Below are 56,604 nucleotides of genomic sequence, written 5' to 3' on the forward strand. Positions count from 1 at the left end.
TGCGGGCCTGCTGAGCCACGTCGCGGGCCTCGGCAAGCGATATAGCGGAAGCCGGACCAAGGCCCATCTCGCGGGCCTTGCGTGTCACGGGCGACGTGAAGCGCAGCATCCAACTCTTACTGCCGCTCGCCGCCACGAACAGCCACAAGCCGTTGCCGTCGCCGAGCCGATCGCCGGGTTTAGCGTGCTCAACCTGTTTAACTGTGAGGCCCATTCGTCTTCCAAAAGTGTCCGCCTAATCCCACGGTCTTACCCACGATGAGGAGCCGGATTTATCGGGATTGGCCGGGACTGACTGGGATAAGAAAACCCCATTTCGCAGACTTTTTCAAGTCATTATCAATGGGTTGCGGGCAGCATTGGGACTAGCTGGGATCGTTCGGGAAATCGGAACTGGCGGAAGGGGTGGGATTCGAACCCACGGTACCCTTGCGGGCACGCCGGTTTTCAAGACCGGTGCCTTAAACCACTCGGCCACCCTTCCAAGTCCGGAATTGCTGTCGCTTAACGCAGTCGACGGTCCAAGGCAACGCGAAGTTGGCGCCCGACCCGAAACCCCCTCGCCCGCACACGATCTGTCAGGCGAGCGTCAGCCTGTTCCCTTAGCCTGTACGCCTCAGCCATCCGGACACTGGCGACATCTCCCAGGGCGTCGCCGGTTGCGAGGCCCGGTCTGGATTCATCTCCGTTTCCGGGCCTCGTTTGCTGCTCTCAAAAGCAAAACGGCGCCCCGTTGGGAGCGCCGCATGGAGTTCTTCGTTGCTGCCTCGGCTCAGTAGCCGCAGGAGGCGCAGCCCATCTGCACCGGGGCGTAATAGGAATAACCCGGCTGGACCATCTCGACGCGCTGGCGCGTGGCGTATTGCGGCGGGATGCGTTCGTACTGGACGCTCGGCGGCGCCACCATCACGGTCTGCGGCACCATCACGGTGCGGTACTGCGCCGGCGCGCGGTGCGCCACGACGGAGCCGGGCGAAACCATCACGGTCTCGTCGACGGTGCGGTATTGCGGCTGCACATATTGCTGCTGGTAGCAGGTCGTGCACGGCGGCGGCGTGTAGCAATTGTAGCAGCCGGCGGAAGCAGCAGTCGTCATGGAAATCGCAGCGACGACCGTCGAGAAAACGACAGCAAGAGTACGAGACATTATTGTGGTGCCCCAGTTGCCCAAAATGGATTTGCGAAGGTCGATGGCAGTATATGCCGCAAAACCTTGCTTTGCCGAAGTTCGTCGGGGCATCCTTAATGCGAACGGCCGGCTTTCGCCGGCCGTTCAGAACTTGTTGACCATGCGCGATGCGCGACGCTTGCGATCACGCCCGCGCAAGACGCTCCTACTTCGAGCGACGCTTGACCTCGCGCACCGCGCCACGCGCGGCGCTGGTGGTGAGTGCAGCGTAGGCCTGAAGCGCGGTCGAGACGTTGCGCTTGCGGCCCGTCGCCTGCCAGGCGGCATCGCCCTTCGCCTCTTCCGCGGCGCGGCGCTTGGCGAGCTCCTCGTCGGAGACCTCGAGGCTGATGCTACGGTTTGGGATGTCGATGGCGATGCGGTCGCCGGTCCGCACCAGACCGATGTTGCCGCCTTCGGCGGCTTCCGGTGACAGATGCCCGATCGACAGGCCCGACGAGCCGCCCGAGAAGCGTCCGTCGGTGACGAGCGCGCAGGCTTTGCCGAGACCCATCGATTTCAGGTAGCTGGTCGGATACAGCATCTCCTGCATGCCGGGGCCGCCGCGCGGGCCTTCGTAGATGATGACGACGATCTCGCCGGCAACGACCTTGCCGCCCAAAATGGCCTCGACGGATGCGTCCTGGCTCTCGAACACGCGCGCGGGACCGGAGAATTTCAGGATCGAGGCGTCGACGCCCGCGGTCTTCACGATGCAGCCGTCCTGCGCGAGATTACCGTAGAGCACGGCGAGGCCGCCATCCTTGCTGAAGGCGTGCTCGAGGTTGCGCACGACACCCTTCTCGCGGTCGGCATCGAGCTCGTCGTAACGGCGCTCCTGGCTGAAGGCGACCTGGGTCGGGATGCCGCCGGGCGAGGCGCGGAAGAAGGTGCGGACCGACTCGCTCTTCGAGCGCTTGATGTCCCAGCGCTCCAGCGCGTCTTTCATGGTCGGCGCGTGCACGGTCGAGACCGACGTGTCGATCAGGCCGGCGCGGTCGAGCTCGCCCAGGATGGCCATGATGCCGCCGGCGCGATGCACGTCCTCGACATGCACGTCGGCGACCGACGGCGCGACCTTGCAGAGCACAGGCACGCGGCGCGACAGCCGATCGATGTCCTGCATGGTGAACTCGACCTGCCCTTCATGGGCGGCGGCGAGCAGATGCAGCACGGTGTTGGTCGAGCCGCCCATCGCGATGTCCAGCGTCATCGCGTTCTCGAACGCCTTGAAGTTGGCGACATTGCGCGGCAGCACGGAGGCGTCGTCCTGCTCATAGTGGCGACGCACGATATCGACGATGGTGTGGCCAGCCTCGACGAACAGGCGCTTGCGGTCGGCGTGGGTTGCGACCACCGTGCCGTTGCCGGGCAGCGCAAGACCAAGTGCTTCAGTGAGGCAGTTCATCGAATTGGCCGTGAACATGCCCGAGCACGAGCCGCAGGTCGGGCACGCCGAGCGCTCGATCACCTTGACGTCCTCGTCGCTGACCTTGGAGTCGGCGGCGGCGACCATGGCGTCGATCAGGTCGACGGCCTTGGTCTTGCCCTGCAGCGTGACCTTGCCGGCCTCCATCGGTCCGCCCGAGACGAACACGGCAGGAATGTTGAGCCGCAGCGCCGCCATCAACATGCCGGGCGTGATCTTGTCGCAATTCGAGATGCAGACCATGCCGTCGGCACAATGGGCGTTGACCATGTACTCGACGCTGTCGGCGATCAGCTCGCGCGACGGCAGGCTGTAGAGCATGCCGTCATGGCCCATGGCGATGCCGTCGTCGACGGCGATGGTGTTGAACTCCTTGGCGACGCCGCCGGCCTGCTCGATCTCGCGCGCGACGAGCTGGCCGAGGTCCTTGAGGTGGACGTGGCCGGGCACGAACTGGGTGAAGGAGTTGACGACCGCGATGATCGGCTTGCCGAAATCGCCATCCTTCATGCCCGTCGCGCGCCAGAGGCCGCGAGCGCCCGCCATGTTGCGGCCGTGAGTGGTGGTACGGGAGCGATAGGCTGGCATGGCGGTTTCCGTCCTCGGTTTGGCTGGCCGGGCGAGAAAAATGGAAGCCGCCTCAGGCCTTTCCCGGCCGGATAGCGCACGGAATGGGCCGGCGCAACGGTAACTTGGGCCTGACAGGGCCGGATCGGCCTTTCGCAGGCCTCCCCTGCTCCCGGCGCGGTCTATTGGAGGGTCGGATCGAGGCGGTCGCGCAATCAGTCGCCAATTGCGGAGACCGCCAGCGTGGTCGAGACGATCAGGGGCGAGACGATGTCGGGCAGGATATGCCGGAGGGAAGACGCATGCATCCGCGCGCGGAATCACGCGCGTTCGTCTCCGTAGTGATCCGGAATGGAGTCCTATTCAGATGTCGCGTACATCGCGTGACATCGATCGGCGGCCTTACAAGGGCATCACCCTCTGATCGCGCTACATGGGGTTGGGGGACCGCATGGGGCGGGGGATCAAAGGCTGGGGCAAGGTTACGAGGTCCGGACTCCTAGGCACTCCGGACCTCGGGACTTTCTAGATTGAACGCGATTTCGCGCCGCCGGCCTCATGAGCCGCGCGGCGCGATTTCGTTTTGGGCAGCTGCACGGTCAGACCTTGCCGATCAGTTCGGCACATTCCGTTCGAGATCTTCAAGCCACGCCGCCGCGCTGGAATCCGACGGCGCGCGCCAGTCGCCGCGCGGCGACAAAGAGCCGCCGGCCGAGACCTTCGGCCCGTTCGGCATCGCCGATCGCTTGAACTGGCTGAAGGCAAAGAAGCGGCGCAGGAACACCTCCAGCCAGCGGCGGATCTCCTTGAGATCATAGGCCTTGCGCTTATCGGTCGGAAATGCCGGCGGCCATTCGCCCTCAGCGACGTCCTTCCATGCCTGCAGCGCCATGAAGGCGATCTTGGACGGCCGCATGCCAAAGCGCAGCGTGTAGAACAGGTTGAAATCCTGGAGCTCGTAGGGACCGACGGAGGCTTCCGTGCTCTGTGCCTTCTCGCCGGGCTGGACCGGAACCAGCTCGGGCGAGATCTCGCCCGACAGGATCGAGGCAAGCGTCCGGTTGACGTCGTCGCTGAACTGTTTTGAGGCGATCACCCAGCGGATCAGGTGCTGGATCAGCGTCTTCGGCACCCCGGCGTTGACGTTATAATGCGCCATCTGGTCGCCGACGCCGTAGGTGCACCAGCCCAGCGCGAGCTCCGAGAGATCGCCGGTGCCGATCACGATGCCGCCGTGATGGTTGGCGAGCCGGAACAAATAGTCCGTGCGCAGGCCCGCCTGCACGTTCTCAAAGGTGATGTCGTAGACCTTCTCGCCCTTGCCGAAGGGATGGCCGATGTCCTTCAGCATCTGCGTCGCGGTGGTGCGGATGTCGAGTTCCTGCCAACTCGTCTGCAACGCCTTCATCAGCGCCAGCGCATTGGTCTTGCTCTCGCTGCCCGTGGCAAAACCCGGCATGGTGTAGGCAAGGATGTTCTCGCGCGGCAGGCCAAGGAGATCGACGGCCTTGGCCGCAACGATCAGCGCATGGGTCGAATCGAGCCCGCCCGAGACGCCGATGACGACGCGCTTGGTGCCGGTGGCGCGCATGCGCTGGACGAGGCCGGCGACCTGAATGTTGTAGGCCTCATAGCAGTCCTGCTCGAGCAGGCTCTCGTCGCTCGGCACGAACGGAAAGCGCTCGATCTTGCGCAGGAAGCCGATGTCGGCGGCCGGCGGCTGCAGGGCAAAGGTGATCCTTCGGAAGAAAGCTTCGCGCTGGCGGCGATTGTCGTCGAACGTGCCCATCGAGGCGCGCTCCTGCCTGAGCAGGTCGAGATCGACGTCGGCCAACGTGATCTGGCCGCCCTGGCGGAACCGCTCGCCCTCGGCCAGCAGCACGCCGTTCTCGTAGATCGAGGTCTGGCCGTCCCAGGCGAGATCCGTGGTCGATTCCCCTGCCCCCGCGGCGGAATAAACGTAGGCCGCGAGGCAGCGCGTCGAGGTGGATTGGCACAGCAACGCGCGCGAACGGGCACGACCGATCGTGATCGGACTGCCCGAGAGATTGACAAGAACGCTTGCGCCCGCAAGCGCGAGCTCGGAGGCCGGCGTCACCGGGATCCACATGTCCTCGCAGATCTCGACACCGATCGTCAGGGCCGGGACGTCCTCGGCCGCGAACAGGAGATCGACGCCGAACGGGGCATGCAGCCCGCCAAACGCGATCGTCTCGCCGACAATGCCGGCGCCGGAGGCGAAATGCCGCCCCTCATAGAATTCGCGATAAGTCGGCAGGTAGCTCTTGGGCACGACGCCGAGGACGTTGCCGCGATGGATGACGACCGCGCAATTGTAGATGCGATGGCCAAAGCGCAGCGGCGCGCCGACGATCAGCGCGGTCATCAGCGCCGAGGAGGCCTGGACGATCGCGGCAAGTCCGCGCTCGACCGCATCGAGCAGCGGATCCTGCTTGACCAGGTCTTCGATCGCATAGCCGGACAGGCACAGCTCGGGAAATACGGCAACCGCCACCGACTGCTCGTGGCAGTCCTGCGCGGCCGCCATGATGGCCTTTGCGTTGGCCGAGGGATCCGCCACATGCGAGGTGGTGACGCAGGCCGCCACGCGCGCAAATCCGTGGGCATAGATCGAGTGGAAACTCATCGAGCTCAGCACTTTCAATTCAATCTCTCTGCGGCCGGCCGCAGCCGTCAGCTCCGGACCATATGTAACCCATCGAGCCGGTCCCGTGCAGGCCATCCGCCTTCATGCATAACGGACTTGCAGGCTCGTCCGCCCGGTGCCTGGCGAAGTCAGGCGCTACGAGCCAGCACGTTGGACAGATCGCCGCGCAGCCACTCGGCGATCCCGGGCCAGGCATGGGCGTGGGTTCGCGCGCCCATGAACAGGCCGAGGTGGTTGCTGGGCTCGGAGACCGCCGCAATGAAGGCCGGTGGCGTGCCGAGCAAACCGGCAGTGGCGAGCGCCTGCGCGGCCGGCACGACGTCGTCATCGAGCCCGGCCAGCAGGAAGATCGGCGCCTTGACGTGCTTCAGATCAATCACGCGGCCGAGCGCCGTGAATTGCCCGTTCGCGATCCGGTTCTCCCGGAAAATCCAGTTGACGATCTCGAGATAATAAGCGCCGGGCAGATTGAGCGTCTCGGCGTCCCAGCGCTCGAACCGCGCGAGCAGCGTTGCGCTCCCCTCAGCCGCAAGGTCCACCTGCAACGCCGCGGCGATGTCGTCGCGGCTCGGCGCCTTGGACCAGACACGTCGCATCTCCTCGCCGCTGACATTACCGCCGCCGCGTGCGACGAGCTGGTCATAGAGCATTTCGGGAGCGTCGCGGGCGAGCTGCGACAGCCTGGACTCGATCGAGAGGTCGACCGGCGCGCCGACCAGGACCAGCCGCCGCACCTTGGCGGGAAAGCGCGCCGCGTAGAGCAGCGAGAGCCAGCCGCCCTGGCACAGGCCGACGAGATCGACCGGCGCGCCGATCTCGTCGATGGCGACGTTGAGATCGCCGAGATAGCTGTCGATCGAGAGATAGCGCATCTCGGGCGTGGCTGACCGCCAGTCGGCGAGATAGATCCGGTCGATGCCGCCATTTTGCAGGGACTGCACCACGCTGTGGCCGGGTGCGAAGTCGGCGATCAGGGCTCGATGCAGCGCATAGGGCGCGCAGACCAGTGCCGGCTGGCCGGACCCCGTTCGCGTGCAATCGCGCAAGCGCATGGTCGCGAGCTCCAGAGCAACGGAGTTGGCCGTGGTCCACGGCAGGCTGCTATCGGCCTGCTCCGGCGGATCGCGCTCAAGCCATCCGAACCAGGCGTTCATGGCGAGCTGAGCCGCTGCGAACGGCCACAGCACCGGGTCACCCGGGACCTGCCCCGGTGCGCGCAGCTGTTTGCCGGTCTTCTCCGCCATGGCTACGTCACCGTTCTCACAGGAATGCCTCGAGGCCGATGACTGGAATGCCGCGCTCCCGAAAACTCTGATGGGTCGCGCCCATCGAGCCGTCGAGATCGATGCCACAGCAGGCATCCTCGATGACGGCGACATCGAACCCCGCCTCGCGGGCATCCTCCGCCGAAAAGCGGACGCAGAAGTCGAGCGCGAGGCCGGCGACGAAGACGGTGTTCAACTCGCGTTCGCGCAAATATCCGAGCAGGCCGGTCGGTGTTTTCTTGTCGTTCTCGAACAGCGCCGAATAGGAATCGATGCCGCGCCGAAATCCCTTCCGCACCACCAGACTTGCGCGGGTGACGTCGAGATCGCGATGAAATTCGGCGCCCGCGGTGCCCTGCACGCAATGGCTCGGCCACAGCACCTGGGCGCCGTAGTCAAGCGCGATGGTCTGGAACGGCTGTTTGCCCGCATGGTTCGAGGCAAAGGAGACATGATCCCGGGGATGCCAGTCCTGGGTCAGCACCACATTGGCGAATTTTTGGGCGATTCGATTGATGGCGGGCACCACCTTCTCGCCGCTGGGAACGGCGAGCGCCCCGCCAGTGCAGAAATCGTTCTGCACGTCGATCACCAGCAGCACGTCTCGGTCGGAAATCTTCATCGCAAGGTCCATTTCAAGCCGTCCCGCGCGACCGGCGCCGAACGCTCCTCCAATGTCGATCTTCTCGGCAACCACCGCAAGGTGCGGCGATCTGCGCGAATGGCCGCCGTCATTCCCAAGAGATGCAACGGTTTGGCCTCGTGCGTGTTGACTAGATCCACCCGAGGACGGATTCTGAAAGCCGTTCGCATCTTGCGATCCGATAGAACGGAGGAAGAGGTTCCCGCAGCCGGCAAGGGCGCGGCAGCCATATGCACATGAGCATCGGCAAGACAGGACCGATTCTTCTCGCCGATATCGGCGGCACCAATGCGCGCTTCGCGCTCAGTCAGGGCAATCAGACCGGACCGATCGACTATGTGAAGGTGGCAGACTTCCCGACCGTTAGGGAAGCCATTGTCGATATCCTCGGGCGCCGGTCCGGCGGCGAACCGCCCCAAAGGGCCGTGCTGGCTGTGGCGGGTCCGGTGACCAACAATCGCTGCGTCCTGACCAACAGCCCGTGGGTCGTCGACGGCAACGAACTCCAGCCGGCCCTTGGCTTCGGCAGCGTTCACGTTCTCAACGATTTCGAGGTGGTGGCCTGGTCCCTGCCTGCCCTGCAGCCTGCCGACCTGATCCCGCTCGGCGGACAGGATGGCCTTCCCGGAGAGCCGTTGCTGGTGGTCGGGCCTGGAACCGGCTTTGGCGTCTCCTGCCTGGTCGAGCGCCATGGCGCACGGCTGGCCGTCGTCACCGAAGCCGGCCACGCGACCCTGCCGGCGGAGAACGAGCACGAGGAACGTGTGATCGCGTCCATGCGACGACGCCTCGGCCATGTCTCCATCGAGCGCGGCGCACTGTCCGGCTCCGGCCTGCAAAGCCTCTACGAAGCGCTGTCCGAAGTTGAAGGCGCTCAGGTGCCGCATCGCGATGCTGCCGCCATTACCAAGGCGGCCCTGGAAGGCAGTTGCGAACTCAGCCGCGCGACCCTGGGAATGTTTTGCGCCATTCTCGGCTCAGTCGCCGGCAATCTCGCAGTGACCTTCGGCGCCCGTGGCGGTGTCTATATCGCCGGCGGAATCGTGCCGCGTTTTCCGGAGTTCCTTGCAGCTTCCGCGTTCCGGGCGCGCTTCGAAGCCAAGGGGCGCTTCCAGGACTATCTACGCAACATCCCGACCAGGCTGGTCATGAAGCCTGACGCGAGTTTCGTCGGCCTGAAGATGTTTGCCGAGCACAACCAGCCTTAAGATCTCATACGAGTTCCAGTAATTCACAGCTCATTGCACCGAACGCGCGGTTCCATGCGGGATGGTGCTTGCGTGCATGTTTCGGATCAGAAACAATTCGGCGTTGTGTGTGGCGTAGTTGCGGGGGCGTGACATGCGTAAGCAGGATTTTGGTTTCGACTATCACCGCTATCACCGCCTGCTGATCGAGGCGGACGACGACGGCAAGCGGCTGGCCCTGATCGAGCTTTTGATCGAGGAAAAGGCGCGGGATCGGCTTGCTGCCCAGCGGGCTTCCGATCGCGCGGCCATGACAGCCCACACCATCGCCACGGTGCTGAAGAACGGGCGCCACTGAGGCGTGATCTCGTTACGGCGCGCGCAAACACGGGACCGATTGCGATTCCGTTAACGATGCATCGAAAGCTCGCGTCAAACTTTTTGCTCTAAGGCTTCCCTCACCTGATGCAATTCAGGGGCAACAAAGGGGGGAATGAACATGAGCATGATTTCGATCGCCGCGATGCCGGCCACCATCGAAACGCGTTTGACCGATTCTTCTTTCAAGACCATCTTGCTGTTCTGCTGCACAGGCCTCGTCGCCTCGTTCGGCCTGATGGCGCGCGGCATTGATCTTGGCGCCGGCCTGATGTGAGACCGCGACGAATTCCGTCGCAAAATGGCCGCCCTTGATGGGCGGCTATTTTCGCCGTCGCTCAGTGCGGCGTCTTCGCTCCCGCTTCCGGAAACATCGAATCGATCATCGCCTTGAGCTGATCGATCCCAATCGGCTTGCGCAGGATCGGCCGACGCCGGAGCAAGGACGGCAGCAGTTCCGGCCCGTAGCCCGTGGCAAACAGAAACGGCTTCCCGCGGCGCTCGATCAGGTCGGCCACGGGATCGACGTAGACGCCCTTGAGGTTGATGTCGAGAATCGCCAGATCGTACTGCGCGGTCATGGCGTAAGCGCTGGCATCCCGGACATTGTCGGCTTCCGCGACGACGTGGTGGCCGAGTTCCTCCACCATGTCCGCCATCATCATCCGGATCAACGCCTCGTCTTCGACCAGGAAAACGGAGAGTGCGTCCGCCATTTAAACCCCGCAATCAGCTTACGAAGCTAAGCATAACCGAATTGCGGAGAGGATTCACGAATTCGTGGCGGGCGCCGTTAATTCAGGCGCGCCCGATCCGATTCAACTTGATCAATCCAATCCTCGTTCGTGGCTAAGGTGCACCATCTCCTGTATGAAGACCTGCTTCTGCTTGTCATCGAGGCTCGAGTAGAGTGGCTCGGCAGCGTCGGCGACGTTGCGCTGGTCGGCAGCGCGATCGATCAGGAACTGCGACTCGTTGCGCATCTGCTCGATGATGTCGTCCGGCGGATCCCGCTTGGCCCGGGTAACCCGCAGGTTGAGCCGCTCCGCACCATTGTGCCCCAGGTAGTGCATGGCGCTCGAGAAGCCGAACCAGTGCTTCTCCTGATCGGGCGTGAGGTTCAGTTCCGTCTTGATCCGCTCGATATATGAATCACTGTTGGCAACGATTTGCTCGGCGGTCTGTTGCGGCGCGCCGGTCTGGGTGAGGACGGCGACGTCCTTATTGTCCTGCGGCGCATTCTTGGCTTCCTTGCTCGCCTTGGCGCCCTTGCCCGCCTTGCCGCTCTTGGCATCCTTGTCCTTGCCGGCGCCGGGCTGCTTAGAGTCCTTGCTGGCGTCCTTGTTAGAATCCTTGGCGGCCGGCGGCGCCTGATTGCCGTTATTGTTGTTGACGCCGAGCACGCCGGTGAAGACGCCGACCACGCCGCCGATCGCACCGCCCAGCACGCCCCCGACGGGGCCCGCGGCCTTGTTGCCGGCCGCGGCCCCATCCTGAACGCCTTTGACCAGGCCTTGTGCATGCGCGACCGCGGCTGCGCCGAGCAGCAACACGAAAACGGCCCCCAGCGCGAACCATCGTCGCAGGTAAAGCCGCGCGGGCGGCGCCGGGTTTTTCATTCTGGTCTCCATGGTCGATCTGATTGGCCTGTCGGGGTGGAAGCCACCCGCCAGTTGCAACTCTATCGTTTTCACCGCTTCGAGGTCTAGGCGCCGACAAATGCTATCCACGCCCGAAAAGTGTTTGGCGCGAGGCGCTTATGCAGGCTCGTTGGAAACTGCGGCGTAATTGCGCACATGTCGCTGCAGCGGGGCGGCGCAAAGTGTGCGTCGCAAAACGACCGACCGCGGTTCATGGCCGGCGCGCGACACCGAAGGCAATCCCACCTTCCCGGGGCACAACGTTAGTTCTAGGCGCAAGCCGTCCGGTTTTCTCGACAGACGCGATCAATCATGATCTGATCGCGCTACCAATCTGCAAAAACGATCAACAAGAAACTCCCAACAAGAAAATCAAAAGCAAAACTCGGAAGAGTTCAGAGGAAACACCAGAACAATAAAACACCCAAGCGAGGAAACGAGATGTCACGCAAGACACTGACGCGACGTCAATTTGTGGCTGCCACTGCAATGTCCTCTGCGGCGCTGATCACCGCGCCCTATGTCCGAGGCGCTTACGCCGCCGGCAAGCTCTCGATCGGCTTCTGGGACCACTGGGTGCCCGGCGCCAACGATGCCTCCACCGCCCTCGTCAAGGAATGGGGCGAGAAGGAGAAGGTCGAAGTCTCGATCGACTACATCACCAGCAACAACAAGAAGATCGAGTTGACCGCGGCGGCCGAAGCCCAGGCCAAGTCCGGTCACGACATTTCTCCAGATGCCGAGCTGGTGGCCACACGCCTATTCGGAGAATCTCGAGCCGCTCAATGACGTCATGGAGCCGCTCATCAAGCAGAACGGCGAGGTGAACGGCACCGTCAAATATCTCGGGCAGTCGGGCGGCAAATGGCTGGCAGTGCCCGCGACACCGGGAAGCCAGATCAAGGGCCCCTGCTCCCGCATAGACCTGATGAAGAAGCACGCGGGCATCGACGTGCAGGAGATGTATCCGGCCGGCAGTCCGCCAAAAGCGGACAACTGGACCATGGAGACGTTCCTGAAGGCGGCCGAGGCCTGCCACAAGGCCGGCTTCCCCTTCGGCATCGGTCTCGGCGAGACCACCGATAGCGTCGACACCGCGGGCGCGATCTTCCAGTCATTCGGCGCCGAGCTGGTCAACGCCAAGGGCGATATCACCGTCAAGACCGACGCGGTGCGGCAGGCGCTCGAATTCTACAAGAAGCTGATCGCCGTCCTGCCCACCGACGCACCGTCTTGGGATGATGCGTCCAACAACAAATGGCTGATCTCGGGCCGCGGGGCGATGATCCTGAATCCGCCGAGTGCCTGGGCGGTCGCCAAGCGCGACGCACCGCAAGTCGCCGAACAGTGCTGGACGCACGGCTTCCCGTCCGGTCCGAAGGGACGTTTTGCGCCCTTCCTGCCCTACTTCTGGGGCGTCTGGGCCTTTGGCAAGAACAAGGAAGCGGCCAAGAGCTTGCTCGTTCACCTGTCCTCGCCAGCGGCGATCGAGAAGTTCGTCGCGGCGAGCGGCGGGTACGATCTCCCGGCCTACGCGAACATGACGAAGTTCAAGACCTGGGCCGAGGAAGGGCCGCCGAAGGGCACGCTGTTCCACTATCCGGATCCCTACAAGCAGCAGACGATGTCGATCGCCGCGTCTCCAGCGCCGCCGAAGATCGCCCAGCAGATCTACTTCCAGGCAACGCTGACCAAAATGGCGCTGCGCTTTGCGCAAGGAGAGAAGTTGGAAACGGCGCTCGCCTGGGCGGAGGGTGAGTGCGAGGGCTTCATGCGGACCTGAGACGGGTATGTGCCATGGCGGTTCACGCTTCGCGCGTGAGCCGCCGGGGCACCCCTCGCTCGATCCGCTTGCCGAATGAAGCCGACGGCTGCGCCGGCTTCGCCATTCAACATGTCCTGCTACATGTCCTGCAAAGAGGCTAACGTCATGGCCGATGTCGTCGTTGAGCAAGGCCGTCTCGCTCGTGCTGCGAGGCCGCGCAAACGCGCGAGCCTGCGCAATGCAATGGGACGGAAATCGACCGTAGCGTTCTTCCTGACGCTGCCGCTGATCCTCCTGATCGCCCTGCTCGTGCTCTATCCCGCCTTCTATTCGGTCTACCTGGCGACGCTGAACAAGGCGATGACGAAGTTCGTCGGCCTCAGCAATTTCACCTTCCTGTTCAAACGCGAGACGTTCTGGATGGTGGTGAGACAGTCTTGCATTTTTGCGATTACCGCCGTGGTCTTCAAGGCGCTGATCGGCTTCATCGTCGCGCATTTCGTCCACAACATTCCCGGCAGGAAGCAACGTAAATGGCGCGGCATGCTGCTGGTGCCGTGGGTGATCCCGCCGGCGATGAGCACGCTGGCATGGCTGTGGCTGTTCGATCCCTCCTACAGCGCCTTCAACTATACCCTCTCGTTCTTCGGCATCGGTCCGATCCCGTGGCTCGGTGACACCTTCTGGGCGCGTTTCTCCGTCATCCTCGTCAACGTCTGGTATGGCGCACCGTTCTTCCTGATCATGTACCTGGCCGCGCTGAAATCCGTACCTGACCAGCTCTACGAAGCCGCAGCGATCGACGGCGCCAATTGGTGGCAGAAGATCTGGCACATCACCTTGCCGATGATGCGCAACATCATCGCCATCACCACGCTGTTCTCGCTGATCGTCACTTTCGCCAATTTCGACATCGTGCGTATTCTCACCTCCGGCGGTCCGCTGGACCGGACGCATCTGTTCGCCACCTGGGCATTCCAGGTCGGCATCCAGAGCAGCGACATTCCGCTCGGCGCCTGCGTCTCGCTGTTCATGGTGCCGATCCTCGCCGTCGCAGCGGTCTTCATCCTGCGCGATGTCAACAAACGTGGGAACGAAGCCTGATGAGCACGCTCGCAATCGCCAAGGCCGGACCCACACGCAAGGTTAAGCTTCGAAGCATGAGCCGCGACCGCACCTGGGCGCTGCGCTGGTCCTACTTCTTCCTGGTGCTGTTTGCGATCTTCTTCCTGATCCCGCCGGTCTACATGCTGATCACCTCGCTCAAGAGCAGCGCGGAGATCTCGGCCGCCACCAATCCGTGGTGGGTCTTTCATCCGACTCTGTCGAACTATGTCGAGCTACTGACCTCGAACCAGTTCCTGCGGTTCTTCTGGAATTCGTCGATGATCTCGATCGTGGTCGTGATCGTGACGATGCTGATCAGCATTCCGGCGGCGTTTGCATTGGCGCGGATGAAGTTCTGGGGCTCGGCGACGCTCGCGACCGGCGTCTTTCTCACCTATTTGATCCCGGACAGCCTCCTGTTCATTCCCTTGTTCAAGATGCTCGCGGTGGTCCAGGACTTCACCGGCATCACTCTGCTCAACCGCTGGTACGTGCTTGTCTTCATCTATCCGACCCTGACCGTGCCGTTCTGCACCTGGATCATGATCGGTTATTTCGCCTCGATCCCGAAGGAGTTGGACGAGGCTGCTCTCATCGACGGCGCCTCCTGGCTCCAGACCCTGACGCGGATCTTCATCCCGGTAGCCCTGCCCGGCCTGATCGCCGCGACCATCTTCGCCTTCACCGTGTCCTGGGCGCAGTTCCTCTATCCCCTGGTGTTCACGACATCCATCGACCAGCTCGTGCTGCCGGTCGGTATCACCACCACACTGATCAAGGGCGACGTCTTCAATTGGGGACAGATCATGACCGGCGCACTGCTTGGCGCAGCCCCGCCGCTGGTCATCTACGCCTTCCTGATGGACTATTACATTGCCGGCCTGACCGCCGGCGCGACGAAGGGTTGAGAACGAGGGGTTGAACTGCAATGGCCGACGTTTCCCTGCGCAAGGTGATCAAGCGTTACGACGACGTCGAGGCCGTGCGCGGCATCGATCTCGACATCTCCGACCATGAGTTCATCGTGCTCGTCGGCCCCTCCGGATGCGGCAAGTCGACGACGCTGCGCATGATCGCAGGCCTGGAGGACATCACCGACGGCGACATCATGATCGGCGGCGACGTCGTCAACGACGTGCCGCCGAAGGACCGCGACATTGCGATGGTGTTCCAGAACTACGCGCTCTACCCGCACATGACTGTCGCGGAGAACATGTCGTTCGGGCTGCGCCTGAAGCACTATCCCAAGGCCGAGATCAAGGCGCGGGTGACGGAAGCCGCCCGCCTCCTCGACATCACCGACCTGATCGACCGCAAACCGAAGCAGCTCTCCGGTGGCCAGCGCCAGCGCGTCGCCATGGGCCGGGCCATCGTGCGCAACCCAAAAGTCTTCCTGTTCGACGAGCCGCTGTCCAATCTCGACGCCAAGCTGCGCGTGCAGATGCGGATCGAGATCAAGAAGGTGCACCAGAAGGTGCGCACCACGACGGTCTACGTCACCCACGACCAGGTCGAGGCCATGACGCTAGCCGATCGCGTCGTGGTGATGAACAAAGGGCGGATCGAGCAGATCGGCACCCCGAACGAGCTCTACCACAAGCCTGCGACGCGCTTCGTCGCCGGCTTCATCGGCTCGCCGGCGATGAACTTCCTCCCGTGCCGGCTGGAGGATGCCGGCGGCGCGCTCCAGATCCGCCTGACCGACCGCATCGCCTTCGCGCTGCCGCCGGCCCGTGCCACGCGCTACAACGCATTGCCGCGCACCGAAAAGCTCCTGCTCGGCATCCGGCCTGAGCATCTCACCGAGTCGCATGCGCATCTTGGGCCGGGCGTCGAAACCTTCGACACCGTGCTCGACGTCACCGAGCCGATGGGCATGGAGACCCTGGTCTACTTCGGGCTCGAGGGTACGCCCGTCTGCGGCCGCGTCGATCCCAATGCCGGCGCTGCAGACGGGGCTCCCATGCGTTTGGCGATGGACCTCAACAATATGCACCTGCTAAACGAAGAGACCGGCGTCGTGTTGTGACGCCGGTTTTGGAAACGCGAGCAGGCGGGGAGCGATGTCGACCAACAAGAAGAAGATTTTCGTTACACAAACTTTGTCGCAAGGCGCGCGCACCCTCCTCACCCAGCGAGATGACATCGAGCTCATCGAGTTTCCGAACCTGATCTCCGCCAAAGACTTCGAGGCCTTGCTCGAGAGCCACGCGCCGGTCCACGGCGTGGCGCTTGGTGCCACCGCCTTCGGCGAGACCGAGCTCGAAGCCTCGAAAGACATGAAGGTGGTGACGCGGATCGGCGTCGGCTACGACGCCGTCGACGTTCCCGCCCTCTCCCGCCGCAAGGTGCCGCTGATGGTCGCGGGCAGCGCGAACTCGCCCTCGGTCGCAGAGCAGGCGTTGTTCATGATGCTGACGCTGGCAAAACGCGCGCAGGAGATGCACGCCTGCGTCAAGGACGGCAAATGGGCCGACCGGCTCGGCATGCTGCCGTTCGATCTCTACGGCAAGACCGTCCTCGTCATCGGCTTCGGCCGGATCGGCACCCGCACCGCCAAGCGTTGCCTGGCGATGGACATGAACGTGCAGGTCTACGATCCCTACAAACCTGCTGCAGATATCAAAGCGGCCGGCTGCGAGCCGGTCGCCGATCTCGATGCCGCGCTGCCTCACGCCGATTTCGTCACCATCCACTGCCCGAAGACGCCGGAAACCGTCGGCCTGTTCGACGCGGCGCGGATCGGCCGGATGAAGCCGAAATCCTATCTCATCAACACCGCACGTGGCGGCATCGTGAAGGAAGCCGCGCTGTACGACGCCCTGGTCTCGGGCAAGATCGCCGGCGCTGGCATCGACGTGTTCGAGGTCGAACCGCCGCCGGTGAGCAATGCGCTGTTTGCGCTGCCTAACGTGATCATGGCCCCGCATGTCGCCGGTGTCACGGTCGAGGCGGTGAGTCGCATGAGCGAGCAGACCGCGCGCAATATTCTGAGTGTGCTGGACGGCGATCCCATCAGGCAGAACATCATCAACCAGGACGTCCTGGGCTGAGCCGACCTCCGGGGCGGGCGGCCCACCCGCCCGCCTTCGGAACGCCAGAATGCGTCCCATTTTGGTGCAGATCGAGCCCTCACTCAGCCTTAATCAAACCCGCGTAATAGGTCCGGCCGCGGCGGCAGTGGGACAGACTTGCCGGCCGCGTCGAGCTGGAGGATGAACCCTTGTCAGAGATCGACCCGACCGACCACACGCTGGCGACCATCGCCAGCATTTTGGAGCACCCCGAGCCCGTCCTCGTCGTGCGCGAGACCGAGACCGTGACCGTAACAGAAATGGTGGTTGCTGGTGAGCATGTGGTCGCCGACGAGCACCCGATGGTCGATGAGCATCCGGTGGTCGAGGAGCAGCCGCTGGTGCCGGAGCACACCGATGCCGACGGCTACAGCAAGGTCGGTCCGGGGCCGATGGTGGCGATCCGTCTGAAATGGACGGTCCATCGCGGCGACGACAGCCAGTTCTACGTCCACGAAACCATCGGGGAGCAGTCTGTGCCCGTGATCAGCGGCCCGATGACCAGCGAGGCTGCCGTGCATTTCGTCGACGTGCACGAGGACGAGGCACATCGGCGCTTCGAAGAGCTGCGCAGCGAGATCGCCGGCCGCAGCTCGCTCGCCGACTACGAGCGCAAGGGCGAAGCCTAGGCTTATCGTCGTCCGAGATAATCCTTCTTCACGAGCTCGACACCTGCGTGCCGCAAGAGGTCGTAGGTCGTCGTCACGTGAAAGAAGAACTGCGGGACGCTGAAGGTCAGCAGCAGCGTCCGCCCGGTGAACGGCAGCTCGGTGCCGTTTTTCAACCTGAAGAAGACATTCCGTTCCGCCGCGGCATCGATCTCCGCGCGCGGCAGGCTTTCGATGAACTCGATTGACGTCGCAATGCGGGCCTGAAGCCCGGCCATGTCGTGCTCCAGCACCGGCAGCGTCACCGGCTCGCGCTCGGCCAGCAAGGCCGAAGCGACCGCGGCATGGCGGCAGGCCTCGCCGATCTGCTGCGCCAGATCGTACATGTCTGGTGACATGCGCATGCCGAGCAGGACCGCCGGATTGAACTTCCGGGTTTCGGCATAGGCAACGCCCTTGTCGAGCAGTGCGGACAGGTTGCGCAGGTAAGGCACGAAGACGCCGACCGAGGCGTCATACATCGAGATCGTCACTTCAAAATCCCTTCCAATTCCGCCTCGCCAGCGATGGGCATCTGGTCTAAATCCAAGCCTCAAGAGCTGCACAATGACAGCTCGGGCACGGGTGGAAAAGAGATGATCGTTCGGATGACCATTCGAATTTTGGCGGCTTTGGCCGTGGTCCTGCTGGCAAACATTTCGGCTCACGCACAGCAGGCGACGCCCTCCCGCCTCGACGAGATCGTCAAGCGCGGCACTTTGCGCGTCGGCATGACCGGCGATTACAAGCCCTTCACCTACCTCGACAAGACAACGCAGCAGTTCAGCGGCTTCGACGTCGATATGGCCGAGGCGCTCGGCAAGGCGCTCGGCGTCAAGGTTGAATTCGTGCCGACGGCCTGGCCAAAGCTGATGAAGGATTTCGAGGCTGACCAATTCGACATCGCCATGGGCGGCATCTCGGTCACGCTCGACCGGCAGAAGAAGGGCTTCTTCTCCACGGCCATCATGCGCGAGGGCAAGACGCCGATCGCGCGCTGTGCCGATGTCGGCAAATACCAGAGCATCACCGACATCGACAAAAAGGGCACCCGTGTGATCGTCAATCCCGGCGGCACCAACGAGCGCTTCGCGCGTGCCAACATCAAGGACGCCGACATCACCGTCTTCCCCGACAATACCGTGATCTTCGATGAGATCGCCAAGGGCAATGCCGACCTGATGATGACGGACGCCTCCGAGACGCGCTACCAGCAGAAGCAGCATTCTGGCGTGCTCTGCGCGGTGCATCCCGAAAAGCCGTTCGACTTTTCCGAGAAGGCCTATTGGCTCCAGCGCGACATGGCGCTGAAGGCGTTCGTCGACCAATGGCTGCACATTTCCATGGAGGACGGCAGCTACAAGAAGATCTACGCCGCCTGGTTCGATTAGGGCGCGTCCTCCTGTCGCTTGCCCCGGCCAAACTTTGGACCGGCTCCGGTGTTATTGAACCCGGAACAGCCGGAGCACGACTCATACGGTGACAGTGATCTAGATCACTTTTTGCGATCGCTCCGGGGCGTAAGCGTCGGTGCGGGGACCACCTGTTTCAGGAGACGGAAATGAGGAAGCTGTTGGCCACGGCCGCATTCCTTTTGGCGAGCACCGCTGCGCAGGCGCAGTACACCTTCGACTATGGCGGGCGCACCATCCGCATCGATCCCGACCGCGGCACGGTGCAAATCCCCGGCGTCTACGACAACACCGGCCAGGGCAAAGCAAAGAAGACCAAGGCCGATGCCAAGGGGGCTCCTAAAGCCGACCCGCAGGCACCGCAGCAAGCCAAGGCCGACCCGCAGCCGCCGGCCAATCCGGCGCCGGCACTCGCACCCCTCGCGGCACCTCCGGCGACCGAGCAGGCCCCTGTCCAGGCTCCCGTGGCCGTGGCGCCTCCTGCCCCGCCGGCGCCTCCGGCCACCACGGCTAACAATGCTCCGGCCGAAGACGCGCTTGTGCCGCCGCCTCAGCCGGCCCCGAGTGCTGCCCCGACGGTGGCCGCAGTACCGCCCGCACCGCTTCCACCGCCAGCCCCGACGGTCGCAGCCGCGCCTCCGGCTCCGCCTCCCGTCCCGGCGCCTGCGCCTGCCCCCGTTCAGTCGGCTGCAGTCGCGCCGCCGGCTCCCGCGGCCGCGCCCACGCGCGATCTCAATTCACCGCTCGGCGTCTGGCTCACCGAGGAGAAGGAAGGCAAGGTCCGGATCGAGCAATGCGGCAACAATCTCTGCGGCTATTCGGTCGATTCGAAATCGAACCAGAACGGCGAGCAGGTCTTGATCAACATGAAGCCCGGCAAGGATCAGAACAAGGACCAGAAATGGTCCGGCCGCGTCCTCGATCCGAACTCCGGCTCGACCTACGATTCAACCATCGCGCTGAAGGGCACCGATCGGCTGCGCGTGCAGGGCTGCGCCTTTGGCGGCATGTTCTGCGGCGGCCAGACCTGGACGCGTGCGAACTGACGTCGAGGCGACATTCTGACCGAGACAAAGGGGCCCGCAACGCGGGCCCCTTTGCTTTTGTCCGCCAAGTCGTTTGCGACGTGCGCGACGTCACAGAGCCCGTCGCGCGCGTGACAGCCCTCACATCGCCGTTTCCGCGTCCATGTCACGATCCCCGCATGATCAAACCTAGGGGCGTGTCATGAACGGATTTCGCAAGGCTCTCTTCGCCACAATCATTGTCATCACGTTGCCGGCCGCGCAGGCAAGCGCCAGCACTTTCGACGGCGCATGGAATGTCCGTATCTCATCGTCGAGCGAGACCTGCGGTAACGGCTCGACCGTCTCGATCGGCATCAACAATGGTCAGATCGCGTCGAGCAGCGCCGCAGTGACGGCGTCCGGCCGCGTCGCGGATGCCGGCCGCATCAATGTCACCTTGAGCACCGGCATCAAGCGCGCCGTCGGCTTCGGCCGGCTCAGCGGCACCTCAGGCTCCGGCACCTGGCGCGGCACTATGTGCACGGGCACGTGGACGGCGGAAAGGATGTAAAGTGCCGTGTCCCGGACGAGCAGCGACACATCGCGGTACGCGATGCGTCTTGTCCCGGGGCACGAGAGTCAGCCGACCGCCGCCCCATATTCCGCGTCGGTCACCGGCTCGAGCCAGGTCGAGAACACGCCGTCGAGCGCTTCCTGCATGGCGATGTGGGTCATGCCGTTGGTCGGCGTGGCGCCGTGCCAGTGCAACTCGCCCGGCGGAATCCAGACGGTGTCACCAGGGCGTATTTCCCTGATGGGCCCGCCCTTGGACTGGACCCGGCCGACTCCCGAAATCACGTAGAGCGTCTGCCCGAGCGGATGGTGATGCCAGTTGGTGCGCGCGCCCGGCTCGAACGACACGCGCGAGCAGTTCAGCCGCGCCGGCGCGGGCGCCATGATCACGGGGTCCTGAAGGACCGTGCCGGTGAAGTGTTCCTTGGGCGCGCGGCGGGTCGGCCGCGTGCCTGCGACAGTGATCTCCATGGGGTAACCTCGCTTGCTGTCTGTTACTTCTTGCTTGCGGCGTAGCGCGCCTTGGTCTCGGCGTTCATGGGATAGAGGCCCGGGAGCACCGCGCCGTTGTTCACCTCGTTGACGATCCAGGCTTCCATCCGCTCCTGCTCGACACTCTCATTGAGCACGTGTTCGAGCATCGCCTGCGGGATCAGCACGCAGCCGTCCTGGTCGGCGACCACGATGTCGTTCGGGAATACCGCAACGCCGCCGCAGCCGATCGGTTCGCCCCAGCCGACGAAGGTCAGGCCGGCAACCGACGGCGGCGCGGCATAGCCGTCGCACCAGACCGGCAGACCGGTACCAAGCACGCCCTCGACGTCACGCACGACGCCGTCGGTGACGAGTGCTGTGACGCCGCGCTTCATCATGCGCGCGCACAGGATGTCGCCGAAGATGCCGGCATCGGTGATCCCCATGGCGTCGACCACGGCGATGCAGCCCTCCGGCATTGCTTCGATCGCGGTGCGGGTCGAGATCGGCGACGACCAGGATTCCGGCGTCGCCAGATCCTCGCGCGCCGGCACGAAGCGCAGCGTGAAGGCCGGTCCCACCAGGCGCGGCAGACCCGGGCGCAGCGGACGCGCGCCGCGCATCCAGATGTTGCGCAGGCCCTTCTTCAGCAGGACCGTAGTGATTGTGGCAGTGGTGATGCCGGCGAGGGTCTTGCGGGCTTCGGGGGACAGCGACATGGAAACAGACGAGCTCCGGATGGGCGGGAATGAACGCGCGCATCTTGCGAGGTGCGGGCGTGCCGTCAAGGGCCAAGAAGGTACCAATCATGCAGAGCCGCAGCGCTGTTATGCGTCGCGATAACAAGGCTTTATCGTCTTCCCCTGCATTAATTTATTGGACTTGGCGGCGCATTTACGCGAAGCAGGAAGAAGCGGAACTCAAGGCCGAGCCCGCGTATCTCCAGAAGCCCGATTTCGACAGCCCATGTCCGCGACGCTTCCCCCGCCCCGCCTTCTGCCCAGTGGCGACAGCGCCGTCACGGTTGAATTCAGCCGTACCATCGACGACGCCGCTAACCAGCGCGTGCTGGCACTCGACAAGGCGCTCGCAGCAAGCCCCATCGACGGCGTCACCGAGTCCGTGCCGACCTATCGCTCGCTGCTGGTGCACTACGACCCCGGCAAGATCGGCTTTGACGCACTCGGCGACAAGCTGCTCGCGCTCGCCAGCCAACCGGTGCCGCCGGCCACCAATGCGCGCCGCTGGCGCATTCCCGTCGCCTATGGCGGCGAGCACGGCATTGACCTCGAGGATGTCGCGAAGGCGCTGAACACCACGCCCGACGACATCGTCGCCCGCCACGTCGCCGGCGACTATAAGGTCGCCATGATCGGCTTCACACCGGGCTGGTCCTATCTCAGCGGCCTCGACAAATCCCTGCAGATGTCGCGGCGGCAGAATCCGCGGCTGCTGACGCCTGCCGGCACAATCTCGATCGGCGGCATCCAGGCCGGAATCCAGTGCCTAGCAGCGCCGAGCGGCTGGCACCTGCTCGGCCGCACACCGGTGCGGACCTATCAGCTCCACCGCAATCCGACCTTCCTCACCGAACCCGGCGATCGCGTGACGTTTTTCGCAATCGACCACAAGGCGTTCGAGGAACAGGACCGCGCCGCCGAGGCCGGCGAGATCATTGCCGAGCAGGTGGTCGCATGAGCCGGCTTGTGATCGCCAGCATCGGGCCTGCAAGCTCCGTCCAGGATGGCGGACGCCACGGAGCGCAACGCTATGGCCTGACGGTCAGCGGGGCAATGGACCGTCTGTCGCTCGCGGCAGCAAACACGCTTGTCGGCAACGAACCGTTCGCAGCCGTTGTCGAGGTCGGCCCGTTCGGCGCTTCGTTCACCGCGCGCGACGGTGCCGTGCGCGTCGCAATTTCAGGTGCGCCGCGCAATGCGGACATCGCCGGCAGTCCGGTCGGCATGGACACATCGGTGACGCTGAAGGACGGCGAGACGCTGACGCTGGGTTTTGCTCGCGGCGGTGCGTTCACCTATCTGGCGATCGAAGGCGGGATCAAGGGCGAGCCGGTATTTGGCAGTCTCGCGGTCAACGCCCGCGCCGGCCTCGGCAGCCCCTACCCGCGCCCGCTCCAGGCCGGTGACGAATTATCTGTCAGCGCCGCAAGCGGTGCGCCGGAGCTGCGCATCGAACTGCCGAAGCCATCGAGCGGTCCGATCCGCGTCCTGCTGGGACCGCAGGACGACGAGTTCGACGACGCCAACAAGGCGCTGTTCCTCGACAGCGAGTGGAAGATCTCGGCGACCTCCGATCGCATGGGCTACCGGCTCGAAGGCCCCGCGATCAAGCATCAGCACGGCCACAACATCGTCTCCGACGGCACGGTCAACGGCAGCATCCAGGTGCCCGGCAACGGCGCGCCGATCGCGCTGATGATGGACCGCGGCACCTCCGGCGGCTACCCGAAGATCGCAACCGTGATCACGGCCGATGTCGGCCGCCTCGCGCAGACCTCGGCAGGAACGGCGTTCCGCTTCGAGGCGATCAGCATGGCCGAGGCGCAGGACGAGGCGAAGAAATTCGCGCAAACCGTCCGCAGCCTGCCCGATCGCCTGCGCTCTGCCGACACCGTCGCGCTCAACATCGAGGCGCTCAGCGATGCCAACGTCGCGGGTTATGCTGTAAGTGCCGTCGATGCCGCGACCTGGCAGGTCGCGGCCGAGCCGTAAACGACAAGAAGACCAAAGGCGGAGGACACCATGAAGACGATCGATCTCAATTGCGATCTCGGCGAAGGTTTTGGCGCGTGGGAGATGGGCAACGACGCTGCGATGATCGAGCTGGCGAGCTCGGTCAACGTCGCCTGTGGGTTTCATGCCGGCGACCCCGACATCATGCGCCGGACAGTCGAGCTTGCGAAGGCGCGCGGCGTCTCGGTCGGCGCACATCCCGGCTATCGCGACCTGCACGGTTTTGGCCGGCATCCGATCGCGGGGCTAAAAGCCTCCGAGATCGAGAACCTCGTCGCCTACCAGATCGGCGCGTTGCAGGCGATCGCGACGGCCGCCGGCCACAAGGTGACGCATGTGAAGGCGCATGGCGCGCTCTCCAACGTCGCCTGCGAGGACGACATGACCGCGAAGGCGATCGCAGCCGGCATCAAAGGCGGTCGATCCCGGCCTGATTTTCGTCGTGCTCGCCAATTCGAAGTTGGTGAAGGCCGGCGAAGACGCCAATCTGCCGATGGTGCACGAGGTGTTCGCCGACCGCGCCTATGAGGACGACGGCAACCTCGTCTCGCGCAAGAAGCCTGGCGCGGTGCTGCACGACGCCAAGGCCATCGCCGACCGCGTGGTGCGCATGGTGCAGGATGGCGCAGTGGTCTCGGTGACGGGCAAGGTCATCAAGATGCGCACCGACACGGTCTGCATCCACGGCGATACGCCGGGAGCAGTCGACATCGCGCGCGGCCTCCGTCAGGCCTTGAAGGATGCGGGAATCGAAGTGGCGCCGTTCAAGCGCGGGGCGTGATCAGAACGGGTGTACCGAGAGCGTGCCGAACACGATGGCCGCGATGACGGCGAAGGCGCTGTACATCGCGGCATGATGCATGCTCGCCGCGGTCCGCCGCGAGAGCGAGCGCGCGTAGAAGTGCAGCCTGGCCTTCCGCCGATAATTCGCGCATGGTCGATCTCCAACGCCGCATTTGCGGCATTATGAAGGATCAATCCGGGTGGTGGGCAAGACACCCGCGGAAATAGCGATGCGGGTTCTCCTAAGAAGCCCAATCGAAGATGCAAATTCTCCTCGCGGGCGGGTTCCGAGCATCTTATTCGTTAAAGTCCGAGGCGATCGGAACCGACCGGCCCGCCTGTGCTCGTTGCCGCGCCTTAGGGTCTGTTGGGATTCAGGATTCTCATCGGGGCTTGGTTGTGATTCAAGCTTGGGATGGACCGATTCGTTTTGACTGACGCCCAATGGGCGAAGATGGAGCCGCATTGTCTTGGCAAGCCGGGAGATCCGGGCCGCAGCGGCAAGGACAACCGACTGTTTGTTGAGGCCGTTCTGTGGATCGCCCGAACCGGCAGTCCCTGGCGGGATCTGCCGGCGATGTTCGGCCACTGGAATAGCACATTCACGCGCTTTCGCGACTGGGTGAAGGCGGATGTCTGGAAGCGGCTGTTCGAGGCCATCTCCGACGATCCCGACATGGAATACGCCATGGTCGACGCCACCATCGTCAAGGTCCACCGCCACGGTCAGGGCGCAAAAGGGGGACGCAAAGCCAGGCGATCGGCCGCTCGAAAGGCGGCATGACCACCAAAATTCTGGCGCTCACCGATGCGCTCGGCAATCTCGTGCGCTTCGTGCTCCTGCCGGGACAGCGTTTCGATACGGTGGGCGTGCCGCCGCTCATCGAGGGATTGGCCTTCAACGCGCTGATCGCTGATAAGGCCTTCGATAGCAACGCCATCATCGCCGAACTCGAAGCGCGTGGCGCCAAAGTCGTCATCTCCCAGCATCCGCGCCGTGCACAGCCTCTCGCCATCGACAAGGAGATGTACAAATGGCGGCATCTCATCGAGAACTTCTTCGGCAAGCTCAAGGAATTCAAGCGCATCGCAATGCGCGCCGACAAGACCGACCAGAGCTTCACTTCAATGATCTATCTGGCCGCGGCCGCGATAAACTCCAGATGAATCCCAACAGACCCTAGTACACGTCAGCCTGGAAGCGGCCGGTCTTCTTGAGCTCGGCGACAAAACTGACGGCTTCATCGGTCGAACGCGCTCCGAACTGGGCGACGATGTCGACCAGTGCGCGCTCGACGTCCTTGGCCATGCGCTTGGCATCGCCGCAGATGTAGAGATGAGCGCCCTCGGCAAGCCACGTCCACAACTCGCGACCGACCTCGCGCATGCGGTCCTGCACGTAGAACTTCTTCTCACCGTCGCGCGACCAGGCCAGCGACATGCGCGTGAGCAGGCCCGAGGTCTTCATCGCATTGAGTTCCTCCTGGTAGAAGAAGTCGCAATCGCTGCGCTGATGGCCGAAGAACAGCCAGTTCTTGCCGGGCGCACCGGTCGCCTTGCGATCGAACAGGAAGGCGCGGAACGGCGCTATGCCGGTGCCGGGACCGATCATGATGACCGGCGTCTTCGGATCCTGCGGCAGGCCGAAGCCGTGCGCCTTTTGCACATAGACCTTGAGCTTCTCGCCCTCGCCGATGCGCTCGCCGAGGAAGGTCGAGGCGACACCGATGCGCTTGCGTTTGCCGATCACGTAACGCACGGAGTCCACCGTCAGCGACAGCTTCCCGGGCGTTGCATTGTGCGACGAGGAGATCGAATAGAGCCGCGGCTGGAGCGGCTCCAGCGCCTCGACGAAGGCCTCGGGGTGCGGACGCGTGCCCGAAAACTTCTGCAGCGCCGCCATGACGTCGAGCGTAGCGGCATCGCCATCGGGATCCTCGCCCTGCGCCAGCGCCCGCGCCTTCTCGCGTTGCGCGCCCCCGGTGATGAAGGAAAGCAGCTCGAACAGCGTGTCGGGCGCCGGCGACAACGAGACGTCGTCGATCAGCACCTCGCGCAACGTCTTGCCATTGACCTTCGTCGTGTGAGAGGCGCCGAGCAACGCGATGATCTGGTCGACGAGGCCGACCTCGTTGCGCGCAAACACGCCAAAGCTGTCGCCGACGGTATAGTCGAGCTTGGTCTCGGAGAGATCGAACTCGACGTGATAGGTTTCCTTCTCCGACTTTCCCTTGTTGAGAAGACGACGAGACAGGAAGGTCGCCGCAACAGGGTTGTCGCGTGAGCGGCCGGGCTCGGCGATCGTCACGGTCACGGCGGGGGCTGCCACCGCGTCTTGCTTGTCGGACGCCTTGGCCATCGGCGTCTTGTCCAGCTCTTCGTACAGCGACTTCAGCATCCGCGCGGTTTCCTTGCCGCCGGGGACGCAAAGGTTGAGCCGCGCTTCACTGCGGCCCGCGATCGCCTCCGAATAGTCGTGGCAATTGTAGCCGCACTGGCCGCAATCCTGCTGCGCCATCGCCGCCATCATCTTGCGGCGCACGGGACGGCCCTCGGCGAGTTTCATCCGCTCCACGATTGGCATGGTCTGGTCGTGCCACGGAGATTCGCCGTCGTCGCCGTCACCAGCTTGCATGACAGCGGCGCCCTGCTCGGCCGACATCGGCGTCGCCGCCTCAGGCGACAGAAGCCCGGCGAAGAAGCCGTTCAGCCAGGAGCGTTGCGCGTCGGAGAACGGAGCGCTCGTGGGAATGATGTCGAGTTTCGGCGGAGGGCTGATCTGGTTCATGAAGACATCTCGGCATCGGCAAGCTTGCGCAGCGTCTCGCCGTCGTGGCGGCGCGCAAAGGACAGGAACGTTTCGTCGGGAGACGAGCGATGGGCGATATAGGCCTTGAGCAGCCCTTCGACCGTCTTCGGCGCGTCTTCGGCCTTGAGGTCGTGATAGATCTCCTGCCCGACGTCGGCATCGAGGCCAAACCCGCCGCCGGTGAAGAGATGATAGCCCTCGACCGTGTCCTCCTCGTTCACCAGCACGCGTGCTCCGATCAGGCCGATGTCGCTGATGTAATGCTGTGCGCAGGAATGGTGGCAGCCGGTGACGTGGATGTTGACCGGCTTGTCCATCTCGACGCGCGGCTCGCACCAGTCGCCGATCTCGGCGGCGTGGCGCTTGGTATTCGCCGCGGCAAAGCGGCAGCCGGCATTGCCGGTGCAGGCGATCAGGCCGGCGCGGATGTGCGAGGCTTCGACCGCGAGCCCGATCTGCTTGATCGCCGCGACGGCGAGCTCAACATTCTCGTCGCGCACCCCTGATATCAGCAGGTTCTGCCAAACGGTCAGGCGGATATCGCCGTCGCCGAGGTCCTGCGCCACCTTTGCGAGGCCCCGCATCTGATCGCAGCTGATCTTGCCGAGCGGCAGCGACACGCCGATCCAGTTCAAACTGTCCTGCTTCTGCTTGTGCACGCCGATATGCGCCATGCGGTCCGCGGCAGGCCGCGGGAGAAACGCCTCTTCCCGCACGCGCGTAAACGGCTTCTTCAGCCGCTCCTCGACGAGCTTGAGAAAGCCGTCATGGCCCATGGCATCAAGCACGTATTTCAGCCGCGCCTTGTTGCGGTTGGTGCGGTCGCCGTGCTCGATGAACACGCGCACGATGGCGTCGGCAACGGCCGTGGCTTCTTCAGGCTTGACGACGATGCCGGAATATTTGGCGAAATCCTTATGCCCGGTGATGCCGCCAAGGCCGAGGCGGAACCAGACTCCGGGCTCGACGCCGAAACCGTCCTTCACTTCAAAGGCCGTGAATGCGATGTCGTTGGTCTCCTCGAGCACGGCGATCCTGCCGGCGCCGTCGAAGGCGACGTTGAACTTGCGCGGCAAGCCGTACAGCGAGCGATCGTTCAGGATGTGGTAGTGCCACTCGCGCGCATAAGGTCGCGTGTCGATCAGCTCCTGCGGATCGATGCCCGCCGTCGGTGTCCCCGTCACATTGCGGATGTTGTCGGCGCCTGAGCCGCGCGAGCACAGGCCGAGGTCCTGAACGCCCTCGATCAGCTTCACGGCGTTCTTTGGCGGGATCTCGCGAAGCTGCAGATTGGCGCGCGTCGTGACGTGGCTGTAGGGCCCGCACGTTTCATCGGCGAGATCGGCAAGGCCGGACAGCTGCCAGTGCTTCATGATGCCGTTCGGAATCCGCAGACGGCACATGTAGGAGTCCTGCGTCGGCGCGACGTAGAAGATGCCGTAATAGCGCCAGCGGAAATTGTCCGCCAGGCTTGGCGGCGTATTGTCGAGCGCCTGCTGGCGGAGACGCGGATAAGCATCGAAGGGATGCTCGTCGCGCTTGATCTTCTCCTGATCGGCGAGCTTCTTGCCCGCGGCGATGACCTTGTCCTGCGCCTTGATGTGCACGGCATCGGGGCCGGTCGGTTCGGGGCTCGCCTTGCCGGCGCCGCCGAGACCGCGGCCGACCCGGCTGATCTGCAAACCGCTCGTGAAGCCTTCGAGATAGCGTTTCTGGTCGTCGGTAAAGTCGACTGAGACGGTGTCGATTTTCATGGTCAGTAACGAAGCTCCTGCGGCCACCTGGGTGTCGACGGAAAGTGCACGACCCGCGAGGAACTCGGCTGGCTTGATAGCCGGCTCTGCACCCAACGGTCCGATCAGCTTCGTTGCTGCGGGACTGGCTCAGCAGGCACCTGTGACAGGCTGGCCGCACTGCAACATTCAAGTTGCGTGCCAGCTTTGATGAAATGAAACTTGGTGCAATATCAGATGATTAGGCGCGCCCTAGGGAACTCGCGCCTCTGGAATTCTTATGAAATTCGAGCAGTTGGCCTAAAATTTAGACGCTGATCTCCAGCGCCCAAAAACAATGCAAACGCGAATCAGGCCTTCCAGCGGCCCACCTCGAAGGCCGCAAGATGCCCCCGAATATTCGCGGGATCAAAAGCGGGGCCGGCAAATGCGCCGAATGCCGCGGGGGCTTGCGTGGGCGGCCGTCGGCCGAGAGCGCCGTCGTAGAGGTCGGGCCTGAACACCGCCATCGCTGTCTTGACGCCCTCCGAACTCAACGCCGTCTGCCCCCAGCGCACCATCTGCGCATAGAGCCAGGCGGCCTGGACCGGATCGGGGCGCCCTGCCTCTTCGCGTCCCACCAGAAGGTAGCTGCCACTCTCGCGAAAGGTGCCGTCCGGCGAAATCTTGAGGCGTCCCGTGAGGGTGCGCTGGATGACTTCGGCGTCGACTCCGATCCGTTCGGGCTGCGCCAGGATCCGCGCCGCTTCGGTTCGGTTTTCCGGATGCTCAATGAACTCGGCCGCCTTCACCGCGGCGCGCACGAGGCTAGCGACCACGTCGGGATGCTTGTCGGCCCAGACCTGGCGAACTGCCAGCACCTTCTCCGCCGCGTGGGCGAGGATGTCGGAGACGAAATGCAGGATATGGCCGATGCCGAGATCGACCGCGATCGAATTCCAGGGCGCGCCGACGCAGAACGCATCGACGTGGCCGTTGGCAAGACTATCGACCATGTAGGGCGGCGGCAGCACCACGAGGCGCACATCCTCGTCGGGATCGACGCCGGCCGCCGCCATCCAGAACCGCAATTGGTAATTGTGGGTTGAGAACGGGAAGGTCATGCCGAAGGTCAACGGATCGGCTCCCGCCTTGCGCCGTTTGGCGACAACGCGTGCCAACGCTTTTGCCGTAGCGAGCGGATCGAAGCGATCGCCGTCGATCACCTCCATCAGCGCCGCATGAAGCGCCGGCGACACCGTGATCGCGTTGCCGTTGATGCCGAGATTGAAGGGCGCCGCGATCGGCACCTTGACGTGACCGAGCCCGAGCGAGGATGCGATTGCGACCGGCGCCAAGAGATGCGCGGCATCGAACAGGCCGATATTGAGTTTGTCGCGGACGTTGGACCAGGAGATCTCGCGCACCAGCTCGACCTCAAGCCCTTCGGCCGCGGCGAAGCCCTTGTCGACGGCAACGATCAGCGCTGCGGCATCGACCAGCGGAATGAACCCGATGCGGAGAGGAGCGGTCATTTCAGCATCTCCGACGCGGTGATGATCGACTGCGCGATCTCGCCGATTTTCTTCTTCTCGCGCATCGCAGTGGAGCGCAGCAGCACATAGGCCTCGTCCTCGGTGAGGCCCTTCACCTTCATCAGGATGCCCTTGGCCTTTTCGATGATCTTACGATCCTCGAGCTGCGACTTGGTGCGCTCCAGCTCCTCCTGGAGTTTTGCGAAAGCATTGAAGCGGGACACGCAAAGGTCGAGGATCGGCTTGATGCGTTCCTTCTTCAACCCGTCGACGATGTAGGCGGAGACCCCCGCTTCCACGGACGCCTGGATCGAGGATGAATCGCTCTGATCCACGAACATCGCGATCGGCCGCTTCACGGCGCGGCTGACCTGGAACATCGCCTCCAGCACGTCGCGGCTGGGATTTTCGAGATCAATCACGATGATGTCGGGGTCGACCGCATAAATACGGGCAAGCAGGCTCTGCATTTCACGGATATGGACGATCTGCGTGAATCCGGCCTCCCGCAACCCTTCTTCGAGGATCGCAGCCCGGATCGGGCTTTCGTCGACGATCACGATTTTGGGTGACTGTTCGGCGCTCATAGCTCACTCACGGCAGGTGATTCACCCATAGCACGCCGGAGGGCCCTGCAAAGGGTTGTAATTATGGGCAATTGGGACTAGCTCAGGCCCGTCAATCAGGCAGATTTGGATATGGATCAGACGGCTGCGCCCAAGGTCAGCTTCGTGTCGCTCGGGTGTCCCAAGGCATTGGTGGATTCCGAGCGTATCATCACGCGCCTGCGCGCCGAGGGCTACGAGCTCGCCCGCAAGCATGACGGGGCCGACATCGTCATCGTTAACACCTGTGGTTTCCTCGACAGCGCCAAGCAGGAATCGCTCTCGGCGATCGGCGAGGCCATGGCCGAGAACGGCAAGGTAATCGTGACAGGTTGCATGGGCGCCGAACCCGAGCAGATCGAGCAGGCCTATCCCGGTGTGCTCTCGATTACCGGCCCGCAGCAATATGAGAGCGTGCTCGACGCCGTGCACCGCGCACTGCCACCGGCGCACAATGCGCATCTCGATCTGGTGCCGCCGCAGGGCATCAAGCTGACGCCGCGTCACTACGCCTATTTGAAAATCTCCGAAGGCTGCAACAACCGCTGCACTTTTTGCATCATTCCAAAACTGCGCGGCGACCTCGTCTCGCGACCGGCCAATGATGTGCTGCGCGAGGCCGAGCGCCTCGTCGATGCCGGCGTGAAAGAGCTGCTGGTGATCTCGCAGGACACCTCGGCCTATGGCGTCGATCTGAAATACGCCGAGAGCCCGTGGAAGGATCGCCAGGTCCGCGCCAAATTCCTCGATCTCGCGCGCGAGCTCGGCGAATTCGGCGCCTGGGTTCGGCTGCAATATGTCTACCCCTATCCGCATGTCGACGAGGTCATCGCCTTGATGAATGAGGGCAAGGTGCTGCCCTATCTCGACATCCCGTTCCAGCATGCAAGCCCCGAGGTGCTGAAGGCGATGAAGCGCCCGGCCGCGCAGGACAAGACGCTGGCGCGGATCAAGCGCTGGCGCGAAGAGTGCCCCGATCTCGCCTTGCGCTCGACCTTCATCGTCGGCTTCCCCGGCGAGACCGATGCCGATTTCGCCTATCTGCTCGACTGGCTGGACGAAGCCGAGATTGATCGGCTCGGCTGCTTCAAATACGAGCCGGTCGCAGGCGCAACGTCGAACGCGATCGAGAACCCCGTGCCGGAAGAGATCAAGCAGGAGCGCTACAACGCGCTGATGGCCCGCCAGCAGAAGATTTCAGCGCGCAGGCTGAAGCGCAAGGTCGGCACGCGCCAGCAGATCATCATCGATGAGGTCGGTCCGACTGTTTCGAAAGGCCGCTCCAAGGCCGATGCGCCCGAGATCGACGGCGCCGTCTACCTGTCGAGCCGCCGCCCGTTGCGCGTTGGCGAGATCGTCACCGCGAAGATCGAGCGCGCCGACCAATACGACCTGCACGGCAGCGTCGCGGGATTCTGAGATTTAGGACGCTGCCAGCCATTTCGGCACCCAGCGCTCCGGCCGCGGTGCGCGCGCAAGATCAGCCTGCGCCTCGGACAGCTTCGCAGGTTCGCCGTCGATGCTCGGGCGCACATCGTATTCGAAGTTCGGCATGACCCGGCCGTCGGCATAGAGTCCAAATTTCATGGCGTGCCACAGCCCGAGCTCGGGCTGCGCGCGGCGCATCTCCTCCCGCAGATCGCGCAGCAGGGATTCGATCGAGCCGGCTTCCTCGAACGGCTGCGGCCCGCGAGTCAGGACGCGCGCCTCGTATTGCTTGCCGACGATCGCGATCTCGAAGTTCGTCTTGTCCCAAGATTTCTTGTCCCTAGGCAGATGCGCGGCGAGGCGCCAGCCGAGCTCGGCCATCAAGCGATGATTGGCCCAGTAGTCTTCGCGATCCCGGCTCCATTTTTCCACGAAGCCGCGAAAATCGGGCAGCTCCGACGAATTGTCATCGGGCGGCGCCGCCTCCCCGGTCGGCCGTCCGGCGAGCCACCGCGCGAGTTCGACCGTCTGGCATTCGACCTCGTCATGCGGCAGCAGATCGTGCCACGCCTTATCGAATTGCTGCGATGTCAATTTTGCGAGCAGGCCATCGAGGCTCGGCGCCAGCAGCTCGTAGTCACCCTCGGAGCCAAGCCCCACGATCGGCGGATTGTCGCGGTCAAGACCCGCGCCATACCAGCCGCCGACGGCCGAGCCATCCGGCAGCCGCATGAACAGCGAAAACCTGTTGCGCAAGGGACTGCCGTCGAAGATCGGCGCCTGATCGGAAAACTGGCCTTGCAGCGAGAAGCAGCCGACGCTGCCCCAGGGGCGTCCCTTCAGCCAGCCGGCGAAGTCGACCAAAAGGGATGGTGCCTCGATGCCCGGCGGAAACGCGCCGCGAATGCTGTCGAGGTCGATCGGGTAAGGCGTGTCGGACAAGGTTTAAAACTATCTGGTTGGTCCCGCCCCTCTTGGTCTGAACCGTCATGCGTACGGTTCGAACCAATTCGCGTTGGTCGATCACAAACGCGCTAGCAGTCTGCTGAAAAACCCCTCGCCAGGAAGGGGACTTGATGATTCACTTTATCATCTCGAATCGGCGGAGACGATCATGCGCGGCAGGTTTACGGATCAGGGCGGCCTGTTTTCGTACATCGCGCCGGATAAACGTGTGCCAGCGAACCATCCGCTGCGGAAGGTCCGGGAACTTGTCCGGGATGTTTTGAATGATTTGAACCGCAGCCTTGGAAAGCTATACGCCAGCGAGGGACGTCCTTCGATCCCTCCGGAGCAATTGCTGAGCGCCTTGCTGCTGCAGGTGTTCTACGGCATCCGCTCGGAACGCCAGCTGATGGAGCAGCTGGACTACAATCTTTTGTATCGCTGGTTCGTGGGACTGTCGCCGGACGATCCGGTCTGGGACCCGACCACCTTTACCAAGAACCGGGAGCGGCTGCAGAACGGCGATGTGTTCACGAAGTTCATGACCAGGCTTCTGAACCATTCTCAGGTCAAGCCGCTATTGTCGGACGAGCATTTTTTCGGTGGACGGAACGCTGATCGAAGCCTGGGCTTCGCAGAAGAGTTTTCGCCCCAAGGACGGCAGCGGCGACGATGATGACGGCGCCAACTTCCATGGCCAGAAACGCAAGAACGACACCCATGCGAGCACCAGTGACCCGGACAGCAGGCTTTATCGCAAGGCGGCCGGACGGGAGGCCAAGCTTTGCTATATGGGCCACGCCACCATGGAGAACCGGCATGGGCTGGCGGTGGCCGGCAGGGTCACGCATGCCAATGGCACCGCCGAACGCCGGGCTGCGGAGGTCATGCTGAAGGCGAGACGCAAAGCCGCAGGTCGCCGCATCACGGCTGGTGAGGACAAGGCATACGATACGGCCGATCATGTCGCCAACCTTCGCGCCATCGGCGTGACGCCGCATGTGACACAGAACCAGGCCATCACCAAAACCGGCAAGAACCGTAACAGCGCGATCGACGAACGAACCACGCGGCATCCGGGATACGGCATGTCGCAATCGCGCCGGGCGATGGTCGAGTGCATTTTCGGATGGGGCAAGCAGCATGGCACCATGCGCAAGACCAAACATCGGGGCATCGCTCGCGTCGCCGCCGACTTCCTGCTTAATCTGATCGCCTATAACCTGATCCGAATTCCCAAACTGCTCGCCGCATAGCCACCCCGCGCCGGGGCACACTCAATAACAAGCTAGAAATTACATCCAACTCTACCGCGCCGCTCCAAAAACGACCGGCGGAAAAATGAAAATTCTCCATTTCAAGGTTTTTCAGCAGACTGCTAGAGACGTGATGGTTTCTAGGCGCACGATCGATAAAATTCAATCGTGCGAGTGACATCCGGCGCATCGTACCGCGCGCAACCGCACGAGTTGCGCCTCCTCGTCACCCGCGACGTCACAACCGCCACACGCCGGGCAAGCCACGGATCGGACCTGCCCCATGCACGCTGGGCGGGTGATCTGTAAAACGCCCGCTTGACAAGCCCCGCCATTCGCCTGTATTGCCGCGCCCCATGATCAACGCTCGGACCCATCAGCGCATCGAAATGCTCCGCCGTCGCTTCCGCGACGATGAGAGGGTGCGCCATGTCCGACGACGCCGCTGAACCACTGAATTCAGCCCAGTTTTCGAGAAGGCCGCACCCGCAAGGTGCGGCCTTTTTGCATTTCGCGCGCATTTTTGATCCGCCTCCAGAGGAGTTCGACATGACCACGCACCCGTATGACGCGCTGATGGACATCACCGCTCGGCCCAAGGCCGTGTTCGTCCGCGGCGCCGGCTCCTACCTCTGGGACGACAGCCGCAAGCGCTATCTCGATTTTGTGCAGGGCTGGGCCGTCAACTGCCTCGGCCACTCCCCACCCGCGATCGCCGACGCGCTCGCCGCGCAAGCCAAGCGGCTGTTGACGCCGAGCCCGGCCTTCTACAACGAGCCCAGCCTGAAGCTCGCGCAGGCGTTGGTCGCAAACAGTGCGTTCGACCAGGTGTTCTTCGCCAATTCCGGCGCGGAAGCCAACGAGGGCGCGATCAAGCTCGCGCGCAAATATGGCAGCCTGCACAGAGGCGGCGCGTTCGAGATCATCAGTTTCGAGGGTGGCTTCCACGGCCGGACGCTGGCGACGATGTCGGCCTCGGGCAAGAAGGCCTTTGAGCCGCTGTTCGAGCCGAAGGTCGCCGGCTTCAAGAAGGCGAAGCTCAACGACATCGCTTCGATCGAAAAGCTGATCAACGACAACACCGTCGCTGTGATGCTCGAGCCGATCCAGGGCGAGTCCGGCGTGTGGCCTGCGACCGATCAGTTCATACAGGAGTTGCGCACGCTCACCGACGCGCACGGTCTCCTGCTGATCTTCGACGAGATCCAGACCGGCATGGGCCGGACCGGCAAGCTCTTCCACTACGAGCATACGGGCATCGCGCCCGACATCATGACTCTCGGCAAGGGCATCGGCGGTGGCGTGCCGCTCGCAGCCCTGCTCGCGACCGAACGCGCGGCCTGCTTCGAGCACGGTGATCAGGGCGGCACATTCAACGGCAACCCTATCATGTGCGCGGCAGGACTTGCGGTGCTCGACGAGGTCGGCAAGCCGGACTTCCTCAAGGCGGTCACCGAGACCGGCTTGCTGCTCGAAAGCGAATTGCAAAAGGTCTCGGCCCGGCACGGCCTCGGCGAGGTGCGCGGCCGCGGCCTGTTGCTCGCGCTCGACCTCAAGCTGCCGATCGCACCCGGCATCGTCGCGCAGGCGTTCGAGGCCGGCGTGCTCCTCAACGCGCCGCAGGTCGACACGCTGCGCTTCATGCCGGCGCTGAACGTCACGCGGGCCGAGATCGCAGAGATGATCGACTGCCTCGACGGGATTTTGATCAGGGCCGGCGCGGCACGGCGGGTGGCGTAAGGCCTGCCTCGTGCCCCCGAACGCAGCGCAGCGCCCCTTCGCGGTGCGCTGCAGAGCCGGGACACGGGAGCGGATGACGACGGAAGAACTACGGCTTCAAGATCGACGCGCCCGTGGTCTTGCGGCTTTCGAGATCGATATGCGCCTTGGCGGCGTCCTTGAGCGCGTAGGCGTGGTTGATCGGCACGTGCAGCTTGCCATTGATGACAGCGGCGAACAGCGTGTCGGCGCCTTCCAGCAACTCCTTGCGGGTGCCGACATAGTCGTTGAGCTTCGGCCTCGTCGCAAACAGCGAGCCATGTGCGTTGAGTTCGGCGATCGAAAACGGCGGCACCGGGCCTGAGGCATTGCCGAAGGAGACGAACATGCCGCGCGGCTTGAGGCAGGATAGCGAGCCCGGGAAGGTCGCTTTGCCGACGCCGTCATAGACGACGTCGCAGCCCTCATTGCGGCTGATTTGTTTGACGCGCGCGACGAAGTCTTCCTCGTTGTAGAGGATGACGTGGTCGCAGCCATTGGCCTCGGCAAGCTCGGCCTTTTCGCGCGAGCCGACGGTGCCGATGACGTGGGCGCCCATTGCCCTCGCCCATTGGCAGGCGAGCAGGCCGATGCCGCCGGCCGCGGCATGGATCAGCACGCGATGATGCGGCTCGACCTTGAAGGTCTTGTGCAGGAGATACCAGACGGTCAGCCCCTTCAGCATCAGCACGGCGCCCTGCTCGTGGGTGATGTGGTCGGGTAGCTTGACCAGTTTCTCCCAGGGGATATTGCGCTCGCCGGTATAGGCGCCAAGGTTGTAGTAGTAGGCGACGCGGTCGCCGGGATGGAAATTGGTCACGCCCGGCCCGACAGCGACGACTTCGCCCGAGGCCTCGTTGCCGGCGATGAAAGGCAGCCCGGGCGCCTTGTAGAGGCCGGTGCGGTAATAGACGTCGATGAAGTTGAGGCCGACCGCATGCTGGCGGATGCGCACCTCGCCCGGGCCGGGCGCCGGAACATCGACGCTCTCATAGACCAGGGCTTCGGGGCCTCCGACCTTGTGGACACGGACGGCTTTGGTCATCGCCTGACCTCCTTTTCTCGCAGGCCAGCGAAAGGCATCGCGCCCGCCTTGTCAACTCGACACCGGCTGGAATGGCTAGACCGACGGCTTGCCGGTTTTCCTGCGGTTGCGCTTCGCCAGCACGTTGAAGAATTCGACCGCCGCCGAGAACGCGATTGCGAAATAGATGTAGCCGCGCGGGATGTGGAACTGGAATCCGTCCGCCACCAGCGCGACACCGATCAGTACCAGGAACGCCAGCGCCAGCATTTTCGTGGTCGGATGCTCCGCGACGAATCGCGACACCGGCCCGGATGAAATGTACATGATCAGGCAGGCGATCACGACGGCCGCGATCATGATCTCGATGTCCTGCGCCATGCCGATCGCCGTGATGATCGAGTCCAGCGAGAACACGATGTCGATGATCACGATCTGGACGATCACCCAGAAGAAAGCGTTACGAGGGGAGTTCTCGTCGCCCTCGCCGTCATCGGCTTCGACCTCACCATGAATCTCGTGCGTTGCCTTCGCGATCAGGAACAAGCCGCCGCCGATCACGATGAGGTCGCGCCAGGAGAAGCCGTAACCCGAAAACGAAAACACCGGCGCGGTCAGGCCGATCAGCCAGACCAGCAGGCTGAGCAGGATGATGCGGAAGATCAGTGCCAGCGCGAGCCCGATCTGGCGGGCGCGGTGCGCCTGATTCTCGGGGATGCGCGAGACGATTACCGACAGGAAGATGACGTTGTCGATGCCGAGCACGATCTCGAGCGACGTCAAGGTGAGGAGCGCGGCCCAGGCTTCGGGGCTTGTCAACAGGTGCATCATGCCAAGGATCTTGTCAGCCGTATCAATGCGTCGCTGAAGCTGATCCAGAGCGCGATCGCGCAGAGCGCGACAGTCACGCCGGTGCCGACGCGAAAGTCCATCTGCAGCGTGTAGAGGGAGAGCAGAGCCCAGATTGCGATCAGCGACATCGTCAGCCAGCGCAGCCGCACGACACGCACCGGATGCAGCACGTGGAACGGCACGAAGGTCAGCACCACCAGGCTTGCTACCAGCAGCGTCGACAGCAGCGGCGGCCAGTGCAGCAGGAACAGATAAAACGCCGCCGCATTCCACAGCGCCGGAAAACCGCGAAAATGATTGTCGTCGGCCTTCATGCGCAGATCGGCGAAATAGAGTGCGCTGGTGACGATGATGGCGACACCTAGCAAGGGTGCAGCGACCGGCAGCAGCAAGCCGCTGGCCACGATCGCATAGGCCGGCACGAACACGTAGGTGACGAAATCGACCACGAGATCGAGCACGTCGCCCGACCAGTTCGGCTGCACATCCTTGACGTTGAGCCGGCGCGCGATCGGCCCGTCGATCGCGTCGATAATGAGGGCGACGCCCAGCCATTGAAACATCGCCGCCCAGTGCTCGCGCACGGCCTCGAGCATTGCCAGCAGCGCGATCGCCGCACCGAACGCGGTGAAGATGTGCACCGAGAAGGCGGCGGCGCGGATCGCGGGCCTGGGCTTCAGGGAATCCTCTTGGCTGTCCATGGCTTCTGCTATCAGAATGACACCGGTTTGCACATAAGCCATTGCGGCGCCCGGTCGCACAATTCGTCATAAAATCAGGGAAATATGAGTGGACTTGAATTTGCCGTGGGGCGTGTCAAATGTCGTTCCATGACAGATGCATCGACACTCTTTGACGCGGCCGTGATCGGCGGCGGACCGGCGGGACTTAGCGCGGCCATCGCACTGGCGCAGGCGGGCGCACGGACCGCGCTGGTGGCGCGGCGCGTGCCCTATGCCGACAACCGCACCACCGCCCTGCTCGGTGCTTCCGTCGGTCTCCTGGAAACGCTCGATGTCTGGTGGCGCTGCAAGGACAAGGCGGCATCTCTCGAGATCATGCGGCTCGTCGACGACACGGGCCGGCTGTTCCGCGCGCCGGAGGTCCGGTTCTCCTGTCACGAAATCGGCCTCGATGTCTTCGGCTACAACATCGACAACCGCTCGCTGATGCTGGCGCTGGAAGCGCGCGCGGCCGAGTTGCCCGGTCTCGTCCGTTTCGATGACGAGGCCGAAACCGTTGTCATCGAAGCCGACGACGTCGCGATTCGCACCGCCGCTGCGCAATTCCTCTCTGCCCGTCTCGTGGTGGGCGCCGACGGCCGCCATTCGCTCTGCCGCGAAGCCTCCGGCATCACGGTGACGCGGCGCGAGCTGACCCAGACGGCGCTGACCTTCAACGTCGGCCACGCGCGCCCGCATCGCAACGTCTCGACCGAGTTCCACACGCCGCATGGCCCTTGCGTGTTCGTGCCCCTGCCCGGCGACCGCTCCAGCGTCGTCTGGGTCTCGGCGCCTGCGGACGCCGAACGGCTTCGCGGCCTGGGCGACGCGGAGCTGTCCGCCGCGATCGAGAAGCAATCGCATTCCATTTTGGGCCGCATGACGGTGGAGCCCGGGCGCAACCTGTTCCCGCTGGGAATCGAACGCCCCAAATCCTTCGGCCGCGACCGCATCGCGCTGGTCGGTGAAGCCGCCCATGTGGTTCCCCCGATCGGCGCCCAGGGTCTCAATCTCGGCCTGCGAGATGCCGCCGACATTGCCAGGCTCGCAGGCGACGCCATCGCATCGAGTCAGGATCCCGGCGCAGCCGACGTGCTCAAACGCTACGACCGGGCCCGGCGTCCGGACATTCTGAGTCGGACCTTTGCGATCGACATCGCCAACCGCTCCCTGCTCAACGATTTCCTCCCGCTCCAACCGGTCCGCGCGGTCGGCATGCACCTGCTCGGCGCGTTCGGCCCGCTCCGGCGTTTTGCGATGCGCGAGGGCCTGACGCCGACGTGGCGGCGCTAAGGTTTAAGGAAACGCCAGCCGGCCGGTCTGGATCGCCCACATCACGCTGGTCAGCGTGACCACGGACGCAAACGTTCCGAGCAGCACCGCCACGGAGGCAGATTCGATCCAGGCGTCGTTCTGCCGGGCGATGACGAACACGTTCAGCGCCGGCGGCAGTGACGCCATCAGCACGGCGGTCGCGGCCCAGGGCTGCGCGAACGGACCGAACGCCAACATCAGGCCGAAAGCTGCGAGCGGATGGATCAGGAGCTTGACCGCGATCACGCCCGGCACTTCCCAGGGTACGCGGTCGAAAGGGCGGAGCGCCACCGTCACGCCGAGCACGAACAGCGCGGTCGGGGCGGCTGCGTTCTGGAGGAAGGTGATGGTGCGGTCGAGCGCGATCGGCATCTCGATATGGAGCGATGCGAAGGCCGCGCCGAAGCAGGCCGACATGATCAGCGGGTTGAGCACGATCTGTTTCAACACGACGCCGAAGGCGTGCACGATCGAGGGATGATCGCGGTCGGAGAGCTCGATCAGCAACGGCACGATCGTGAACAGGAAGATGCTGTCGCAGCAGAAAATCAGCGCGGTCGGCGCTGACGCCTTGGTTCCGAGCACGGCGAGCGCGAGCCCCGGCCCCATGTAGCCGATATTGCCGTAGCCGCCGGAGAGCCCGGCGAGCGTCGCCTCGCGCAGCGTCAGGCGGCCGAGAAATTTGCTGACGACCAGCGCCAGGGTGAATGCCGCAACCGTCGACAGCGTGGTCGCAATCAGGAACGGCGGGTTGTTCAATTCCGAGAACGGCGTCTTCGACATGATCGCAAACAGCAGCGCCGGCAGCGACACATAGAGCAGGAAGAAGTTCATCCAGGCGAGGCCCGATTCCGGCAGGGATTTGACCTTGCCGCAGGCGAATCCAACGAAGATCAAGCCGAAATAAGGTAGAGCAAGATTGAGGATATCGACCATTGATGAAGTGTTTTCTGAGGACATGGGGGCTATCTGCCCCGTAAGCGCGGGTTAATTCCAGATCAGGGCACTAGCATCGGCCACAATCCTGGTCTATCGACGGGGAATGATTAAAGCGCGGACCGCCAAATTCCAGATCGGACAGGTCGTGCGCCACCGGATTTTCTCGTTCCGGGGCGTGATCTTCGACATCGATCCGGAATTCAACAACACCGAGGAGTGGTGGCTGTCGATTCCCGAGGAGGTGCGGCCCCACAAGGACCAGCCGTTCTATCACCTGCTCGCCGAAAACGCGGAATCGGAATACGTCGCCTACGTCTCCGAACAGAACCTGGTGCCGGACGATTCCGGCGAGCCGGTCCGGCATTCCCAGGTCACCGAGATCTTCATCAAGGACAAGGCCGGCGGCTATCGTCCGCGGAACCCGTCGCTGAACTGATCTTCGCTCGGACACATCTTCGCTCAGACAAATAATATGGGTCAGAAAAAAAGGCGCTCGAACCGAGCGCCTTTTTCATGTCCGGGATTGGGTCCCGATTACTTCTGAGCGGTCGGAGGTGCGCCGGGCGCGCCACCCTGCTGCTCGAGCTTCTTGCGCTGCTCGTCAGCCTTCTTCTGAAGCTCTTCCTGAAGCTTCTTCTGAGTTTCCTCGAACACCTTCGGATCGGTCGGCGGACCGTCATAGGCCTTCTGGAATTCGCCGGCGAGCGGCAGCGGCAGGGTCAGCGGCGCACGCCGTTGGCATTGATCGCCTGAACAACGAGGTTCTGGCCCTTCTTCATGTTGTTGATGAACTCGGGCGTGGCCTCGTAATCGGACATGCAGCCGTTCTGGAAGCAGATCACATACGGGCTCTGCAACGGCGGATTGTTGTCCACGATGATGCGAGTGCCGTGCACCAGCTGCATGCCGAGCGGCAGCGTCACGCGCAGGATCTTCTTCGGCTCGCCTTCCGGCTCGATGATGACGGCCGCGATGACCGGCTGGCCCGACTCGATACGGCCGTCCTTGCCGGTGAAGCAAACTTGCTTGGCATTGGCGTCCTGGCCCTTGAGGCAGAACTTGGTCCAGGGGGCGTAGATCAGCTGGATCTGCTGATCCGCCGGCTGGGCCGCGCCCTGCTGCGCCGGAGCGCCCTGAGCGGGCGGCTGCTGGGCAGGTGCCTGAGCGGCCGGCGCCGGGGCCTTTGGGGCAGCCTTCGGAGCGGCTTTCGGGGCTGCCTTGGGCGCGGGTGCGCCCGGAGCCGGGGCCTGAGCCTCGGCGGCAAACGGGACGGCCAACGCCGTCGCCGTCAACAAGGCGAGAAGTCGCCCGCGCGGCCGGACGGACGCGGCCAAGTAACGGAAATTCATTGCGGAAAACCCTTTCTGAACGGGAAGTGCCCGAACCGCTTCGACGCACCGAACATGGCCGCCTTGGGCGCGGCTCTGTCCCCGTCAAATGAGGCGGACAAGTGACGGGCTCGGCGCTCTTGCGCGATTGCGTGCCTTCTTAACGTGGCCGACGAAAAGATCAATGCCGACAAGCGTCTTTGACCGCGCCCTGACGTGCGTCCCCGGGAAATTCCCTGTGATAGGATTCAGGCCCCGCCGGTCCTCGAATCAACGTGTGCAGATGTTCATGTTCCAGCGTCTTATGGAGGGCCGTCCTGAAGGTCTGTGCGTCCGCCTCTGCGTCCTGGCTTTCACCTTGGGGCTCCCGTTCGCCTTGGGATTCCCGGCAAGCGGCGCAGGGGCCGAGGAAGCCCACGCCATTGCCATGCACGGCAAGCCGGCGATGCCTGCCGATTTCACCCACATGCCCTACGTCAATCCCGATGCCCCCAAGGGCGGCCGGCTGACCTGGGGCGTTCTCGGCACCTTCGACAGCCTCAATCCCTTCATCGTCAAGGGACTGGCCGTGCAGCAGATGCGGAACTACGTGGTCGAGAGCCTGCTCGCGCGCGGTAATGACGAGCCGTTCACGCTCTACGGCCTGCTCGCCAGATCCGTCGAGACCGACGACGAGCGGAGCTTTGTCACGTTCCACATCGACCCCCGGGCCCGCTTCTCCGACGGCAAGCCGCTGCGCGCCGAGGACGTGCTGTTCTCCTGGCAGCTGCTGCGCGACCACGGCCGCCCCAACCACCGGCAATATTACAGCAAGATCGCGAGTGCCGAGGCACCAGATCCTCTCACCGTGCGCTTCGATCTCGCGGGGGCCAACGACCGCGAACTGCCGCTGATCCTCGGCCTGATGCCGATCCTGCCGAAGCATGCGGTCGATGTCGCGGCATTCGAGGAGACGACGATGACGGGCCCGGTCGGCTCCGGCCCCTATCGCGTCACCGCCGTGAAGCCCGGCGCCAGCGTGACGCTCACCCGCAATCCCGATTATTGGGGCCGCGACCTCGCCATCAATCGCGGGCTCTATAATTTCGACGAGATCAGGCTCGACTATTTTCGCGAGGCCAACGGCCAGTTCGAAGCGTTCAAACGCGGCCTCTATGATTTCCGCATTGAGCACGAGCCGCTGCGCTGGCACGACGGCTACGATTTTCCCGCAGCGAAAAGCGGCGAAGTGATCCGCGACACCATCAAGCCGGGCGTGCCGCAACCTTCCGAATTTCTGGTGTTCAACACGAGGCGTCCCGTCTTCGCCGACATCCGGGTGCGCCAGGCGCTGACGCTGCTGTTCGATTTCGAGCTGGTCAACCGCAACTACTTCTTCAACCTCTACTCGCGCGTCGCCGGCTATTTTGCCGGCTCGGACCTCTCGGCGTATGGCAAGCCTGCGGATGCGCGTGAGCGGGAGCTGCTCAAGCCGTTCGCTGCGCAGATCCCGCCAGACGTCCTGGACGGCAGCTACCGCCTGCCGGTGACCGACGGCTCCGGGCGCGACCGGACGACGCTGCGCGCGGCCCTGAAGCTGCTGTCGGAGGCCGGCTACGATCTCGACGGCACGCTGCTTCGCAATCGCGCGACCAAGGCGCCCTTCACCTTCGAGATTCTGGTCACGACCCGCGACCAGGAGCGCATCGCGCTTGCCTTCCAACGGGACCTCAAGCGCGCCGGCATCGAGCCGAGCGTGCGCTCGGTCGATCCCGTCCAGTTCGACCAGCGCCGGCTCTCTTACGAATTCGACATGATCCAGAATCGCTGGGACCAGTCGTTGTCGCCCGGCAACGAGCAATATTTCTACTGGGGGAGCGCTGCCGCCGACAATCCGGGCACCCGCAACTACATGGGTGCCAGGGATCCCGCGGTCGATGCCATGATCGCGGCGCTGCTGGAGGCCCGTGAACATACGGATTTCGCATCGGCGGTGCGGGCGCTCGATCGCGCTTTGATCTCCGGTTTCTATACAATCCCCCTGTTTAACGTATCCGAGCAATGGATCGCGCGCTGGAATCGGATAGAACGGCCAAAGGCCACATCGCTGTCCGGCTACCTGCCGGAGACGTGGTGGTCGAAGGGGCAGCCGCAAGCTGATCAAGCAAAGTGACGCCGTGAACCAGCCAACCGTATCGCCGACGCTCGACACGCTGTTTCAGCGCACGCTGACGCGGCAGCCGCATGCGCTCGCTCTGCTCGACCCCCTGAACAAGTTCCGGGTGACCGGGCACCAGCCGCGGCGTATGAGCTATGCCGAGGCTGACACGGCCATCGAGGCGCTGTCGGCCTATTTCGTCGAATCGGGCCTGCCGGCCAATTCCGTCGTCGCGATCCAGTTGCCGAATACGGTCGAGTTCGTGCTCACGGTGCTAGCCGCCCATCGCGCCGGCCTGGTCGTCGCCGTGCTGCCGCTGCTCTGGCGCCATGCCGAACTGACCGCCGCCCTGAACCGCACCGCGGCGCGCGCCATCGTCACCATGAGCACGGTCGACGGCGCCAGCTATGCCGATCTCGCAATGCATGCGGCCGCCGAAGCCTTCTCGATCCGCCATGTCTGCGGTTTCGGCACCGACCTGCCCGAAGGCATGGCCTCGCTCGACGATGTACTGGCCCGCCCGCCCGGCATCGCGCGCACCGTGATCCAGGATGGCCGCAAGGCGGCGATGATCTCCTTCGACGTTACCGCGGAAGGCTTTCGTCCGGTGCCGCGCCCGCATTTCAGCCTGATCGCCGCCGGGCTCGCGATGTCGCTGGAAGCCGACATCAAGCAGGGCGCGACCGTGATGGCGGCATTCACGCCGATGTCGTTTGCCGGCCTCGCCTCCTCGCTTGCGGTGTGGCTGCTGTGCGGCGGCGCGCTGGCGCTGCATCATCCGTTCGAGCATGACGTGCTGGAGCAGCAGATCAACGAGCACGAATGCGACGTGCTGATCGCGCCGGCGCAGTTTGCCCAGCGGCTCGGCGATTCCGATATGCCGGCGCGGATGCCCACCTTGCGCAATGTCATCGGCCTGTGGCGCGCCCCCGAGCAGGTGGCGGCGAGCGAGGCCTGGATCGCGGCGCATGCGCCGTTCACGGACGTCTATCTGTTCGGCGAGGCCGGATTGTTCGGCGCTCGGCGTGGCGAGGACGGCATGCCGGTGCCGGTGATGCCGGGACCGCACGGTGCGCCGCGCGAGCAGTCGGGCTCGTCGATCGCCGGCGAGATTTTGCTGACGCCGAAAGGCACGCTCGGCCTGCGCGGCCCGATGGTGCCGATCGCGGCGTACGCCCCGCCGCCGCCGGTCGGCGACACACTGATCGCGCAGCCCCCACGCGACTATGTCGACACCGGCTATGCCGCGCGGCTCGACCGCCCCAGGCGGGGCGATCTGCATCACCGCGCCGCCCTCCGGCATCATGGCCGTCGGCGGCTACCGCTTCCTCTCCAACGACCTCCAGGAATGGGCGCGCCGGCTCGGCCAGGGCGCCCTCCTCACCGCGCTGCCCGACCGGCTCTCCGGTCACCGGCTGGCGGGCCGGGCCCAGGACAATGCCCGCGCACGCGAGGCGCTCAACGAACTCGGGCTTAACCCCCTGATGGTCGAAGCTTTTCGCGACCGTTCCGGGCCGGTCTAGGCGCAGTTTCGACTAATCCATTGACGCTGCATTAAGGCGGGCGGACTAGATTGCGCAGCATCGATTGCATGATCAGAGTTGCTCGATGTCCCAGGCTGGCCCGATCCTGTTTGTGTCCAACGTTGAGCGGCCGGCCTTCATTGCGACGCTGGACGAGGCGCGATTCTTCCCTGTGGTCGACACCGGCTGGGCCGGCGCGGCGCGCGCGGTCGAAGAGGTGCAGCCGGCCGTGGTTCTCGCCGCGATGCATGCCGGGCACGAGCCGCATCTGGCGCCGCTCGCCAGGAAGATCGCGGAGCAATCGCCTTACCTTCCCTTCGTGGCCCTGGACGCGGCGGGCGCGCTCCCGCACAACGCCCTGCCCTTCTCCTCGCGCGGCGGCCATTCCGACCGCCTGATCGCGCGGCTTCGCGCCGCGCTACGCATTCGCACACTTCATGCCACGGTGTTGCGCCGGCTGCCGGAAGTGAAAGTCGCGCTGCCGGAGGCCGACCCCGCACGTGATGCCACGGTGCTCCTGATCGGCCGCGGCGCGGCTTACCCTGCGCTCTCTGTCGCGCTCGGCGAGCGCGTCGGGGTCGTCGGCGCGCTCTCGATCGAGGCCGCGGCCAAACATCTCAACACCCGCGACCTCGACGGCGTCGTGCTGGCCGAGGGTTTCACAGCCCGCGTGACGGATGCCTTCCTCACGGTGCTCGCCGAGGATACCCGGTTCCGCAGCCTGCCCGTGATCCTGACTGCGCACACCAGCTGACGCAGACTTACGATCTGCCCAATCTCGAGCTGATCCCGGGCGACCCGGCGAAAGTCGCCGCCAACGCGCTGCCCTTGATCCGCCAGCACGCGATGGAAGCGCAACTGAGCCGCACGCTGCGCTCGATCGATGCCGGCGGCTGGCTCGACCCGCGCAGCGGCCTGCTCACAGTGGAAGCTTTTGCCCGCGATTTCGCCAAAGCGGTCGAGCAGACGCTGGCCCGCGGCGGCGGCCTCTCGGTCGCGCGCTTCGCCTTCGACCCCGGCAATTCCCGCGCCCAGCTCGATGCCGCCCGCATTCTCAGCCGCCTGATGCGGCAGATGGATTTTGGCGCGGCACAGAAGGACGGTTCGGTCATCGTCGCGTTCGCGGAAACCGACTTCCGCACCGCCCACATGATCGCCCGCCGCCTCTCCGCGGTGATGCGGCACACGTCGAACGGCAAGCACGAGATGCGCAGCGATCCCGTGGTCTCGGTGGACTCGCTGTCGCCGTCGGATACGGCAAGGTCGCTGCTCGGGCGGCTGTCCGCCGAGGCGTCCCGCGCGGCGTCGTAGAGCACGAGCAGCCTCGGTTCGCTGATCTCATGCCCTTTTTGAACGTTCGCCGTAGAGCTCGGGCTGTTCAGGCCATCACGAGCTTGATCTGACCGTCTTCAAAGCTTCCCATCGCGAGAGCGTCGCGAGCCATCTTGTCGATGGCTGGCCAATTCGCGAGAAGATATTTCTGTGCCTGCAATTTCGTCGGGAAGGTGGTTTGCAAAATGCAGCTCTGTCGAGCGTTCCCATTCGCGATCTGAAAGGATACGGCTTGGGGGCCTTCAATGGTCTCTTGTTCGGTGGGTTCGGGAAGCTTGCGCATACTGCTCCTGCGTAGAATTTTTCGAATGAATTCGCTTGATATCTGCGGGTTCAGCGAACCGGCGGAATGACCACATCTAGTCGACGCAGGCGGTCCCAGTGGCGATCGTCTTGGCCTTCGCCAGGCGCTTCGGCCTATGCTCGAGGCGGGGCTGCGTGTTGCGGACGGCCTCGGTCAGCATCTGGCGGAGCTCAGCCTTCGTCATGGGAGCTTGCCGCGCGCTCGACTTCTGCCAGTTTGCCATGCCCCTTATATGGGGATGCTCGCGCTAAACGCCACTATTCGCTCCGGAGGATGATCGGGCCCCTCTGCATACGGGGTCATAAAAAACCCGCGGCCGGTGAACCGGTCGCGGGTCGTAAGAACCAGAGGCTCTGCCAGTACATCCGTGGTCAAAGCGACATAGCACTAATCGCGCAGCTTACACAGCGCGCAGATCCTCAGCAGCAGACTTGCCGGTCCGGCGGTCTGCAACGACTTCAAAAGAAACCTTCTGCCCCTCGTTGAGGGTGTTCATGCCGGCGCGTTCAACGGCGCTGATGTGAACGAAGACATCCTGGCTGCCCTCGTCCGGCTGAATAAATCCGAAGCCCTTTTGGCTGTTAAACCACTTCACAGTTCCCGTCGTCATGGGGGTCGTCCTTTAAGATAGATAAGCGTTTGGCCGCGCTCAGAAGCGCGGTCTGTGTCGTCGAGATCTGGAGGGAGAGTCGTCAGTCAGGCGCGCTTTTCAGCGGCGAGGCCAAGTCGTTCGGCCGAAACTCGATAAAATGAACGTAACTACGGTTCGGTCATTCCGCAAGTGGGCACACGTCGCTATTTTTGATCAGGGTGCGGAGCATCGTTTCGCGCTACGCCGCCTCCGGAAACGCCACAGGCCCTACGCCGCCTTTTTGCTGTGCGCGAGCTGCGCCAGCTGCCGCATGATCTCCGTGGTGCCGGCGAGACGCTCCTCCGGCGTTTCCCAATCCTGCAGGAACACCACCTTCATGTCGGGCCGCACCTTCGCGGCCTGGCCGTGGCTGCGGATGAACGTCACCAGGCGATCGGGATGCGCAAAGGAATTGTCGCGGAAGGCGATGACGGCGCCCTTCGGGCCGGCATCGATCTTCCCGACATTGGCCTGGCGGCAGAATGCCTTGATCGCGGCGACCTTGAACAGATAGCGCACCTCGTCCGGCAGCACGCCGAAACGATCGCGCATCTCGGCGCCAAAGTTCTCGATCTCCTCCTCGCTGTCGAGATCGGCGAGGCGCCGGTAGAGCGACAACCGCACCGAGAGATCGCCGACATAATCCTCTGGAATGAGCACGGGCATGCCGATCGTGATCGAGGGCGACCAGCGGTCGGCCGCGGGCTCGGAGACGCCGGCCTTGAGGTTGACGATCGCCTCTTCGAGCATCGACTGGTAGAGTTCGAAGCCGACTTCCTTGATGTGGCCGGACTGCTGCTCGCCCAGGATATTGCCGGCGCCGCGGATATCGAGGTCGTGCGAGGCGAGCTGGAAGCCCGCGCCCAGCGTCTCCAGCGATTGCAGCACCGTGAGCCGGCGTTCGGCCTGCGCGGTGATCTTCTGCTGCGCCGGCAGCGTGAACAGCGCATACGCCCGCAGCTTGGAGCGTCCGACCCGGCCGCGGAGCTGATAGAGCTGGGCCAGGCCGAACATGTCGGCGCGATGCACGATCAGCGTGTTGGCATTGGGGATGTCGAGGCCGGATTCCACGATCGTGGTCGACAGCAGGATGTCGAACTTGCCGTCGTAGAACGCGGTCATGATGTCCTCGATCACGGCGGGCGGCATCTGCCCGTGCGCGACCGCGACCTTCATCTCCGGCACGTTCTTGTCGAGGAAATCCTTGACCTCGGCGAGGTCGTCGATGCGCGGCGCCACGTAGAACGCCTGGCCGCCGCGATAGCGTTCGCGCAGCAACGCCTCGCGGATCATCAAGGGATCGTGCGGGGCGACGAAGGTGCGGACCGCAAGGCGGTCGACCGGGGGCGAAGCGATGATCGAGAGCTCGCGCACGCCAGTCAGCGCCAATTGGAGCGTACGCGGGATTGGTGTCGCCGACAGCGTCAGCACGTGCACCTCGGCGCGGAGCTGCTTCAGCCGTTCCTTGTGGGTGACGCCGAAGTGTTGCTCTTCGTCGACAATAAGCAGGCCGAGGTCGCGGAACTTGATCGATTTGCTGAGCAGCGCATGGGTGCCGACGACGATGTCGACCGAGCCGTCGGTGAGACCGTTCTTGACCAGGTTGAGCTGCTTGGTCGGTACCAGCCGCGAGGCCTGCGCGACCTGCACCGGAAACCCCTTGAAACGCTCGGTGAACGTCTTGTGGTGCTGGCGAGCGAGCAGCGTGGTCGGCACCACGACCGCGACCTGCTTGCCTTCGAGCGCGACGGCAAAGGCGGCACGGAGCGCGACTTCCGTCTTGCCGAAGCCGACGTCGCCGCAGATCAGCCGGTCCATGGGACGGCCGAGTTCGAGGTCTTTTAGGGTGGATTCGATCGCGCCAAGCTGGTCCTCGGTCTCGTCATAGGGGAAGCGCGCGCAGAACTCGTCATAGAGGCCGGGTTGCACCGGCAGCTTTGGCGCTTCGTGCAGATGCCGCTCCGCGGCGATCTTGATCAGCTCGCCTGCGATCTCGCGGATGCGGTTCTTCAGCTTGGCCTTGCGCGTCTGCCAGCCCGAGCCGCCGAGGCGGTCGAGTTCGACCGTGGTCTGGTCGGAGCCATAGCGCGACAGCAGCTCGATGTTCTCGACCGGCAGGAACAGCTTTGTCTCGGCGGCATAATGCAGCTCGAGGCAGTCATGCGGCGCCCCGGCGACGTCGAGCGTCTGCAGGCCGATGAAGCGGCCGATACCGTGATCGACGTGGACGACGATGTCGCCGGCGGCAAGGCTCGTCACCTCCGAGATGAAATTGTCGAGCTTGCGGCTCGCCTTGCGCGGCCGCACCAGACGGTCGCCAAGGATGTCCTGCTCGCTGATGAGCGCGATCTCGTCGGTCTCGAAACCGCTTTCGAGGCCGAGCACAGCGAGCATGGTCTCGTTGCGCGGGGTCGCCTGCACCGTGCGCCAACTGTTGACGCTGGTGGTGTGGGTCAGCTTGTGGTCGCGCAGCATCGAAATCATGCGGTCGCGCGAGCCTTCGCTCCACAGCGCGATCACGACCTTCTTGCGCTGGGCGTGCAGCGCCATCACGTGACTGACGACGGATTCGAACACATTGACGGTGGTGTCGTTGCGTTCGGGCGCGAAGTCTCGGCCCTTACGCGCACCGGCATCGACGACACTCGTACCATCAGCCGGAACCGAAAACTGCGTCAGCCGCACCAGCGGCATGTCGCCTTCGCGCCTGGTCCATTCCTCGTCGGTCAAATAGAGCCTGTCAGGCGGCAGCGGCTTGTAGATGGCGCCGCCGCCCGGATGCTCCATCGCATCGCGGCGGGCCTGGTAATAGTCGAGGATCTGCTTGAAGCGCTCGCGGACGGCGTCCTCGGCCTGCGGCTCGATCGCGACGGCCGCGCCTTGCAGATAGTCGAACAGCGTGTCCATCCGGTCCTGGAACAGCGGCAGCCAGTGCTCCATGCCGGGATGGCGGCGGCCCTCGCTGACGGCCTCGTACAGCGCATCGTCGCGCTCGGGCGCGCCGAATTCGGCGACATAGCCCATGCGGAAGCGGCGGATGGTGTCGGTGACCAACTGGAATTCGGAGATCGGAACGAGGTCGAGTGCGCGCATGTCCAGCAGCGTGCGCTGGGTCTCGGCGTCGAAGGTGCGGATCGATTCCAGGCTGTCGCCGAAGAAGTCGAAACGCACGGGCTGGTCGAGACCGGCCGGAAACAGGTCCAAAATGCCGCCGCGCACGGCGTATTCGCCGGGCTCGCGCACGGTCGAGGAGCGGTTGTAGCCGTTGTGCTCGAGCCAGGCGATGATGGTGTTCATCGGCACGACGTTGCCGGGCGCGACCGACAGCGCCTGCGCCGCGACGAGATCGCGCGAGGGCACGCGCTGCACGGCGGCATTCACCGTGGTCAGCACGATCAGCGGCTTGTCGCTGCCGGTCAGGGACGCCAGCCGTGCCAGCGTGGTCAGGCGCTGGGCGAGGACGCCGCCATGCGGCGAGACGCGGTCATAGGGCTGGCAGTCCCAGGCCGGGAAGGTCAGCACCGGCAGATCGGGCGCGAAGAATTGCAGCGCACGTTCGAGCTGCTGCATCCGCGGCCCGTCGCGGCAGATCACCGCGAGACTGACGGCCGGCTTCTTCGGCCGCGCCGCGATGGCGCGCGCGAGATCGGAGACGACGAGACCCTCGGCGCCCTCGGCGACATTGGCAAGCGTCAGCGCGCGGCCGGGCGTGAGCAGCTCGGCCGGAGATTTCATCCCCTGCTTCATACGTCGCGGTCCGCGATCGGGTAGGCCTTGATGCGGGCAAACAGCGCGCCGGTGACATCAGCCGGCAGCACCTTGTCGCCGATAATGGCGGCATAGAGATCGGGATCGTTGACCTCGAGCAGGATCTCGAGCTGCGTCAGTTCGTCATCGGACAGATTGCCGATCTCGGCATCCGCGAAGCGGCCGAGAATAAGGTCCATCTCGCGCGTGCCGCGGTGCCAGCAGCGGAACAGAAGCCGCTTGCGGCGGTCGTCCAGGCCGTTGCTCGATCGTGTCGTGCCCGTCATGTCTTTATTCCAGTCAAACGCCGAAAGCCCGGACGTGCCGGGCGGGGGTGGTATAGCCACTCGGACCGTCCATGTCAGCCCTCGATTTATCATGGCCCGCTGCCCGCGCAGGGATGCGAAAAAAGACGTGGATGCCTTGCATAAAGCCGGGCATGACGGGTCGAAACGATCCTAGATTCGCCTGATGCGCCCCAGCCTGCTCAATCCGCTGTTTGCCCCCGTGACCAGCCTGCCCGGCGTCGGTCCGAAGCAGGACAAGCTGCTGCAGTACCTGCTCAGCCGCAACGAGACGCCGCGGCTGGTCGATCTGTTGCTGCATTTGCCGAGCCAGGTCATCGACCGCCGCGCGCGGCCGAAGATTCGTGACGCCGTTCAGGGAACCATGGTGACGCTGGAGGTCACCGTCGACCGCCACCGCCCGCCCCCGCCCCGCAATGCGCGCGCGCCCTACCTCGTCCACGCCAGCGACGACACGGGCGACGTCGTGCTGACCTTCTTCCGAGCCAAGCCAGGCTATGTCGAAAAGCTGCTGCCGGTGGGCGAGAAGCGCTACGTCTCGGGCACGCTGCAGATGTATGACGGCATCCCGCAGATCGTGCATCCCGACCGGGTGCTGGACGAGGAGGCGGTTTCAAAACTCTCGGGCATCGATCCGGTCTATCCGCTGACGGAAGGGCTGGCGCTCGGCTCGCTGCGTCGCGCGGTCGCGCAGGCCTTGCAGAAGCTGCCGGCGCTGCCGGAATGGATCAGCCCCGAGGTGCTGCGCCGCTGCAGCTTCCCGCCGATCGCTGAGGCGCTCACCCGCGTGCATCAGCCGATCGAACTCACCGACATTCTGCCTGACCAGCCGTTCTGGTCGCGCCTCGCCTTCGACGAACTCCTGGCCGGACAACTCGCGCTCGCCCTGATTCGCGCGCAATTGCGCCGTCCGGCCGGCGTGCGCAACGCCGGCGACGGGCACCTCCGCAACAAGATCATCGACGCCCTGCCCTATGCGCTGACAATCTCCCAGCGCGATGCCGCGGCGGCCATCGCCGAGGATCTGCAACAACCGGTGCGCATGCTGCGCCTGCTGCAGGGCGACGTCGGCTCGGGCAAGACCGTGGTCGCGCTGCTGGCCGCCGCCGCCGTCACGGAGGTCGGCAAGCAGGCGGCGCTAATGGCGCCGACCGAAATTTTGGCGCGCCAGCACATCAAGACCATCGCCCCGCTCGCCGAGCGCGCGGGAATGCGGGTCGCGATCCTCACCGGCCGCGAAAAGGGCAAGGAGCGGCGGGAGCTGCTGGCACAACTCGAAGCCGGCGAGATCGACCTGCTGGTCGGCACCCACGCGTTGATCCAGGACGATGTGATCTTCAACGACCTCGCGCTTGCCATCGTCGACGAGCAGCATCGTTTTGGCGTGCGAGAGCGGCTGGCGCTGACGTCAAAGGGCGCAGCCGTCGACGTGCTGGTGCTGAGCGCCACGCCGATCCCGCGCACGCTGGTGCTGACCTATTTCGGCGACATGGACATCAGCGAATTGCGCGAAAAGCCGGCCGGCCGCCAGCCGATCGAAACCCGCACCATATCGATGAGCCGTATCGAGGAGGTCACCGATAGCATCGGCCGCGCGCTTCTATCAGGCAAACTGGTCTACTGGATCTGCCCGCTGGTCGAGGAGTCCGAGGCCGAGGGCACTGAGCACCTGACCAATGCGACCAAGCGTTTCGAAAGCCTGCAAAAGCGGTTTGGCGACCGCGTCGGCCTCGTCCACGGCCAGATGAAGGGTACCGAGAAGGACCGCGTGATGGGCCAATTCGCCGCCCACGAGATCGGCCTGCTGGTCGCGACCACCGTCGTCGAGGTCGGCGTCGACGTGCCGGCGGCGACGATCATGGTAATCGAGAACGCCGAACGCTTTGGCCTCGCCCAGCTCCATCAATTGCGCGGCCGTATCGGCCGCGGCTCGGAGGCCTCGACCTGTCTCCTGCTCTACTCCGAGCCGCTCGGCGAGATGTCGAAGGCGCGGCTGAAGGTGATCCGCGAGACCGCTGACGGTTTTCGGATCGCCGAGGAGGATTTGAAGCTGCGCGGCGAAGGCGACGTGCTTGGCGTGCGCCAGAGCGGCCTGCCCGGCTACCGCATCGCCCGCCCGGAGGTGCACGGCCAGCTCATCACGCAGGCCCGCGACGAGGCGCTCCGCATCCTGAAGGACGATCCGAAGCTCAAGGGCGAGCGCGGCGAGGCGCTGCGATGCCTGCTGTATCTGTACGAACGGGACGAGGCGATTCCGTTGATCGGGGCGGGTTAGCTGGCCGTTCTCTGCCGCCCAACCTCATAGGCCGCCACATGCGCGCGCGCTAAATTCAATAGCGGCGTATCGATACCCAGCGCACGGGCCCGGTTGGCCATATCGCCGAGGATATGTTCCGCCTCCGTCGCGGAGCCGCGCTCGATGTCCCGCAGCATCGACGCCTTGAGCGGAGAGTTCGCCGTTGTGAAGAGATTCCGATCGAACTCGATGAACGGCGCTCGTGGCTCAAAACCTGAGGCCGTCGCCACGGCACAACATTCCGCGAACAGACGGAAGATGGACTCCTCGCCCTTCGGCACCGTCAGAATGTCTCCGATGCTTGCACGCATCAGGCAGGTGATACCGGCGAGCGTGCTCAGTTGGACGAATTTCTCCCACATGTCCTGTATGATCGATTCGCTGGCGCGCACGTCGATACCGGGGATCTGGAGCAGTGACTGCAGCGCGAGCACGCGCTCACTGAACGATCCCTCGATCTCACCGAATACGATGGTCTGATTGGCCATGAACTGAACGACACGACCATCCGCATCGAGCCCGGCACTGACGTTCGCCAGCCCGCCGAGGACCTGCGCGGCGCCGAACCGCGCAGTCAGGGCGTCGATATGTTTCAACCCGTTGAGGATCGGCAAAATCATCGTATTGGGGCCAACGGCCGGTGCAAACTGGCTTATCGCGTCATCGAGCGAGTAGGATTTCACGCCGACGAGCACGACGTCGAACGGCTCCCTGAGATCGTTCGCCATCATGAGCTTCGGCTGCAAGGCAAAGTCGCCGTGCGGGCTCACGATCCTCAATCCATCCCGCCGCAATTGCTCCGCCCGCCCGGACCGCACCAGGAAGGTCACGTCAGCGCCCGCTCGGACCAGGCAAGCTCCGTAATAGCCTCCGAGCGCTCCCGCGCCGATCACCAGCACTCTCATTCGAACTCCCGAGTGAAATCACAGTCATGCTTCGCGCATTCAGCCATCGCCCACTTGGCAGGGCAAGCAGATTTCGCTTCAGCCCAGGCCCGCTTCAGTGCGGCGTCGACCTTCTCCCGAATGTACCAGCAAAAACCTGCCGTGCTCGGCTTCGGTCGCCTCGTTGGCGGGGAACATGCACTCGAGCCGTAGTTCCTCTGCAGTGACCGCCTGCGGCGTTCCGACCGTCGTGATCAAGGAGAAATAGTCCAGCGTCACACCGTCCTTGACGAAGGACAGCGGGATCATCGGCATCGCATCGGAGGCCGAGGGCGCACGCCATTCCGGCTTCACCCCGGGGTACTGCGACAATTCCTCCAGCAGCGCCTTCGTCCTGATATCGACGACGTGCCCGACCGCCTCGCGATACACCCGTGCGAGCAGTCCGCGGGCAGTCTGCGGCCAGTTCGCGATGAAGGGACGCATGCCGTCCGGATCGAACATGAGATGCAGCAGGTTTCGTGGCGTCGGCCGCGCCGACATGTCGACGAAGCAATTGAACAGAAGCGGCGCAGCCTCGTTGGTCATCAGCACGTTCCAATACCGGTCCATGACGATGGCGGGAAACGGCTCGTGCTGACGCAGCATGCGTTGCAGAGCGCGGTTGATGCTCGTCAT

Annotated in this window: 47 protein-coding genes, 1 tRNA gene and 6 pseudogenes (2 of these 54 running past the window's edge); 25 read left to right on the top strand and 29 right to left on the bottom strand. The window is 64.1% G+C overall.

Features of this window, described 5'->3' with window-relative positions; all coding sequences use genetic code 11:
• From ACVWYI_RS21140 to pncA, 7 genes are all read right to left on the bottom strand, one after another.
• Positions 1-214: the 5' end (the start) of a tyrosine-type recombinase/integrase gene (locus ACVWYI_RS21140; RefSeq protein WP_456663099.1), read on the bottom strand. 923 nt of this gene lie to the left of the window's left edge; the window shows 214 of its 1,137 coding nt (coding positions 1-214); its start codon is at positions 212-214; its stop codon lies beyond the left edge, outside the window.
• Positions 215-394: 180 nt separating this feature from the next.
• Positions 395-484, bottom strand: a tRNA-Ser gene (locus tag ACVWYI_RS21145).
• Between the two features lie 288 nt (positions 485-772).
• Positions 773-1,096, bottom strand: coding sequence for a hypothetical protein (locus tag ACVWYI_RS21150; protein WP_247343463.1), 324 nt, complete (start codon positions 1,094-1,096; stop codon positions 773-775).
• Between the two features lie 238 nt (positions 1,097-1,334).
• Positions 1,335-3,185, bottom strand: a complete 1,851-nt coding sequence (gene ilvD, locus ACVWYI_RS21155) for a dihydroxy-acid dehydratase (RefSeq protein ID WP_247343467.1) — start codon at positions 3,183-3,185, stop codon at positions 1,335-1,337.
• A 592-nt stretch (positions 3,186-3,777) separates the two neighbouring features.
• A complete protein-coding gene (locus ACVWYI_RS21160; protein WP_456664558.1) occupies positions 3,778-5,811 on the bottom strand; it encodes an NAD(+) synthase in 2,034 nt (677 codons plus the stop codon).
• 149 nt (positions 5,812-5,960) lie between these two features.
• Complete coding sequence (locus ACVWYI_RS21165; protein ID WP_456663100.1) at positions 5,961-7,076, bottom strand: alpha/beta fold hydrolase; 1,116 nt, start codon at positions 7,074-7,076, stop codon at positions 5,961-5,963.
• Between the two features lie 16 nt (positions 7,077-7,092).
• Entirely contained in the window at positions 7,093-7,731 is a 639-nt protein-coding gene (pncA, locus tag ACVWYI_RS21170) for a bifunctional nicotinamidase/pyrazinamidase (protein WP_354106159.1), read from the bottom strand.
• 245 nt (positions 7,732-7,976) lie between these two features.
• On the opposite strand from pncA, the gene glk reads away from it, so the two are divergent.
• The 3 genes from glk to ACVWYI_RS21185 all read left to right on the top strand — a co-directional run bounded on the left by glk (position 7,977) and on the right by ACVWYI_RS21185 (position 9,582).
• Positions 7,977-8,948 (top strand): glucokinase, encoded by a 972-nt coding sequence (gene glk, locus ACVWYI_RS21175; protein ID WP_456663101.1) that lies wholly within the window; start codon positions 7,977-7,979, stop codon positions 8,946-8,948.
• A 133-nt stretch (positions 8,949-9,081) separates the two neighbouring features.
• Positions 9,082-9,285 carry a hypothetical protein gene (locus ACVWYI_RS21180; protein ID WP_247346925.1) on the top strand — a complete coding sequence of 68 codons (204 nt, stop codon included), beginning with the start codon at positions 9,082-9,084 and terminating at the stop codon, positions 9,283-9,285.
• 141 nt (positions 9,286-9,426) lie between these two features.
• A complete protein-coding gene (locus ACVWYI_RS21185) occupies positions 9,427-9,582 on the top strand; it encodes a hypothetical protein (RefSeq protein WP_354047771.1) in 156 nt (51 codons plus the stop codon).
• A gap of 61 nt (positions 9,583-9,643) precedes the next feature.
• On the opposite strand, the gene ACVWYI_RS21190 is transcribed toward ACVWYI_RS21185, so the two are convergent.
• On the bottom strand, positions 9,644-10,021 hold the full coding sequence (locus tag ACVWYI_RS21190; protein WP_354047773.1) for a response regulator: 378 nt from the start codon (positions 10,019-10,021) through the stop codon (positions 9,644-9,646).
• A gap of 111 nt (positions 10,022-10,132) precedes the next feature.
• A complete protein-coding gene (locus ACVWYI_RS21195; RefSeq protein WP_456663102.1) occupies positions 10,133-10,924 on the bottom strand; it encodes a Spy/CpxP family protein refolding chaperone in 792 nt (263 codons plus the stop codon).
• Positions 10,925-11,386: 462 nt separating this feature from the next.
• Here ACVWYI_RS21195 and ACVWYI_RS21200 point away from each other — a divergent pair.
• The 6 genes and pseudogenes from ACVWYI_RS21200 to ACVWYI_RS21225 all read left to right on the top strand — a co-directional run bounded on the left by ACVWYI_RS21200 (position 11,387) and on the right by ACVWYI_RS21225 (position 17,520).
• Positions 11,387-12,728: pseudogene (locus ACVWYI_RS21200) on the top strand (ABC transporter substrate-binding protein).
• A gap of 147 nt (positions 12,729-12,875) precedes the next feature.
• Positions 12,876-13,814, top strand: coding sequence for a carbohydrate ABC transporter permease (locus ACVWYI_RS21205; RefSeq protein WP_354106155.1), 939 nt, complete (start codon positions 12,876-12,878; stop codon positions 13,812-13,814).
• Positions 13,814-14,725 (top strand): carbohydrate ABC transporter permease, encoded by a 912-nt coding sequence (locus ACVWYI_RS21210; protein WP_456663103.1) that lies wholly within the window; start codon positions 13,814-13,816, stop codon positions 14,723-14,725. The genes ACVWYI_RS21205 and ACVWYI_RS21210 overlap by 1 nt, the downstream gene beginning before the upstream one ends.
• A gap of 20 nt (positions 14,726-14,745) precedes the next feature.
• Complete coding sequence (locus tag ACVWYI_RS21215; RefSeq protein ID WP_354047778.1) at positions 14,746-15,846, top strand: ABC transporter ATP-binding protein; 1,101 nt, start codon at positions 14,746-14,748, stop codon at positions 15,844-15,846.
• A 34-nt stretch (positions 15,847-15,880) separates the two neighbouring features.
• A complete protein-coding gene (locus ACVWYI_RS21220; protein WP_456663104.1) occupies positions 15,881-16,870 on the top strand; it encodes a hydroxyacid dehydrogenase in 990 nt (329 codons plus the stop codon).
• 170 nt (positions 16,871-17,040) lie between these two features.
• On the top strand, positions 17,041-17,520 hold the full coding sequence (locus tag ACVWYI_RS21225; protein ID WP_456663105.1) for a hypothetical protein: 480 nt from the start codon (positions 17,041-17,043) through the stop codon (positions 17,518-17,520).
• 2 nt (positions 17,521-17,522) lie between these two features.
• Here ACVWYI_RS21225 and ACVWYI_RS21230 read toward each other — a convergent pair whose 3' ends face one another.
• Complete coding sequence (locus ACVWYI_RS21230; protein ID WP_247346932.1) at positions 17,523-18,020, bottom strand: DUF1993 domain-containing protein; 498 nt, start codon at positions 18,018-18,020, stop codon at positions 17,523-17,525.
• Positions 18,021-18,134: 114 nt separating this feature from the next.
• On the opposite strand from ACVWYI_RS21230, the gene ACVWYI_RS21235 reads away from it, so the two are divergent.
• The 3 genes from ACVWYI_RS21235 (at position 18,135) to ACVWYI_RS21245 (ending at position 20,528) form a co-directional block, all read left to right on the top strand.
• A complete protein-coding gene (locus ACVWYI_RS21235; protein ID WP_456663106.1) occupies positions 18,135-18,929 on the top strand; it encodes a transporter substrate-binding domain-containing protein in 795 nt (264 codons plus the stop codon).
• Between the two features lie 170 nt (positions 18,930-19,099).
• The gene (locus ACVWYI_RS21240) at positions 19,100-19,996 is read left to right on the top strand and encodes a DUF2147 domain-containing protein (protein ID WP_456663107.1); all 897 of its coding nucleotides are present in this window, start codon (positions 19,100-19,102) and stop codon (positions 19,994-19,996) included.
• 181 nt (positions 19,997-20,177) lie between these two features.
• Positions 20,178-20,528, top strand: coding sequence for a hypothetical protein (locus ACVWYI_RS21245; RefSeq protein WP_456663108.1), 351 nt, complete (start codon positions 20,178-20,180; stop codon positions 20,526-20,528).
• A gap of 68 nt (positions 20,529-20,596) precedes the next feature.
• Here ACVWYI_RS21245 and ACVWYI_RS21250 read toward each other — a convergent pair whose 3' ends face one another.
• Both ACVWYI_RS21250 and ACVWYI_RS21255 read right to left on the bottom strand, forming a co-directional pair.
• Positions 20,597-21,001: a (R)-mandelonitrile lyase gene (locus ACVWYI_RS21250; RefSeq protein WP_354047790.1), complete on the bottom strand. Its 405-nt coding sequence runs from the start codon at positions 20,999-21,001 to the stop codon at positions 20,597-20,599.
• Between the two features lie 23 nt (positions 21,002-21,024).
• Entirely contained in the window at positions 21,025-21,723 is a 699-nt protein-coding gene (locus ACVWYI_RS21255; RefSeq protein ID WP_456663109.1) for a ribonuclease activity regulator RraA, read from the bottom strand.
• Between the two features lie 247 nt (positions 21,724-21,970).
• Between ACVWYI_RS21255 and pxpB the strand changes: the two genes are divergently transcribed.
• From pxpB to ACVWYI_RS21275, 4 genes and pseudogenes are all read left to right on the top strand, one after another.
• Positions 21,971-22,702 carry a 5-oxoprolinase subunit PxpB gene (pxpB, locus tag ACVWYI_RS21260; RefSeq protein WP_456663110.1) on the top strand — a complete coding sequence of 244 codons (732 nt, stop codon included), beginning with the start codon at positions 21,971-21,973 and terminating at the stop codon, positions 22,700-22,702.
• Entirely contained in the window at positions 22,699-23,736 is a 1,038-nt protein-coding gene (locus ACVWYI_RS21265; RefSeq protein WP_456663111.1) for a 5-oxoprolinase subunit C family protein, read from the top strand. The genes pxpB and ACVWYI_RS21265 overlap by 4 nt, the downstream gene beginning before the upstream one ends.
• Before the next feature lie 30 nt (positions 23,737-23,766).
• Positions 23,767-24,538 (top strand): annotated as a pseudogene (locus ACVWYI_RS21270) (LamB/YcsF family protein).
• Positions 24,539-24,955: 417 nt separating this feature from the next.
• Positions 24,956-25,707, top strand: a protein-coding gene (locus ACVWYI_RS21275; protein WP_247772603.1) for an IS5 family transposase whose coding sequence is annotated in 2 segments (ribosomal slippage) — positions 24,956-25,286 and positions 25,286-25,707 — 753 coding nt in all. Because the reading frame shifts where the segments join, the coding sequence is not laid out codon by codon here.
• 13 nt (positions 25,708-25,720) lie between these two features.
• On the opposite strand, the gene ACVWYI_RS21280 is transcribed toward ACVWYI_RS21275, so the two are convergent.
• The 4 genes from ACVWYI_RS21280 to ACVWYI_RS21295 form a co-directional block, all read right to left on the bottom strand.
• Positions 25,721-27,328, bottom strand: a complete 1,608-nt coding sequence (locus tag ACVWYI_RS21280) for a sulfite reductase subunit alpha (RefSeq protein WP_456663112.1) — start codon at positions 27,326-27,328, stop codon at positions 25,721-25,723.
• The gene (locus tag ACVWYI_RS21285) at positions 27,325-29,103 is read right to left on the bottom strand and encodes a NirA family protein (RefSeq protein ID WP_456663113.1); all 1,779 of its coding nucleotides are present in this window, start codon (positions 29,101-29,103) and stop codon (positions 27,325-27,327) included. The genes ACVWYI_RS21280 and ACVWYI_RS21285 overlap by 4 nt, the downstream gene beginning before the upstream one ends.
• A 329-nt stretch (positions 29,104-29,432) precedes the next feature.
• A complete protein-coding gene (locus ACVWYI_RS21290; protein WP_456663114.1) occupies positions 29,433-30,596 on the bottom strand; it encodes a CmpA/NrtA family ABC transporter substrate-binding protein in 1,164 nt (387 codons plus the stop codon).
• Positions 30,593-31,183, bottom strand: coding sequence for an ANTAR domain-containing response regulator (locus ACVWYI_RS21295; RefSeq protein ID WP_247346876.1), 591 nt, complete (start codon positions 31,181-31,183; stop codon positions 30,593-30,595). The genes ACVWYI_RS21290 and ACVWYI_RS21295 overlap by 4 nt, the downstream gene beginning before the upstream one ends.
• 111 nt (positions 31,184-31,294) lie before the next feature.
• Between ACVWYI_RS21295 and rimO the strand changes: the two genes are divergently transcribed.
• The gene (rimO, locus tag ACVWYI_RS21300) at positions 31,295-32,620 is read left to right on the top strand and encodes a 30S ribosomal protein S12 methylthiotransferase RimO (RefSeq protein WP_456663115.1); all 1,326 of its coding nucleotides are present in this window, start codon (positions 31,295-31,297) and stop codon (positions 32,618-32,620) included.
• Positions 32,621-32,623: 3 nt separating this feature from the next.
• Here rimO and ACVWYI_RS21305 read toward each other — a convergent pair whose 3' ends face one another.
• Positions 32,624-33,571: a hypothetical protein gene (locus ACVWYI_RS21305; RefSeq protein WP_456663116.1), complete on the bottom strand. Its 948-nt coding sequence runs from the start codon at positions 33,569-33,571 to the stop codon at positions 32,624-32,626.
• 172 nt (positions 33,572-33,743) lie between these two features.
• Here ACVWYI_RS21305 and ACVWYI_RS21310 point away from each other — a divergent pair.
• Both ACVWYI_RS21310 and ACVWYI_RS21315 read left to right on the top strand, forming a co-directional pair.
• Positions 33,744-34,830, top strand: a pseudogene (locus ACVWYI_RS21310) (IS5 family transposase).
• 549 nt (positions 34,831-35,379) lie between these two features.
• Entirely contained in the window at positions 35,380-36,570 is a 1,191-nt protein-coding gene (locus ACVWYI_RS21315) for an acetylornithine transaminase (protein ID WP_456663117.1), read from the top strand.
• 88 nt (positions 36,571-36,658) lie between these two features.
• Here the strand turns inward: ACVWYI_RS21315 and ACVWYI_RS21320 are convergent, their stop codons facing one another.
• The 3 genes from ACVWYI_RS21320 to pcsA all read right to left on the bottom strand — a co-directional run bounded on the left by ACVWYI_RS21320 (position 36,659) and on the right by pcsA (position 39,207).
• The gene (locus tag ACVWYI_RS21320) at positions 36,659-37,633 is read right to left on the bottom strand and encodes a quinone oxidoreductase family protein (RefSeq protein WP_456649976.1); all 975 of its coding nucleotides are present in this window, start codon (positions 37,631-37,633) and stop codon (positions 36,659-36,661) included.
• A gap of 75 nt (positions 37,634-37,708) precedes the next feature.
• A complete protein-coding gene (locus ACVWYI_RS21325; RefSeq protein ID WP_456663118.1) occupies positions 37,709-38,443 on the bottom strand; it encodes a TerC family protein in 735 nt (244 codons plus the stop codon).
• Positions 38,440-39,207, bottom strand: coding sequence for a phosphatidylcholine synthase (gene pcsA / locus ACVWYI_RS21330; protein ID WP_456663119.1), 768 nt, complete (start codon positions 39,205-39,207; stop codon positions 38,440-38,442). The genes ACVWYI_RS21325 and pcsA overlap by 4 nt, the downstream gene beginning before the upstream one ends.
• Positions 39,208-39,294: 87 nt before the next feature.
• On the opposite strand from pcsA, the gene ACVWYI_RS21335 reads away from it, so the two are divergent.
• The gene (locus tag ACVWYI_RS21335) at positions 39,295-40,479 is read left to right on the top strand and encodes a UbiH/UbiF family hydroxylase (protein WP_456663120.1); all 1,185 of its coding nucleotides are present in this window, start codon (positions 39,295-39,297) and stop codon (positions 40,477-40,479) included.
• Positions 40,480-40,482: 3 nt separating this feature from the next.
• On the opposite strand, the gene ACVWYI_RS21340 is transcribed toward ACVWYI_RS21335, so the two are convergent.
• Complete coding sequence (locus ACVWYI_RS21340) at positions 40,483-41,436, bottom strand: AEC family transporter (protein ID WP_456664559.1); 954 nt, start codon at positions 41,434-41,436, stop codon at positions 40,483-40,485.
• 106 nt (positions 41,437-41,542) lie between these two features.
• Between ACVWYI_RS21340 and hspQ the strand changes: the two genes are divergently transcribed.
• Entirely contained in the window at positions 41,543-41,875 is a 333-nt protein-coding gene (gene hspQ, locus ACVWYI_RS21345) for a heat shock protein HspQ (RefSeq protein WP_247346858.1), read from the top strand.
• 98 nt (positions 41,876-41,973) lie between these two features.
• Here the strand turns inward: hspQ and ACVWYI_RS21350 are convergent.
• Positions 41,974-42,788, bottom strand: a pseudogene (locus ACVWYI_RS21350) (invasion associated locus B family protein).
• Positions 42,789-43,050: 262 nt separating this feature from the next.
• On the opposite strand from ACVWYI_RS21350, the gene ACVWYI_RS21355 reads away from it, so the two are divergent.
• From ACVWYI_RS21355 to ACVWYI_RS21365, 3 genes and pseudogenes are all read left to right on the top strand, one after another.
• On the top strand, positions 43,051-44,919 hold the full coding sequence (locus ACVWYI_RS21355; RefSeq protein ID WP_456664560.1) for an extracellular solute-binding protein: 1,869 nt from the start codon (positions 43,051-43,053) through the stop codon (positions 44,917-44,919).
• 4 nt (positions 44,920-44,923) lie between these two features.
• Positions 44,924-46,427 (top strand): annotated as a pseudogene (locus ACVWYI_RS21360) (AMP-binding protein).
• An 85-nt stretch (positions 46,428-46,512) separates the two neighbouring features.
• Positions 46,513-47,738 (top strand): annotated as a pseudogene (locus tag ACVWYI_RS21365) (GGDEF domain-containing protein).
• 67 nt (positions 47,739-47,805) lie between these two features.
• On the opposite strand, the gene ACVWYI_RS21370 reads toward ACVWYI_RS21365, so the two are convergent.
• The 5 genes from ACVWYI_RS21370 to ACVWYI_RS21390 form a co-directional block, all read right to left on the bottom strand.
• Positions 47,806-48,042 carry a hypothetical protein gene (locus ACVWYI_RS21370; protein WP_456663121.1) on the bottom strand — a complete coding sequence of 79 codons (237 nt, stop codon included), beginning with the start codon at positions 48,040-48,042 and terminating at the stop codon, positions 47,806-47,808.
• Between the two features lie 76 nt (positions 48,043-48,118).
• Positions 48,119-48,247: a hypothetical protein gene (locus ACVWYI_RS21375; RefSeq protein WP_256467602.1), complete on the bottom strand. Its 129-nt coding sequence runs from the start codon at positions 48,245-48,247 to the stop codon at positions 48,119-48,121.
• A gap of 216 nt (positions 48,248-48,463) precedes the next feature.
• A complete protein-coding gene (locus ACVWYI_RS21380) occupies positions 48,464-48,673 on the bottom strand; it encodes a cold-shock protein (RefSeq protein ID WP_247346851.1) in 210 nt (69 codons plus the stop codon).
• 249 nt (positions 48,674-48,922) lie between these two features.
• Positions 48,923-52,441 (bottom strand): transcription-repair coupling factor, encoded by a 3,519-nt coding sequence (gene mfd / locus ACVWYI_RS21385; RefSeq protein WP_247444386.1) that lies wholly within the window; start codon positions 52,439-52,441, stop codon positions 48,923-48,925.
• Positions 52,438-52,728: an FAD assembly factor SdhE gene (locus ACVWYI_RS21390; RefSeq protein ID WP_456649968.1), complete on the bottom strand. Its 291-nt coding sequence runs from the start codon at positions 52,726-52,728 to the stop codon at positions 52,438-52,440. The genes mfd and ACVWYI_RS21390 overlap by 4 nt, the downstream gene beginning before the upstream one ends.
• A gap of 184 nt (positions 52,729-52,912) precedes the next feature.
• Between ACVWYI_RS21390 and recG the strand changes: the two genes are divergently transcribed.
• Positions 52,913-55,021 carry an ATP-dependent DNA helicase RecG gene (gene recG, locus ACVWYI_RS21395; RefSeq protein WP_456663122.1) on the top strand — a complete coding sequence of 703 codons (2,109 nt, stop codon included), beginning with the start codon at positions 52,913-52,915 and terminating at the stop codon, positions 55,019-55,021.
• Here the strand turns inward: recG and panE are convergent.
• Positions 55,018-55,947: a 2-dehydropantoate 2-reductase gene (gene panE, locus ACVWYI_RS21400; protein ID WP_456663123.1), complete on the bottom strand. Its 930-nt coding sequence runs from the start codon at positions 55,945-55,947 to the stop codon at positions 55,018-55,020. The genes recG and panE overlap by 4 nt on opposite strands.
• A 78-nt stretch (positions 55,948-56,025) precedes the next feature.
• On the bottom strand, positions 56,026-56,604 hold the 3' portion of the coding sequence (locus ACVWYI_RS21405) for a helix-turn-helix domain-containing protein (protein WP_456663124.1). It continues 285 nt past the right edge of the window; the window shows 579 of its 864 coding nt (coding positions 286-864); its start codon lies beyond the right edge, outside the window; its stop codon occupies positions 56,026-56,028.

The organism is Bradyrhizobium sp. LB13.1 (genome assembly GCF_054056815.1).

What these genes read in the sequence shown, in the direction of transcription:
- ACVWYI_RS21190 (WP_354047773.1), bottom strand. Translation starts at nt 10,021, where the DNA reads ATGGCGGACGCACTCTCCGTTTTCCTGGTCGAAGACGAGGCGTTGATC.
- ACVWYI_RS21240 (WP_456663107.1), top strand. Translation starts at nt 19,100, where the DNA reads ATGAGGAAGCTGTTGGCCACGGCCGCATTCCTTTTGGCGAGCACCGCT.
- ilvD (WP_247343467.1), bottom strand. Translation starts at nt 3,185, where the DNA reads ATGCCAGCCTATCGCTCCCGTACCACCACTCACGGCCGCAACATGGCG.
- ACVWYI_RS21235 (WP_456663106.1), top strand. Translation starts at nt 18,135, where the DNA reads ATGATCGTTCGGATGACCATTCGAATTTTGGCGGCTTTGGCCGTGGTC.
- ACVWYI_RS21220 (WP_456663104.1), top strand. Translation starts at nt 15,881, where the DNA reads ATGTCGACCAACAAGAAGAAGATTTTCGTTACACAAACTTTGTCGCAA.
- pncA (WP_354106159.1), bottom strand. Translation starts at nt 7,731, where the DNA reads ATGGACCTTGCGATGAAGATTTCCGACCGAGACGTGCTGCTGGTGATC.
- panE (WP_456663123.1), bottom strand. Translation starts at nt 55,947, where the DNA reads ATGAGAGTGCTGGTGATCGGCGCGGGAGCGCTCGGAGGCTATTACGGA.
- ACVWYI_RS21185 (WP_354047771.1), top strand. Translation starts at nt 9,427, where the DNA reads ATGAGCATGATTTCGATCGCCGCGATGCCGGCCACCATCGAAACGCGT.
- hspQ (WP_247346858.1), top strand. Translation starts at nt 41,543, where the DNA reads ATGATTAAAGCGCGGACCGCCAAATTCCAGATCGGACAGGTCGTGCGC.
- ACVWYI_RS21215 (WP_354047778.1), top strand. Translation starts at nt 14,746, where the DNA reads ATGGCCGACGTTTCCCTGCGCAAGGTGATCAAGCGTTACGACGACGTC.
- ACVWYI_RS21290 (WP_456663114.1), bottom strand. Translation starts at nt 30,596, where the DNA reads ATGACCGCTCCTCTCCGCATCGGGTTCATTCCGCTGGTCGATGCCGCA.
- ACVWYI_RS21370 (WP_456663121.1), bottom strand. Translation starts at nt 48,042, where the DNA reads ATGCGCAAGCTTCCCGAACCCACCGAACAAGAGACCATTGAAGGCCCC.
- ACVWYI_RS21160 (WP_456664558.1), bottom strand. Translation starts at nt 5,811, where the DNA reads ATGAGTTTCCACTCGATCTATGCCCACGGATTTGCGCGCGTGGCGGCC.
- ACVWYI_RS21315 (WP_456663117.1), top strand. Translation starts at nt 35,380, where the DNA reads ATGACCACGCACCCGTATGACGCGCTGATGGACATCACCGCTCGGCCC.
- ACVWYI_RS21380 (WP_247346851.1), bottom strand. Translation starts at nt 48,673, where the DNA reads ATGACGACGGGAACTGTGAAGTGGTTTAACAGCCAAAAGGGCTTCGGA.
- ACVWYI_RS21265 (WP_456663111.1), top strand. Translation starts at nt 22,699, where the DNA reads ATGAGCCGGCTTGTGATCGCCAGCATCGGGCCTGCAAGCTCCGTCCAG.
- ACVWYI_RS21255 (WP_456663109.1), bottom strand. Translation starts at nt 21,723, where the DNA reads ATGTCGCTGTCCCCCGAAGCCCGCAAGACCCTCGCCGGCATCACCACT.
- ACVWYI_RS21245 (WP_456663108.1), top strand. Translation starts at nt 20,178, where the DNA reads ATGAACGGATTTCGCAAGGCTCTCTTCGCCACAATCATTGTCATCACG.
- ACVWYI_RS21210 (WP_456663103.1), top strand. Translation starts at nt 13,814, where the DNA reads ATGAGCACGCTCGCAATCGCCAAGGCCGGACCCACACGCAAGGTTAAG.
- recG (WP_456663122.1), top strand. Translation starts at nt 52,913, where the DNA reads ATGCGCCCCAGCCTGCTCAATCCGCTGTTTGCCCCCGTGACCAGCCTG.
- ACVWYI_RS21325 (WP_456663118.1), bottom strand. Translation starts at nt 38,443, where the DNA reads ATGATGCACCTGTTGACAAGCCCCGAAGCCTGGGCCGCGCTCCTCACC.
- ACVWYI_RS21335 (WP_456663120.1), top strand. Translation starts at nt 39,295, where the DNA reads ATGACAGATGCATCGACACTCTTTGACGCGGCCGTGATCGGCGGCGGA.
- ACVWYI_RS21340 (WP_456664559.1), bottom strand. Translation starts at nt 41,436, where the DNA reads ATGGTCGATATCCTCAATCTTGCTCTACCTTATTTCGGCTTGATCTTC.
- pcsA (WP_456663119.1), bottom strand. Translation starts at nt 39,207, where the DNA reads ATGGCTTATGTGCAAACCGGTGTCATTCTGATAGCAGAAGCCATGGAC.
- ACVWYI_RS21205 (WP_354106155.1), top strand. Translation starts at nt 12,876, where the DNA reads ATGGCCGATGTCGTCGTTGAGCAAGGCCGTCTCGCTCGTGCTGCGAGG.
- ACVWYI_RS21355 (WP_456664560.1), top strand. Translation starts at nt 43,051, where the DNA reads ATGTTCATGTTCCAGCGTCTTATGGAGGGCCGTCCTGAAGGTCTGTGC.
- glk (WP_456663101.1), top strand. Translation starts at nt 7,977, where the DNA reads ATGAGCATCGGCAAGACAGGACCGATTCTTCTCGCCGATATCGGCGGC.
- ACVWYI_RS21195 (WP_456663102.1), bottom strand. Translation starts at nt 10,924, where the DNA reads ATGAAAAACCCGGCGCCGCCCGCGCGGCTTTACCTGCGACGATGGTTC.
- ACVWYI_RS21165 (WP_456663100.1), bottom strand. Translation starts at nt 7,076, where the DNA reads ATGGCGGAGAAGACCGGCAAACAGCTGCGCGCACCGGGGCAGGTCCCG.
- rimO (WP_456663115.1), top strand. Translation starts at nt 31,295, where the DNA reads ATGGATCAGACGGCTGCGCCCAAGGTCAGCTTCGTGTCGCTCGGGTGT.
- ACVWYI_RS21390 (WP_456649968.1), bottom strand. Translation starts at nt 52,728, where the DNA reads ATGACGGGCACGACACGATCGAGCAACGGCCTGGACGACCGCCGCAAG.
- ACVWYI_RS21280 (WP_456663112.1), bottom strand. Translation starts at nt 27,328, where the DNA reads ATGAACCAGATCAGCCCTCCGCCGAAACTCGACATCATTCCCACGAGC.
- ACVWYI_RS21150 (WP_247343463.1), bottom strand. Translation starts at nt 1,096, where the DNA reads ATGACGACTGCTGCTTCCGCCGGCTGCTACAATTGCTACACGCCGCCG.
- pxpB (WP_456663110.1), top strand. Translation starts at nt 21,971, where the DNA reads ATGTCCGCGACGCTTCCCCCGCCCCGCCTTCTGCCCAGTGGCGACAGC.
- ACVWYI_RS21250 (WP_354047790.1), bottom strand. Translation starts at nt 21,001, where the DNA reads ATGGAGATCACTGTCGCAGGCACGCGGCCGACCCGCCGCGCGCCCAAG.
- ACVWYI_RS21230 (WP_247346932.1), bottom strand. Translation starts at nt 18,020, where the DNA reads ATGTATGACGCCTCGGTCGGCGTCTTCGTGCCTTACCTGCGCAACCTG.
- ACVWYI_RS21375 (WP_256467602.1), bottom strand. Translation starts at nt 48,247, where the DNA reads ATGACGAAGGCTGAGCTCCGCCAGATGCTGACCGAGGCCGTCCGCAAC.
- ACVWYI_RS21320 (WP_456649976.1), bottom strand. Translation starts at nt 37,633, where the DNA reads ATGACCAAAGCCGTCCGTGTCCACAAGGTCGGAGGCCCCGAAGCCCTG.
- ACVWYI_RS21295 (WP_247346876.1), bottom strand. Translation starts at nt 31,183, where the DNA reads ATGAGCGCCGAACAGTCACCCAAAATCGTGATCGTCGACGAAAGCCCG.
- ACVWYI_RS21285 (WP_456663113.1), bottom strand. Translation starts at nt 29,103, where the DNA reads ATGAAAATCGACACCGTCTCAGTCGACTTTACCGACGACCAGAAACGC.
- mfd (WP_247444386.1), bottom strand. Translation starts at nt 52,441, where the DNA reads ATGAAGCAGGGGATGAAATCTCCGGCCGAGCTGCTCACGCCCGGCCGC.
- ACVWYI_RS21180 (WP_247346925.1), top strand. Translation starts at nt 9,082, where the DNA reads ATGCGTAAGCAGGATTTTGGTTTCGACTATCACCGCTATCACCGCCTG.